Here is a 43,312-nt window from a genome sequence, read left to right on the forward strand (position 1 = left end):
CAGGTAAGATTTCACGCGCTCGAGCTGCACCCAGTTCGTCGCGATCGCCGCATGGGTCGACCAGAGATGCTCCCGGGCCAGCTGCGCCCACAGCTGCAGGAACAGTCCCGTCGCCGCCGTTTCGAAATACGGGTGCTTGCTTTCGTACTCATGGATGATATCGAAGAGCAGCTTCTCGAAAATGACGGGATGCCGCAGTCGAAAATGGTTCGGCAGCTCCTGCGTAACGTCCTCGCGAAACAGGCGAAGTTCCTGCTCCGACATCGCTTCCATCGGCAGGAACGACGTCTTGAGGGTCGGACTGTCGGGCTGATACACCAAATCGAAGTGAAGATGCGGCTGTCTGACCGGTCGATCGTTCATACAATCGATCGAGTGATGCTGCCTCGGCTTCAACAAGAAAATATCGCCCGGAACGCCGCGATATTCGACGTCTTCGATGAGTACCTTCATCTCGCCGGATTTCACGTAGATGAGCTCGTAGTCGAATAGCGCGCGCCGATTGATCTTATTCGGGGGGTGCAACGTATGATCCCAAGCGATGCGTATGTAGGGGGAAAGCCGGACCTGGCTCATCTGGCGCCTCCGTTTGCGTTCGTAACGTAAGTGGTTCCTCTTATTTCGCCGCTCGAGGCCGATTCTCCTTCGTCCGCAAGGTTGCGTTGAATATCGTACGGCGTCTTGAGATAATAGGAACACTGAATGCGAGCGTATGGGGGCGGAACATGGATGGAGCATCGCTTGAACGATAGACAATCGTCCATCGTGGAGCAGCTGCGGAGCCGAGGCGAGGTAAAGATCTCGGAGCTGAAGCGGCGGTTCGACGTAACCGAGATGACGGTGCGGCGAGATCTCGAGAAGCTAGAGCGGCTGGGCATCGCGGCGCGAACGTTCGGCGGGGCGATTCTCGACTCGCGCGACATCGAACTGGCGCAGCGGGCGACCGTTCGTTCGGAGGAGAAGAGCCGGATCGGAAAGCGCGCGGCCGCATGCGTTAGGCCGGGCGATTCCATCTTTATCGACGGGGGCTCGACTACGTTCCAAGTCGCGCGCCACCTGCCGGAGAAGGCCGATATTACGGTCGTCACGAACGCGCTGAACGTCGCGAACGAGCTCGCATCGAAGAAAATTCCGACGATCGTCGTCGGGGGGCTGCTGCTCGAAGCGACGATTTCGATGGTCGGCCCGACGGCGGTGGAATCGATCTCGAAGATGGCGTTCGATAGGGCGTTCTTGGGGGCGACGGGTCTCGACGCGCGCCACGGGTTCAGCAACTCGAACCTGCTCGAAGCGGACGTCAAGCGAATGGCGATCCGGAATGCGAAGGCGGCGTTCGTCGTTCTCGACCATTCGAAGTTCGGCGAACAGGTGCTCGTTTCGTTCGCGGCGCTCGGCGACGTCGGAACGGTCGTGACGGATCGGTCGCCGGATCCCGAGCTGTCGGAAGCGTGCCGCGCGGCGGGGACGGACGTGCTGCTGGCGTGAAACCGGTCAAGCGGAACGAATGGTTGAAGCACCTCCCGAACGAATTGTCGAACGAGCGGCTCGCCGAGATGAAGAAGCATGCGGTATGCGCGCTCACAGGTTCCGCGACGGACGTGACGCTGGATCACTTCATTCCGCTGGAGTGGGGGCACGGCGGGCAATATGCCGGCAATGTACTCTTCCTGACGGCAAGACTGAACGCGTCGAAGTCGAACATGAATCCGTTCCAATGGATCAACCGCGCGAAGCTCCGGGAGCCGAACCTGCTGCGCGGTTGGGACGAGCTGATCCGGAGGTTGGCGGCGGAGAACGGGCTCGGCACGAAAGAGTTCCGGCGATACGTTCATTGGTGCGAGAAGCATAAGCGCACTAAGGAGCAGGTTCGGCTCGATCCTCGGCCTTCCTTGGAGCTGTGGAGGGAAGCGCGGATTCGGGAAGACGAGCGGATATCCGTCGATACCGCCCGATGATGCCGCTCGCGATCGCGATCGATACGATCGAGGCCATCGCCTGTCCCCCTCCGAGCAAAAGCGCCGCGGACGCGACGACGATCGCGTCGGCGACGAAGATCGTCGCGCCGCGGTTGAACCCGAACTTGCGATCCAGGACAAGCGCGAAGATCTGTACCCCGCCGAGGGAAGATCCGTTGTTCAGCACGAACGCGATGCCGATGCCGATGCACATGCCCGACGCGACGGCGGCGGCTATCGGATGCAGGCCGGACGCGGGTACCGCGAGTCCGTCGAGCGGCAGCTGCGCGAGCGACGTACCGGCGACCGACAGCAGCGTAGACAGCGTGAATCGTGCGCCGAGCATTCGGTAAGAGAGCAGGAAAAACGGAGCGTTCGCCAGCACGAACCAGAATCCCCAAGAGAAAGAAGTCGTATAGCTCAACAGGAAGGCGACGCCGGCCGTGCCGCCGAACGTCAGCGTGCTCGCGGACAACAGCTTGATTCCGAACGCCGTCATGAGAATGCCTAGGACTACGGACGACACGGTTTTTACGGATGGCGCCAAGCGCGTCATGGCGTATCGCTCCTTTTTCCGCTGAAGGTGTATGTATATACATATTCGTCCGGCATTCGGGAGGTTCCGGTGAAGAAGGCTTACATGGACGAAGCGGGACGAACACGGCGGGGGAACAAAGCTCCGCGGTATCGGGGAAGGGGCGGCGGCGCGGCGGTATGCCGTTGCGCGAACCGAATCCGTGCCCTATGATTAGGGGAAACGACGGAGCGGGAGGCATCGGGATGGGGAAACAGTTCGCCGCGTTGCTGCCCGAGCATCGGCGGTTCATCGAGAAGCAGAAGGTGTTCTTCGTCGGCTCGGCGGCAATGTCCGCCGAAGGCCATGTGAACGTGTCGCCCAAAGGGTACGACGCGTTCCGCGTATTGTCCGACAACCGCGTCGCCTATCTCGACTTGACGGGAAGCGGGAACGAGACGAGCGCGCATGTGATGGAAAACGGACGCGTCACGATCCTATTCTGCGCGTTCGAAGGACCGCCCAACATCCTGCGGCTTTACGGCGCCGGCGCCGTCGCGCTGCCCGGTTCGAGCGAGTGGGAGTCGCTCGTTCCGCTCTTCCCGCCGATGCCCGGCGCGAGACAGATCATCGTCGTCGACGTTCATCTCGTACAGTCGTCCTGCGGGTATGCGGTACCGTTCCTAAGCTACGAGGGGGAGCGGGATACGCTGCAGCGGTGGGCCGATCAGAAGGGCGAAGAAGGGCTCGTCGAATACCGGCGGACGAAGAACGGGAAGAGCATCGACGGTTTGCCGACGCCGCTCGGTTCGCAAGCGTGAGTACGTTCCGCCGCTCGGCAGTCGACTATTGACGGCGAGGATGTCGCTCGCATATAATAAGCGACAATCAAAGGCTACGATCAAGGACATGATTGCTTTCGAATCCGCCCAGAGAGAGGGGGCACGGCTGAAACCCCCTTCGGAGACGTCGGAAGCCGTTACCGCCTTATGAGCCGCGGTCAGGCAATGGACCGCCGGGAATTCCCGTTATCGAATGCCGGAAGGATTCGCCGCTTCGTTCGGCGGGTCGAATTTGGGTGGAACCACGAGCGCGCTCTCGTCCCTTACGGACGGAGCGCGATTTTTATTTTCGAGGAACATCGTCGATCAAGGACATGAACGCCCGCGGCGCCGCCCAGAGAGAGGGAGCTTGGCTGAAACTCCCTTCGGTCCGTCCGCGGCCGTTTACCGCCTTGACAGATGCGGCCAGACAATGGGTCGCCGGGAATTCCCGTTATCGAATGCCGGAGGGTTCGCCGTCGGTCGGCGAATCGAATTTGGGTGGAACCACGAGCGCGCTCGTCCCTTGCGGATGGCGCGCTCTTTTGCGTTCAAAGCGTCATATAAAACCGAAGAAGGAGCGAGAACAACATGATCGAAGAAGAGTTGAACCATGTCAGACGATTCGCCGCGATGTTGACGGCCGCGGCCGTTCGGCGCCGATTCCCCGATGCGAAGCTGGGAGGTGTCGAGCTGACCGAATCCGGCTTCCATTCCGACTTCGACGTGCCTCGCCCTTTGACGGAGGTCGACGTCGCGGCGATCGAGGAGGAGATGCATCGCATCGTCGAGGCGGGCGCGGACGTATGGCCTCCGCGCTGCCGCTCCATCTCTTCCGGCGAAGCGCTGCGGCTGTTCGAGGGCCGTGGCGAGCGGTGGAGGGCCGAATGGGTTCGGGATCACGGCGCCGCGGCGCCGCTCGTCCGCATCGAATATGGGGAATGCGTCGACGTCTATGCCGGGGAGCTGCGCGAGGCCGCCCCGGAACGCGTCCCGGCGTTCAAGCTGCTGCACGCCGCCGGCGCCTACTGGCGCGGGGACAGCGCGAACCCCGTGCTGCAGCGCATCTGCGGCGCTGTCTTCGCGGACCGCGCGGAACTCGACGGCCACCTGGCTTGGCAGGAGGAGGCGCGGCAGCGGGACCATCGCAAGCTCGGCAAGCAGCTGGAGTTGTTTATGTTCGCCGAGGAGGCGCCTGGCATGCCGTTCTACTTGCCGAACGGCGCGGTCGTCCGGAACGAGCTGGAGGCGTTGTCCCGCGAATTCCTTCGGAAGTACGGGTACGAGGAAGTGCGCACGCCGATGATCATGGATCGCGCCTTGTGGGAGCAATCCGGACATTGGGAGCATTATCGCGACAATATGTATTTCTCCGAGATGGAGCGGCGCCCCTTGGCGGTGAAGCCGATGAACTGCCCCGGCCATATGCTGCTCTTCAAGCATAAGCTTCGTTCCTACAAGGAGCTTCCGCTGCGATACGCCGAGTTCGGCCAAGTGCACCGGCACGAATTCAGCGGCGCCTTGAACGGGTTGCTCCGGGTGCGGACGTTCTGCCAGGACGACGCTCACGTCTTCGCCGCTCCCGGGCAGATCGAATCGGAGATGCTGCGGACGATCGAGCTCGTGAAGGAGATGTATGCCGTGTTCGGCTTCGAATACGGCTTGGAGCTGTCGACGCGGCCTCGCGATTCGATGGGAAGCGACGAGCAGTGGGCGGCGGCCGAGACGGCGCTGGAGCGGGTGCTGCGCGCGTCCGGGCTGCCCTTCCGCGTCAATCCGGGCGATGGCGCGTTCTATGGTCCGAAGATCGACTTCCACATCAAGGACGCCTTGGGGCGGAGCCATCAGTGCGCGACGATCCAACTGGATTTCCTAATGCCGGAGAAATTCGGCCTCGCGTATGTGGACGAACGCAACGAGCGAAAGGTGCCGATCGTCATCCACCGGGCCGTCTACGGCTCCATCGACCGGTTCTTTGGCATCCTGATCGAGCACTACGCCGGGGCGTTCCCGCTATGGTTGGCGCCTGTGCAGGCGATCGTCGTGCCGGTCGCCGATCGCCATGCCGACGACGCGCTTCGGATCCGGAATCGTCTGACGGCAGCAGGCATACGAGCGGAGGCGGACGTGCGAAGCGAAAAGCTGGGGTATAAGGTGAGGGAGGCGCAGCTTCGGAAAATTCCTTATGTCGCGGCGGTCGGAGACCGGGAGATCGCGGACGGCGTTCTCCAAGTCCGCGAACGGGGGCGGGACGAACAAACGACGCTCGGCGCGGAGGAATGGCTTACGATTCTATCGGAGAAGATCAGGCGTCGCGAATGATCTTGACGAAGGCGCGACTTCCGACTACGATGTTAGGAAAACTTTGGCAGGTGGCCGCGAATGAAGATGGCGTTCGTTCTGTTCGACAAGATGACTTTGTTGGATTTCTCGGGGTTTTGCGAAGCGGTGACTTGGCTGCGGATGTTGAACGCGTTCGACGATGTAACTTGGGAGTTCTGCGCCGATCGGGAGCAGGTGACGGACGACCGGGGGTTGACGTTGCGCGCCGGCCGCGTCTCTCCGAACTTGTCGGCGTATGACCTCGTGTTTATTCCGGGCGGCCTGTCCACGCGTCAGCTCCGGTACGACGCCGAGTTTCTGGATTGGATTCGGACGGCGAAGGACGTTCCCTATAAGGTGTCTGTCTGTACCGGAGCGCTCATCTGGGGAGCCGCTGGATTTCTGGAAGGCAAGCGCGCAACGACGAATCCGTCCGCTTACGAGCTGCTTGAGCCGTACTGCGCGGAAGTGGCGAAGGCGCGGTTCGTCAGAGACGGGAACGTCTTTACGGGCGGCGGCGTGTCGGCTTCGATCGACCTTGGGCTGTATGTCGTCGAATCGCTCGCGGGTCCCGACATCGCGAAGCAGGCGCAGGCGAAGCTGGACTATCCGTACTACACGCTGCAGACGTAGGAGCGTTGCAGTCGGAGAAACTCCGACTATTTTTGAAAGGGAAAACCAAGGAGCGTCAGGCATTTCGCCTGACGCTCCTTGGGATTCAGCGGTCTTTATGGTGGCCGAGACCCTTTCCGTTTTCATGCCCTTTGCCGCATTCGTTACGCTCGCAGGTCCCGCCGCTCCCGTAAGCAGGAGCGCGCCGACGAGCAGCGCCTGAATCCATCCTTTTCGCTTGGACATCCCATTCTGCCTCCTTCATCGATCGACGCCGCATGGGCGCCGTGAGTACATGCGTTCCGCCGCATAAGCGATAGCGAAGACAGCATACCATTTCCGGCCGGGCGCTAGAATGAGGGAAACCCGATGAATTGGGTAGAAATCCGGATAACTCGATCCTCGAAACAGGGCTGTGGCGGAAATTTCCTGAGGAGGGTACTATAGGGTAAGAAGTGAAGGTTTAGGGAGGGGGCGATTCCGATTGAAGTTGATATTGGCGCTATTTCTATTGCTTTCCGGATGCTTGCAAAGCCCGGGAGAGCGCGACGCTCAGGATCCGGATAAGCCGCCGGGCGAACGGCCGGCCTCCGCCGCGGAGACGAAGGAGGGCGATTTCGTCTACCGCCTCGTGAGCGAGCAAGGTACATACGATGACGGGAAGGACGTCCGTTTGTATGCGGAGCTCATTTTTACGGGGCCGGAGGAGTCGGTTACGATCTATCACGCGGCGTCTCCGTTTTATTTTCCGATTCGCGAGACGACGAGAGGGTACGATATCGGATTCATGATGAACCAACCCTTGCTGCATACGGAGCTTCGCCGGCACGTGCCGCTTCGCGAGACGTACGTGAAGAGCGGCGGATTCAGCGAACAAGACGAACGGGAGTACGTCGAGTTTATGAAACGATTTTGGAAGGAAGGGTTTCCCGAAGGAGAGTACGTCGCGAACGGATACGCGGATTTCTTCGTCGGGAACGGCCCGGACGATGCGAACAAGATCGATTATCGGATCGGGGCGGCGGTCTCGTTTTCCGTAAAAGGGGTTCGTTAGGGATGAAAAGAGCACTCATTACGCTGCTTACGCTCGCTTGTCTATTCCCGCCCGCCCTCGCGGTCGCGGCCGAACGTACGGAGGAGACTAAGCCGTGGATCGATCGATATATGATCTACTACGGAAAGCTGGACGCGAAGACGATCGAGACGGCGAAGTCATACGAACTCGTCGTGCTTCACCCGCATAACGCGAATTTGACTCGCGAGCAAGTGAAAGCGATCCAAGCCGGGAACAACCCGAAGGATGCCGCGGACGATGTCATCGTGTTGGGCTATATTTCCGTAGGGGAAGATTCCCGAACGTACGGACTGACGAGCGATCAGATGACAAAGGACCGGAGATTCGTCGGGGACGGCACAGGGCCGCGCGTGGATCCGAGGGGGCCGCACCCGAACGGCTCGAACAGTCTAGAAGGCATCGACCCGCGCGGCGACGCTTCGCCGGGCGGCGCCGGCTTCGCGTCGTACTACTTGGATGACAACGACCGGGACGGGCAACCGGATCGGAACCGATACTTCGACGTCGCCTTCGTGAATGTCGGGGACCCCGTTTGGTTCGACCTGCTGAATCGAATGAAGCTGGATACCGACGGAATCGCAGGGTTCGGCGAGCTGCTCACGGAAACCTATGGCCGAGGATTGGGACTTAACGGCGTATTTTTGGATACGGTGGACACGGCCGCTCCCAATTCGTATACGGACAAGAACAGCGGCAACCAAACCGAGTTCGAATGGACGGCGCCCGGCTATGCGGACTTTCTTGAACGGTTGCGGGACGCGTATCCGGACAAATACGTGATGCAAAACCGTGGACTGTTTTACTTCGATCCCCGACTGCCGCATTACGATTTCAATCCCGGAGAGGCCGTCGACTTCGTACTGTTCGAGAGCTACCGCATGAACTCGAGCGATCAGGAGACGTTCAACGCTAACTTCGCGGCGGACAACAAATTCAACATCATGCCGAAGCTCATGGCGGAAGCGAATCGTCCGGGCGGCTTCCAGGCGTTGTCGCTCGGTTATGCCGAAGGTCCTTCGAAAGAGATGAAGGAAGAAACGTTAACGGGACAGTCGACGCTCGGCATTGACCTTCTGAAGCAGGATATCGTCGAAGCGGAGCAGGTCGCGGGTTTTCGTCATTACATTACGAATGCCTATTTGACCGTCGCGAATTCGTTCGTCGCGGAACGCGGGTCTTTGAAGGACGCGGCGCCGCCGGCATGGTCGAGCGTATACAACGACTCGCCTGTCTGGCCGCCGAAGAGCGTCGCCCCGCGCGTCGGCATTCAGGAAGCTGTCGCGTTGCCGCAAGGCGTGAAGGTGCGTTGGGATATCGCGTTGGATTTGCACCCGGTGACGTACACGTTGTACTATCAGGAGTCGCCTTTCGACTTTGCGAAAGATCCGAATTTGACGAAAGCGAAAAGGTTGACTTTGACGCCGTCGGTCGCCGAGGGCTACGGAAAAGGGGATGCGAAGGCGTATCCGTATGAGGCGACCGTTCGGGGGTTGAAGCCGGGGACGACGTACTATTTCGCGATCCGCGCGAAGGACGCGTCCGCGGCGGCGAACGAGGAGAAGAACGACGTAGTGCTCAAGGTACAGACGATGAAGTAGGAGGGTTCGGAATATGATGCGCGATCTCGACGCCGATCACCGTCCTTGGCCGCCGCCGCGGCGCCCGTGGGTCATGAAACAAACGTGGGACAGGCTGCTGTTCGCGCATTGGCCGGTTCGGCCGGACGAACTCCGCGGCCTGATTCCCGCGGAGCTGACGCTGGACACGTTCGACGGCGCCGCTTGGGTCGCGGTCGTGCCGTTCGGCATGAGCGGCATTCGTCTCCGGGGGCTGCCGCCCATTCCGGGAACGGCGGCGTTCCCCGAAATCAACGTGCGCACCTATGTAACGCATCAAGGAAAGCCGGGCGTCTATTTCTTCAGCTTGGACGCGACGAATCCGCTGGCGGTCGCGTCGGCGCGGCTGTTTTTCCATTTGCCTTACGTTCGAGCGGACATGTCGATCGCTTCGATCGCCGACGGCGCCGTCGATTACCGCAGCCGCCGTACGCACCGGAAGGCGGCGCCGGCCGAATTCGCCGGCCGGTACGCGCCGATTTCCGAGCCGTTCCGAGCCGCAGCCGGTAGTTTGGAATCGTGGCTCACAGAGCGTTACGCCTTATATATCGTGCGTCGAGGCGGCGTCTACCGAGGCGATATCCACCACGAACCGTGGCCGCTGCAGCTCGCGCAAGCCGACATCCGAAGCAATACGATGGCCGCGGCTGCGGGAATCGCGCTCCCCGAAGAGCCGCCGCTGCTGCACTACGCGCATCGGCTCGACGTGTTGTTCTGGACGTTGGAGAAGGGATAACCGCGTCGTTTTTTCTATAGATACTGTTGTTGAAGCTGTCGAAGCCGGTCTCGGATGTCGTCCACGAGTTCGACCGGCTCTATGACCTCGGCATCCGTCCCCATGCTTAGGAAGAGGCAAGCGAAGTAGGAAAGATCTTGCTTCGGAATCCGACCGGCATAGCTGCCGGACCCGTCCTCGTTCACCTGGATGCCGTCGGCCATCCATTCCTCCGCCACGGCGCGGCGCACGCCGTTCCTCGTCAATCGCACCTCAAGCGTCACCCATTGGAAAAAGAGATCCGACGCATGTTGCCGCCAGTCGCCCAAGTGAACGTCGGCAGACGGCTCGTCCGACGGCGAGCCCTCGTCCGGCTTCGCCTCGAGAATCCGATCCGCCCGAAACAAGCGATAGTCTTCCCGGAGACGGCAATACGCCGGGCAGTACCAGAAGCCGTTCTCCGCGTAGACGCCGACCGGGTGGATCGTTCGCTCCTGCGCGCCTTCCTTCGAATCGTATAGGATCCTCAGTGGCTGTCTCGCAATGGAAGCCGACAGCAGCAACTTCAGATGAGGCGAGCCGACCGGCCGCTTCGGAATCTTGAACGCGATGCGTTGCCGCATGCTATCGATGCGCTGCTTGGCGTCCGCCGGCATGAAGGAGTAGAACTTCGCCAACGCCGTCCGCGTTTCTGTTTCGAACGGCAGCTCTCCGAGCTGCTGCAGCGACTCGTAAGCGAGAAACATCGCGGCGGCCTCCTCTTCGGTGAAGGCGATCGGCGGGAGCAGACGTTCCTTGACGAGCCGATACCCGCCATGCGGTCCTACCTCCGAATACAGCGGCACTCCGATCGCCTCGAGCTCTTGCAAGTCCCTTAGGATCGTCCGCTTCGAAACGCCGAACGCTTCCGCCAATTCCCCGGCCGTAAAGCGCCGCCGCCGGTTGATTTCCACGAGCAATTCCATCAATCGTTGCGATCTCGTCATATGATTTTCCGTCCATTCGAATAATGGTGAAGAGAATTGTCACTATTATATGATACTTTGGTTCATGAGCAAACCATGCCAATCGATGACGAAGGAGTGTTCGTAGATGACGAACGGAGTAACGCGAATGAAGGAGCAGTTGTTCGAGGAGTTTGAGCTGGGGATGCGGACGGCCTGGCGGTTGATCGGGCGCATCCGGCCGGAGCAATGGTCGTACCGTCCGGCGGACAACATGCGCTCGCTGCAGGAGTTGGTGCACCATATCGCTTCGATGCCGGAAGTGGATGTCATGATCGCGAAGGAGGCGACCGAAGACGAGGTTCGCGCGGCGGAGAAGACGTATGCGCGATTGGAGAGCGACGCGGACGCGTTGACGGCGGCGATGGGTCGAGGATTCGAGTCGTTGAAGAAGCATTACGGCGTCATGTCGGACGAGGAGTTTCTGCATCGAGCGACGACGCCGTATTACGTGAATCATCCGACGCTCCAGTCGAGGTGGCTGCTCGAGACGGTCACGCATCTGTTCCATCACCGGTCGCAGCTGTTCCAATACGTGAAGGCGCTCGGGCATGATGTAACGATGATGGATTTATACGTCTTGTAGATCGCCATCTCTTGATTCCCGACATTCCTCCATAGTATCATCCCAAGAAAGCGGTTGGGAACGAATGGAGGGGCGTCCAATGGATTTCGAGTTTCTTGAGGGCTTCGACCGCATTCGCGGCGAAGAGATCGATCTCTCCATCGCATTCAAAGCGCCCGGGATGGGAGAGATGGGAATCGTCCCGTCCTACATTTACGATATCGTGCTGCACGGGACGTACGAGGTCGTCGGGAGAATCGACGTTCGCATCGGGATGAACCGGAATTTGTATTATGGGGGCCATATCGGTTATTCCGTGGAGGAAGCCTATCGCGGGAGAGGCTTCGCGGCGAAAGCGTGTCGACTCATTCAGCGCGTCGCGGTCGCGCACGGCATGCGGACGGCGATGATTACTTGCAACCCGGAGAACGCCGCCTCGAGGAAAACATGCGAAAATGTCGGCGCGGTGCTGCTCGAGATCGTCGATCTCCCGCCCGACAACGATATGTACCGAGAAGGCGAGCGGCGCAAGTGCATCTACGAATGGAAGCTGGAAGATGGTAACCGCGGGAGCGGCGAACGTTAATAGAAATACCATGCCTCGATCATCGTTTCTTTACATTTGCCTGTTACCATGAACTTAGAAAAACCAAATCTTAGCGAAATTCTCGAAGAGGGAGTGTTGCTCGATGAATGGTTTTCCGATCATGGTCGCGGTTGCGATCGCCGTGCTCATTGGCGTATGGTATTGGACGAAGAAGCGGTCCTGGAAGACGGTATACAAGCGGATGGAGTTGACGGAGCAGGCGTCGGATCAATACGCGCTGTTGCAGGAGGAAGGCATTCGATGCCGCATCCGAAGCGTGCCGATCCGCACGAATATGAACGCGGGCGCCGTCGCGCAAGGGGGGCTCGAAGCGGTCGAGATGATGACGGTCGTCGAGGTCCACCGGAGCGACGTCGAGCAGGCGAAGCGGTTGTTGGAAGAGCGGGTACAGGGCCAATACGAGTTTATTTTCGAAGCATCGTAAAGAAATCCCCGGCACAGACGTGTCGGGGATTTTGCGTTCTGGTACAATAGGATAAATTCGGAAAATGGGGTGGCCGCATGTTTCCAGCAGTCGTCTATGTTATATCCTTCGGCATCGCCGCCGTCATGCTCCTCCTTTTCGCCTTGGGCTTTCAAATCGTCATGCCTTCTTCGACGCAGTGGATCGGGTTCGGCATCGTGCTCCTTTTATTCGGCATCGGTCTGTCCTCGATGGTTCCCGATAGCGCCCCGTGGGGGATGTTCTTCCTGTCGTTCGGTCTCGTGTGCGGATTGATCGGTTTTCTGAAGAAAAGGTAAAAAAAGTCCAGCCTTCGAGACAAACCGTTTTCCGGTTTCCGTCGTTGTTCCTTACGTAAGGAAACTTTTCCTAATGGGGAGGAACGTTGATGAATACTTGGATACGGGGCGTACGGCTGGGGGTCGCGGCGGGGCTGCTGTCGTTGACCGCGGCGTTCGGCATCGGGGCGTCCGCGGCGGCGGACGACATCGCATTACAATCGGACGCCGAAGCGGCGGGCCGACTCGGCCTTCTGCTGGGGGACGGGGACGGGCTGACAAGGGATTATTTGGAGAAGAAATCCACACGATTGCAAGCGGCATTACTCTCGCTTCGTTTAACCGGTAAGCTGGATGAAGCGATGGATTACGAGCCGACATCGAATTTTAGCGACAAGGATTCGGTTTCGGTCGGAAACCAAGCGGTGCTAGGGTATTTGAAGGAACATCCGGAGCTCGGCTGGCAAGGCCCCGGAGACGGGACGTTCGATCCGCTGTCCGTCATCAACTCGCAACAGTTTTATAAAGTGATGCTCGAAGCGCTCGGCTATACGTCGGGCGCGGACTTCGCGTATGCCGATACGGAAGCGTTCGCGGCCTCGAAAGGGCTGGTCGGCATTCGCGGCGTAGGCGAGCTGACGAACGCGCATCTGGCGACGGCGCTCGTCGAGAGCCTGGGAGCGACGACGTCCGATGGCGGCACGCTGCTCGCGTCGCTCCAAGCATCCGGCGTCGTATCGGCGGAAGCGGCGCTCCCGACGGGGAAGCGTCTCGCGCTCGCGAACGATCCGGAGCTCGGCGCGGTCTTGACCGATTCGGAGGGCCGGACGTTGTATTTCTTTACGAAGGACATCGCGGACTTGAATTCTTGTCAAGGCGGTTGTTTGACCAATTGGCCGATCTTCTACGAGGACGAATTGATCATCCCCGCGACGCTGAATGCCGACGACTTCGGCGCGTTCACCCGTTCGGACGGCGAGAAGCAGTTGACTTATAAGGGGTGGCCGCTTTATACGTTCGCGAAGGATGCGGCGGCGGGCGATACGAACGGCGAAGGCGCGAACGGCGTCTGGTTCGTGGCGAAGCCCGATTACGCCGTCATGATCGGAACGTCGGCGGAGCACGGCGATTATATAACGGATGCGTACGGCAACGCGCTTTATTATTTCGCCAAGGACGCGCCGAACGCTAGCGCTTGCGCGGGGCCATGCGTCGCGAATTGGCCGTTGTTCATGGCTCATGGCGCATTGCCTTCCACGTTGTCGGCGGGCGATTTCGGCATGATCGACCATCCGGAGGGCGGCGTGGTTACGACCTTCAAGTCGTATCCGCTCTATTATTTCGCGAAGGACGCCGCTTGGGGCGATACGCTCGGGCAGAACGTCAACGACGTCTGGTTCCTGGTGTCGCCGAAGACGTTCGAAGGCACGAGCGCCGGCGCGGGTACGGGCTCGAGCTCGAATGCGGGCGCGCAGCAAGGAAAAACCTACAACGTCGACATCCGGGAGTTCTCCTTCGGGAGCGGGCCGCTTACGGTCGAAGCCGGTTCGACCGTCGTCTTTACGAATTACGACGACATGGAGCATAACGCCGTCGCGGCGAACGGCGAATTCTCTACGCCGCTGCTGAAGAAGGGCGAATCGTTCGCGATCACCCTGAACGAAGCGGGGACGTACGAGTATTTCTGCGAGCCGCATAAGCGGTTTATGACGGGCACGATCATCGTCAAGTAATTCGACCGGAGGAGGTGGAACGGATGAGTCGATGGAAGTACGCCGCGCGTTCGATGTCGATCGTCCTGCTGCTGTTCGCTGCGGCCTGCAGCTCGGCGGGGGGAGACGGCTCGACGGACTCGCCGACGGCATCGGCGGAGCAGCCGGAGGTCGAAGAGAGCGCGGAGCATGGGGACGGAGAGCCGCACGAAGCGCCGGCCGAGCCCGCGGCGGCGGAGCCGGCGACGTCCGGATCTTCGACAGGAGTCGAAGCTCCGATGGCGGAGAAACCCGCGAAGACGGAAGCGCCGGCGGCCGAACCGCCGGAGGATCCGGCGGAGGAGCCTGCGGAGCAGCCGGGCGAAAAGCCGGTCGAGAAGCCGGCCGCGCAGCCCGCGCCGGACCCCGCGCCGTCGCCTGCGAAGGCGGAGCCCGTTCGTCATGTCGTCGAGATCGTCGACTTCGCCTTTTCCCCGGATCGCTTGGAAATCAACGCGGGCGACACCGTCGTCTTCGCGAATAAGGACGCGGTCGGGCATACGGCGACGGCCGAGGACGGGTCGTTCGATACCGGGATCCTGAAGCAAGGGGAAGAGATGGAAGTGACGTTCGCCGAAGCCGGAGAGTTTCCGTATATTTGCACGCCTCACCCGGGCATGAAAGCGATCATTCTCGTGAAGTAGATTTGGGAGGTGGGGTTTGGCGTATGCTGCATCTATCCGACGGCGAGCTCATGCGGCTCGTCAAAGCGAAGCGTCGCGCCGCCTTGTCGGAGCTTTACGATCGATACGCCTCGCTCGTCTACTCCTTCGCCTTGAAGGCGATGAGAGAGGAGAGCGCGGCCCGGGAGGTCGTACAGACCGTCTTCTTGCGGCTGTGGACGACGGAATCCGAGTATGATCCCGAGAAGGGGGCGTTCTCGAGCTGGCTCGTCACGATCACGAGAAACATCGCGATCGATCGGCAGCGCCGCATCCGCAGAGAAACCGAGCGGCAGGCGGAGCTTGCGCCGGAGCGCTGGGAGCGGATTCCCGACGAGCGGAACGTCTCGCCCGAGGAGCTCGCGATCCAGAGCGGCATGCGGCAACAAATCCGTACGGCGTACCGGCATTTGTCCGCGCAGCAGATCGCGTTGTTGGAGCATTTCTATTGGAACGGGTACAGCCTTAGCGAGTTAGCGAAGCTGTACGGTCAACCGCTGGGGACGGTCAAGCATCGACTGCATCAGACGTTGAAAATATTACGAAGGCATCTGACCGCCGAAGGGGAGGGATGGTAATGCGAAAGAGCGATCGGGAACCGATCTGCGGTTTCCTGCTCGAGTATGTGTCCGGCGACGGAACCGAAGCGGAGCGACGCGCGTTCGAACGCCACCTCCCCGGATGTCCCGCTTGCGCGGAAGAAACGGCAGAGCTTACCGAGGCTTGGGAGGGGTTGTCCGCGGACATGGAGCGGGTCGAACCGCCGAAGGATTTGAAGAAGCAAGTGCTCGACGCCGCGTTCGCTTCCGAGCCGCCGACGTCCGAGCCGTCGGCGTTCGAGCGGCCGTCTTCCCGGCGATGGCTGCGGTACGGCTTCGCGGCGGCGGCATCCGTCGTCATCGCCGTCATGGGGTTGCGGAACTATGAGCTGCAGTCGGACCGAAGCGCGATGCCGCTCCCGTTGGAAGAAGCGGCGTCGGCTTCCGCGGCGAGCATCGAAAGGCTGGTTCCGCTCTATGCTTCGTCGGAGGCGGAGCGCGCTTACGGCGTCGCGTGCGTCGTGGACAACGGCCGCGATAAGCAGTTTATCGTCTATGTGTTCGGCGCGGAGCGAACCGAAGGAGAGGAAGCGTACCAAGTGTGGCTGTTGAAGGACGGCGAACGTTCGAGCGCCGGCACGTTCCGCGTGAACGAGGACGGCATCGGCGTCCTCGCGATGCCGATCGCCACGGAGCCGCCGGCGTTCGATGCGATCGGCATTACGATCGAACCGGACGATCGGGGAGATCAGCCGAGAGGGGAGCGGGCGTTCGCCTCTTGACGGAAGGAGAAACATGGGAATCCGCTCTTGACACATCGGTTCGTCCGATCCACTATGGAAGTAATCGACGAGGAGGGGGATTTTCCCATGATACAACGTCCCGCAAGCGAGGAATACAATCCATATTTCGCCGTGTACATCGATCGCGTCCCGGAGGGGAACATCGTGGAGCAGCTTCGTCGGCAGCAGTCGACGCTGATTGAGCTGCTGGACGCGATTCCGTCGGAGAAGCTGACGTATCGGTACGCGCCGGGCAAGTGGAGCGTCGCCCAACTGATCGGACATATCGCGGATACGGAGCGGGTCATGAGCTATCGGCTGCTGCGCGTGGCGCGAGGCGATCGGACGCCGCTGCCCGGCTTCGATCAAGACCTGTTCATCGCGAATTCCGACTTCGACGAATGGACGGTCAGCCGTTTGAAGGAGGACTACGAGGCAGTGCGGAGGTCGACGCTGTCGCTGCTCCAAGGACTGCCCGCATCGGCGTTCGAGTTCCGCGGCGTCGTCAGCGGCAACGAGACGTCGGCCGCGGCGCTGGCATACATTATCGCAGGTCATGAGCTGCATCACGTGGACATTTTGCGGCGTCTGTACCTGTAAGGCGGAAAAAGTCGGTCCCGGAGAGTTCCGGAATCGACTTTTTTCTGTTCCTTACAGTTTGAATACGTTCATCGATTGCTGCAGCTGGGAGACGAGCTTCGTCATCTGTTCCGACTGGGCGACAATCGCTCGTACGGCGGAGATCTGTTCGGCCATCGACGCGGATACCTGCTCCGTACCGGCCGCTGATTGCTGCGTGAAGGCGGAAATATTTTCGACGATGCCGGAAATTTGCTTCGAGCTCTCCAACATCTGCTCGCTCTCCTCCGCGAAGACGGCGATCTGTTCGGAGATGAACGTCACGTTGCGGACGATCTCGGAGAACACCTGCTCCGTCTCGGCGATGAGGCGCGTCTGCTCCTCGACGATCTGTTCGTTCTCCGACATTGAAACGAGCGCCTTCTCGATGCTCTGTTCGATCGTACGCACGAGCTTGAACACTTCCTTCGTCGAGCCGGTCGACTCTTCGGCGAGCTTGCGCACTTCTTGAGCGACGACCGCGAAGCCGAGTCCGTGCTCGCCCGCGCGTGCCGCCTCGATCGACGCGTTCAGGGAGAGCAGGTTCGTCTGCTCGGCGATCTCCGATATCGTGCGCGTAATTTGGGAGATGCCGTTCGCCTGCTTGGCCAATTCGTGAATCGTCTGGGAGACGTTCGCCGTCGCCTGCACGTTTCGTCGCATGCCGCCGGTTTGGGTTTCTACGGAATCGAGCCCTTTGCGGACGAGCTCCATCATCTGGCCCGACTTCGCGTTCATCTCGCGCGTCGATTCGGTGTACGCGCCGACCTTCTGCTCGATGTTTTTCGTCGCGACCGATACGCCGGCGATTTCTTCGGACACCTGTGCGGCGCCCGACGCCAGCTCGTTCGCCGCGATCGACACTTCCTCGAGGACGGTCTTCATGTTTTCGTTCTTCATATAGATGTCTCGGCTCGACTCGAAGACGTGCTTCGACGTGCGGCTCGTCTCCTGCAGCAGCTCGCGCAGCTTCTCGATCATCTTGTTGAACGCCGCGCCCAGCTGTCCGAGGGTGTCGTCGGATTGCATCTCGATACGGCTCGTGAAATCCCCCTTGGATATGGCCAGCGCCGCCTTCGTCATATCGTCGATCGGTTCTGTAAGCGTTTTCTCAAGCCAACGGAAGAAAATGACGCTAAGCCCGCCCAACACCGCTAAGCTCAACAAGCCGATCGCAAGACGTCCGAACGCGATGAAGAACGGGAGCATGACGATCGTATAGGCCATAATGACCACGTAATTCCCGAATTGCAGTTTGCGATTGAACGATAAATTCGTAAACCAGTTCATCAGAACGCTCCTTTAACTAGGAATAAAGTCTTGGGCAAATTATAACATTTTATGCCATGAAGTACTACAGATACTTTTCTGTCGAAGCTTTGGAGGATGGATACCTTTGGGTACGTCCGGCAACACTATAGCGAATCGCAAGGGAGGGACGAACGAATGGCCCCATACGAAGAAAGCAAGCAGGAGGCGGACGGAGACCCGAACACCGTCTTAGAGAATACGTCGGCCCACGAACGCATCGGATTTCGGATGGACGACACGAAGAATGCGAGCGTCAATCTGGGCAGTACGTCGGATTGGCTCGGCAAGGAAAACGAGCAGCGCAAGAAGAGCCCTCGGTGACGAGGGCTCTTCTTGTTTGTGGCGGGCGGCGGGCCGGGACCCGATCCGCGAAGCGCGAAACCGCGGATATAAGCGGAAATTTCCGCCTAGCGGTGCTCGCGAAGCGCCTCGTCGCAGGGCCCGCCGACTCCGCTTACAACGTCTGCACGATCGTTACGTTCATATGCTGGCGCAGATCGATCTCGTACGCGGCGGACGTTTCCTTCCCGTCGGCCTCCTGGATGATCCGAACGATCGGACGGTTCGTCACGAGAGGGTCGACGTAGGAGACGACGCCGATCTGTCCCGTGTTCAGCTGGACCGTCGACGAGACCGGATAGATCGCGATATATTTGCAAAACAGCCGGATCAGTTCCAGATCGAACCACTGGTTGCCGTTCGCGTACAAAAATTCGATCGCCTCGCTCGGACTGTATCGCTTCCGATACGGCCGCGGCGACGTTAAAGCGTCATATACGTCCGCGATCGCGACGATTTGCGCGTATTCGTGAATTTCCCCGCCTTTCAATCCTCTAGGATATCCCGTGCCGTCGAACCGTTCGTGATGCTGCAGCGCGCAATGCGCGGAAAGCAACGACACGTCGAATTGGTTGCGCAGGATGTTGTAGCCTTCCTCGGTATGCTTCTGAAGCCTTGTGCGCTGTTCGTCGGTAAGATCCGCGGACACCATCCAGAGATTGTCTGGAAACACCGTCATTCCGACGTCGAAGAGGAGCGCCCCGACGCCGAGCTCGAGCAGTTGGTTCCGATTATAGCCCTTAGCGATGCCCAGCACGCCGGCGAGCACCGCGACGTTGACGGCATGGTGGAACAAGTATCCGTCCTTCACATGCAGGTTGACCAAGTTCACGATGACGTCGCCCCGATTCGGGAGCTCGGTCATGATGTCCGTGAACAGCGTCCGGAACGCGGAACCTAAATCTTTGACGGGAGCGACTTTCTTTCCCTTCGCTTCGTTCATCAATCCGGTCATCGTCTTATGCACGGCTTCGACGGATTTCTTACGGGTTTCGTCCTGGAGCACGTCTTCGGGAATGATGTCGGACGTCCGGTTGTCTTCCACGTAGATGTAGTCGATGCCCATCTGCTTCAAGCGATCCAAGTATCGGTCGTTCAATTCCACGCCGACCCCAAGCAGAATCGATCCGGTTTCGGTCCAGATCGGCTTGGCCAGCCGGTAGCCGGGACGGGCCGCGCTAATATGCGTTCTTCTCAAGATGACCACCTATCCCTCGAGCATCATATTTAATTATGTAACATAACAAAGCTGACGCGGTAAAGGATTATCTTCGTCATGGGTCGAAAGAATGTGTAGGAGGGATCCGGAATGGACGTGTCGAGAATCGATCGAGGCAACGTAACGCTGTTTCTTACATACTGCAGGCAAGTGCGAGACGACGTCGGCGACTCGTTTTTGTCGGAAGACGAGCTGTCGACCTTCGATCCGGAGTCGGGAAGGCCGTCGTACCTCTTGATGGACGGCGGCGACCCGGTCGGGGCCGTCTCGGTCGCGGAGGACGATTACTTGACCGAGTCCGGGAAGGCGAGGTTCCGCATCTTTCGCGCGGACGACGGCCGAGCCGAGAGCTACGCGGCGTTATGGGAGGCGATCCGTCCGTCGCTCGAAGGCGCGCCGTACGTATTCCTGTTCGCGAAGGCATCGGATACGGCCGCGCGCTGCGCGTTCGAGGCGTTGTCGTTCGAAGCGGAACGGATCGCCTATGTCTTGCTTAGGGAGGAGCGCCCTCCGATCGGCGAGGAGGCGCTGCCGGAAGGCTTCGAGCTCCGGCCGTTCCGGTACGGGGCGGACGAAGCGGCATGGTGCGAGGTGCGGAACGCCGCATTCGCGACGCTGAGAGGCAGCGAAGCGCCGATGGCTCCGGAGCACGTCGCCAAGTGGCAGGGCGGAGAGGACGAGCTCGAAGGAGGGATGCTCCTCTTGTTCGAGGACGAGGAGCCCGTCGGATGCGTACGCGCGCATAAGGACGAATACGAAGGGATGCCGTGCGCGACGATCGGTCCGTTGGCGCTGAAGCCTTCTCGTCAGGGCCGCGGCCTCGGCCGGACGTTGCTCCGGGCGGCCGTGCGGAACGCGGCGGCCCGAGGATACCCCCGCGCGTTGTTGTCCGTTAACGCCGAGAATGAGCAAGCGATCGCTTTATATCTCAAGGAGGGATTCGAGAAGAAGCTGGCTTTCGTCTGTTATAGCCGAGTATTTCCCGAGCAACCGCGAAATTCGACGGCGTTCGTGCAAGAATAACTTCTTCATCAGCGATGAGAGGGGGGTAACGATGAAATTTCGTACAACGATTCTACTCGAACGCAAGACGGCGACCGGACTCGAGGTGCCGCCCGAGATCGTCGACGCGCTCGGTGCCGGCAAGAAGCCGCCGGTTCGCGTGACGATCGGAGGCGCTTATACGTACCGAAGCACGATAGCGTCCATGGGCGGGAAATACATGATCCCGCTTAGCGCCGAACACCGGAACGGCGCGGGCGTCGCGGCCGGCGACGAGGTCGACGTGGAGCTCGCGCTCGACGACGAGCCGAGGGAGCTCGCCGTGCCGGCCGACGTCTTGGGCGCGCTCGACGCCGTTCCCGAAGCGAAAGCGTTCTTCGACGGCTTGTCCTACAGCAACCGGAGAAGAATCGTGCTTTCGATCGAGGGCGCCAAGACGCAGGAGACGAGAGATCGCCGCCTCGAAAAAGCGATCGAGGCGCTTCGAGAAGGACGCATGATCTAACGAATACCGGTCGTCGTCGAAAAAATAGTTCTTCCTCTCGTCGGACAACCGTGCCTTACGACGCATGCCGTTCGAATATTTTGATCATCCCCCACATAACGTTACATTCGCAGGGGAAATCGACAACGAGGAAAGGGCGGACTTGACGATGTGGAAACGAACATTGACGGTGTTATTGGCGATTGCGTTCGCAATCGGGACGGCGGGGTTGGCCGGCGCGGCGGGAGACGACGATCGAGGGGTTCCGATTCAATTGATCGCGGACCAAGCGACCGTGACGGCCGGCGGCAAGGCGACATTCCATCTGATCTACCATAACGTCGAAAATAAAGCGCGAACCAACACCCAAATTCATGTGAAGGTGCACGAGTGGATGGACGTCGTCGACGCGGGCGGCGGCGAATGGGACGCTTCGAACCGGTTGCTCAAGTGGAACGTGAAGGACGTGGAGTCGAACGGCGCTCACGTCGTCCATTTCCAATTGAAAATAAAAGCGGATGCGAAGCGAGGCGACGTTGGCGAGCTCGAAGCGGAGATCGAACTCGACGGCGGCGTGAAGTGGAAGACGCCGAAGGTGAAAGTGGAGGTCGGCACCGAGACGCACCAGCCGTTCATGCAAGGGTATCCGGACGGGATGTTCCGGCCCGACGGCGCGTTGACGCGCGCGGAGACGGCGGCGATGATCGCCCGAATCAAGGGGCTGAAGAGCCTCGACGCCGAAGGGTACTCCGACGTGCCGGCATCGCATTGGGCATACCGTTATATTCGGCAAGCGTCCGCGGAAGGTTACATGGTCGGCTTCGACGGAAAATTCCGTCCCGACGAACCGATCACGAAGGCGGAGCTGCTGACGCTGATGCTGCGGCTGCACGGCGTTCACGAGACGCCGTTCGATACGCCGTACGAAGATATGAAGGGGCATTGGTCCAAGCATGCGTTGGGTACGGCGCTTGCGTTGGGCTATGTCAAGCACCTGAACGACGAGAAGGACGTCCGGTTCGCGCCGGATTCGCCGATCGAGCGGAAGGCGGCGGCGGCGTGGTTGTCCGTCGGCTTGCTCCGCGGTCCGCTGAAGGACGGCGAGACGAAGGTCGTGCGGCACTTCCCGGACGTTCCTGCCGATCATCCGTACTTCGAGTGGATCGAAGAAGCATCGGCCGTGGCGCACGAATCGGAACGGCGCGGCGACGGCGCGGAGCGTCTCGTTCGTTACTTGCCGGAGGCGACCTCGCCGTTCTGAGTGCGCCGGGATCGCATTGGAACCCTTGAGAAATCAAGGGTTTTTTCTTTTTCTTTACTATATAATAATCGTTAGGATCGGATATATAGGGAGAGAGAGACATGCGAATCGGATTTCGGACATTGAAGACGGCCGTCGGGGTCAGTTTGGCGATCGCGATCGCTTACGCGTTACAATTAGAATTCTATACTTCCGCAGGGATCTTAACGTTGTTATGTATCCAGAAGACGCGGAGGGAGTCGCTCGCGGCCGTCTTGGAGCGGCTCTACGCCTGTTTGATCGGGATGGCGCTGGCCGGCGCCATGTTCTGGGCGATCGGGTTTCATCCTTGGACGATTCTTCCTTTGTTTCTCGTCTTTATCCCGATCACCGTTCGGCTGCGCGTCCAAGGCGGCATCGCCAGCAGCTCCGTCATCATGATGCATCTATACGCGCATGGCTCGATCGACGCCGCTCTCTTGCTTAACGAGCTCGCCATTATCGCGATCGGGCTCGGCGTGGCGCTCGTCGTCAATGTGTATATGCCAGGGATCGATAAGCAGGTCCAGCGGTATAAGGAGGACATCGATCGGTTGATGGCGATCGTCCTGGAAGAATACGCTAAATATATGAAAGACGGGTACGGCCTATGGGACGGGAAGGAAATGCTCGAGCTGTCCGACGTGCTGAGCAAGGCCAGAAACCTCGCGATTCTTGAAGTGGAAAATAACTTAACGCGCCGAAGCAATCCGTTCTACCATTACTTCGACCGGAAGCAGCAGCAGTTTCAAATTCTGGAACGCATGCTGCCGATGGTGTCGCGGATGGATATTCGGCTCGAGCAGGGCATTCGGCTAGGGGAGTTCATCGAGAGCATCTCCGCGAGCCTGCGTCATCCCGCGCCGGACGACTTCGCACGCCACGCGGACAAGCTCCGTTCGATCCGGGAGCTGCACAAGAGGCTGCCGATGCCGGAGACGCGGGCGGAGTTTGAAAATCGCGCCATCCTTTACGGTCTCGCGAACGAATTGGAGAGCTTTATCCGAAAAGGGTAAAGCGCCGGACGCAAAAGGGCGGCGCTACGGTTTCGACGGTTTATTTTCCTTGTAAACGGGGAAGTCGATCTTAAAGACGATCGACGCGATGCGAATGGCGAACGTAATGGCGAGGCATAGGTACATCGCGGCGGGACGCGGCATAAGCGGGGCGAGGAAATAATAGCCGGCGGCTCCGACGATGGAGGCGATCGCGTATACTTCCTTCCGGAAGACGAACGGGATTTCTTTCACGAATACATCGCGAAGCACGCCGCCCCCGATGCCGGTGATGAGGCCCATCGAGATGACGATGAACGGCTCGTCGAAGCCGTGCCGGATCGCGGAGCTCGCGCCGACCGCCGTAAATACGCCGAGTCCGATCGCGTCGGAGACGAGAATCACCTTCTGCAGCCGATCGATGCGATGGTAAAACAGCCAAGTGAGCAGGCCGGCCCCCGTGCTGACGAGAAAATAAACGGGTTCCAAAAACCCGACGGGCGGCAAATTGCCGAGCATGACGTCCCGTACGAGGCCCCCTCCCAGAGCGGTCGCCCCGCCGAGAAACAATACCCCGAACAAATCGAGCTCTTTCTTTATGCCGATGAGCGCTCCCGACACTCCCGCCGCGAACACGCCCAAATATAAAAACATCTCGATAAAGAACAAGTCCGTTCTACCCTTTCATGCACTCGCTTAAAGATACAAGCTATTATAGAAATCTTTCCGCAACATGTCCAACCCTTTCCGCATAGCTATTACGGTAGCTCGATTCGCGAATCCGAATCGAAGGTCGAAGGGACGGTGTTGACGGTGGCGGCGCCCATGCGGTTTCCGATCCCGGTGCAGACGGGGTCCTATATTGTTCCGAGCATAGAAGCGTACTATCCGATCGTTTACGGCTTGCCGAGCCAGCCGGCGCAAGAACGGATGAACGCCGCGATTCGCGCGCAAGCCGGGGCGATGATCGAGGAGCAGCGAACGAGCCAAGCGGCGGCGGGCGGAGGCGTAACGACGATGACGGGCTTGTACGAAATCAAGACGAACGAGCGGGGCGTGCTCAGCCTGACGCAAAGCAATTATGCGTATACGCCTCCCGCCGCGCACGGCATGACGCTGCTTCGCTCGCTCACTTTCGACGCCGCGACCGGCAAGTCGTACGCTCTCTCCGAGTTGTTCCGGAACGGGACTCCCTATAGGGCAGTCATCGACGCCGACGTCCGCAGGCAGATCGAAGAGCGCGACGTGCCGCTGCTCGCGGACTTTCGCGGCATCGCCGCCGACCAGCCGTACTATATCGCGGACAAGGCGCTCGTCGTGTACTTCCAGCTATACGAATTGACGCCGTACGTATACGGCTTTCCGATGTTCCCGATATCGGCGTACGCCTTGCAGGAGTACGTCGTCGAAGCGGGGCCGCTCGGCAGGATGCTGGCCGGCGTCTAGTTGAGCGGATGCACCTAGGCGGGCCTGGGCGAATATACTGTCCCGGGTGGTGATGCTTGATGACGCAGGAACAATACGGTTATCGTGCGGGCGACATCTTAACCGCATGCGATAACGAGCTGAACGTGCCGACCGGATACCTCGGGCATGCCGCGATCGTCGTCGATGACGAGCATATCGTCGAAGCGGTCATAACGTATCCGTACGTCCAAGTCGCGCGCGTCGAAGATTTCTTGCGCGTGCATCCGAAGCACGCGCATTACCGGCCGATCGCGCCGGAGCTCGGCCCGTCGGCGGCGAAGTATGCGATCTGGTACTACCAGCAAAGCAATCACAATAAAGCGATGGGCGTCGTGATTCCGCCGTTCTCGTTCTCCGACCGCATTCCGCTGCAGGATCCGTGGTCGTCGATCTACTGTTCGAAGCTGGTGTGGCTGAGTTATTATTACGGGGCAGGGTATCCGTTTTACAACGATTTTTATTTGTTTACGCCGGAGGACCTGGACGCCGTGCTGTCGACGGATCCGAATTTCCGTTTGATGTACAAACATCCCGAGTTTTTGTTTCTCGTCAATACGTAATCCGGGCAGGCGGGACGTTCACCTATTTTCCGAAGGCTGGGCGAATCACCACTCCACCGATGTACCCCCGACATATGATGGGATTGTGCTGATGCACGAAACCACAAACGAGGAGTGTTCGACTATGACGGGTTTGGGTAACTTCGGTGCGAATATGGGTATGCAGGCTGGCGTGAACGCGAATGCGCACTTGAACGCTCACGCGGGCTTCGGTCACGGAATGGGCGGTTACGGTATGGGTTACGGCTACGGCGGTTATTCCAGCACGGGCGCGATTTTGGTTCTCTTCATCCTGCTCGTAATCATCTCCCGCACGATCTACGCGTAAGGCGTGCGCGCGGAGCGGGAACGGCGGCGCGGCGCGCCGTTCCGGACGGCAACCTTCGAACGGTGGACATCGGTTTGGAACCGTCCAGGGTTGCATTGCCCCTAGAAGCTCAATCGACGCTTCCGGGGGCAATGGCCCCATGCCAGCCGGCGGCAGGTACATAAGACGGCATGTTTACTCGAGGCGCTCCGCGTCCCGGGTTTTTTTGTATAATAAGGGTGTGGAAAAAGGAGGAGACGCGGGTGCTGAGCTTGGAGCAAAAGAAGTTAATCCTCGACGTGCTTCGCAAGGAACGGAGAAGCCTCTTCTCGAAGCATAAGGGAAAGCTGCTCGAGAAGACGATCGAAGACGTCGGTCAGATGGTACGCAACGAGGAAGTGAACGCGAAAGACCGTCCGAGAATGTGACGGCTTCGAAGGGCATTTAGGCTTGTTCCGGGACTAACGTCGGATGACGCCGCCCATCTCCCGCGCATAGGATGAAGGGAACGACTTCCGACTACGTTCGGCAAGGGAAGGGAGGTGTCGAGATTGGCGGTTCCGATTCTAATTATCGACCCGGGCCACGGCGGCAGCGACCCCGGCGGCGGTTCGAACTCGCTGTGGCTGGAGAAACATCTCGTGCTCCAGATTTCGCTATACCAAGCGGAGCGGTTCGGCGAGCTCGGCGTGCCGGTAACGCTCACGCGGCGGACCGATACGACCTTAACGGCGTCCGACCGGGCCGAGATCGTGCGCGAAAGCGGAGCGCGGTATTGTATCTCGAACCATATCAACGCGGGCGGCGGAGACGGCGTCGAAGCGATTCATTCGATCCATTCGGACGGAACGCTCGCCAGGCGCATCGTCGACGCGATCTCGACGCGGGGGCAGAACGTCCGCCGGGTGTTCACCCGGACGCTGCCCGGCGATCGCACCCGAGATTATTATTTTATGCACCGGGAGACGGGCGGGGTGCAGACGGTCATCGTCGAATACGGCTTCGCCGACTCGCCGGGGGACGATATCACGCAGCTGCAGACGCAATGGAAGGCGTACGCGGAGGCGGTCGTCATGGCGTTCTGCCAGCATATCGGCCATCCTTACGCGCCGCCGCGCGCGGTAGGGAGCGGTTCCACGGGGGGCGCGTCCGGTGAACAGCCTAAGGTGCAATCGGCGATCGGCGTCGTCGTGAACGGCGCGGCGAGGGGATCCGGCTACCTGATCGACAACGTGTCGTACGTGCCTGCGCGCTTGCTGACCGAGCTTTTCGGGGCGACGGTCGGGTGGGACGGTCGCAACGTTACGATTCGTACCGACAACGACGAATAAATCGATTTCCTGAACGGCGGGGACTTTCCCCGCCGCTTTTTTGTAATGACTTTCCCGGTTTCGGAAGACGCTATAGGGGTACGCAAGCGGGGCGGGGGGACGAAGATACGATGGATCGGCGCAACGTAACGAAACTGCATGTCGCGATCGACGCGCTTCCGGATTCGGAAGGGCATGTCCGCGAGATGTTGTCATACCTGCAATACGCCCGCCGCATCGCGGGATTCACTATTCATTCGGAGCCGCCCGCGCCTCGCGGCGCGTCGAACGCGGCATTGAAATCGTTCGATAGGCTCGTCCGGTGGAAGATCAATCAACAGCTCGTCCGCGTCAAGGCCGTCACTTCGCGAGGCGAAGCGCTCGACATGGCCTGCAAGATTATGAATTACGATCTCGACGACGGGACGGTCAGTCTCTATGACGTCGACCGCAAGCAAGTCGAGTTTCTCTCCCTTGACCAGATCGAAGACATGAGACCGGCGCAAGGGTAGCGGGTCGATGGTGAAATCTGGCGATCCTAGAGCCGAATAAGGGGGGCGCGACCGTCGGATAATAGAGTTACTACAGCAGGGGAGGTGACAACCATGGGTACAGGTTCTAACAGCTCTAACGATTTGGTTGTACCGCAAGCATCTCAGGCATTGGAGCAATTGAAATTCGAAGTGGCCCAGGAACTCGGAATTCAGATTCCACAAGACGGTTACTATGGGCATATGGCGACTCGCGACACCGGTGCGATCGGTGGTCACATTACGCGTCGTCTCGTTCAGATCGCTGAACAATCGCTGGCGCGCCGTTAATGGACAGTGTCGGTCAGCTCGAAGAAAAACCCTTGCCGCGGCAAGGGTTTTTCTCTGCGATCCGAACGCGGCTCGGGCAGACCGAGCCAATGGCTTTCGCGGACATATGCCGAAAATTGGAAATTTAATCGTGCATAGCGATGCGTCTCTCGATACAAAATAGAGTTACTACAGCAAAGGAGGTGACACCATGGGTACAGGTTCTAAAAGCTCGAACACTTTGGTAGTGCCGCAAGCATCGCAGGCACTCGACCAACTGAAGTACGAAGTAGCGCAGGAACTCGGCATTCAGATTCCGCAAGACGGCTATTACGGTTATATGGCGACTCGCGACACCGGTGCAATCGGTGGTCACATTACACGCCGCCTAGTCCAAATCGCGGAGCAAACGTTGGCCGGCCGATAAACCGAATGGATTTCCTCCTAGACGAAAGGGCCCGGGTTTTTACCCGGGCTTTTTTGTGCGCCTATGATAAAAAAAGGGTTGCGAGTTCCCCCGTAACGAGTACAATGGATACAGTTGCCAGTACAAGAAAGCATACGGCAGAGGGGAACGGATGACCAACGTGAACGCGATCGAAAAGCGAATTGAAGAACTGCACCGGTTTCGGCCGGCAAGCGAACCGCCGGAGGATCACGCCGAATTTTGGGAGCGGACGACGGAGGAAGCTTTAGGAAGCGCATTCGTATCCGAGCGGATCGAGATCGAAACGCCGATGACCGGCATGAAGGCGTACGACGTCGCGTTCGAAGGGTTTTCGGGCACGACGATCCGCGGGCTTTATATGGTCCCGGCGTTTACCGAGGGGCCTTATCCGTGCATCTTGACGTTTCCTGGTTATACGGGAGGCAAGGGGTTGCCGGAAGCGTACGCCCGCTGGATTCTGATGGGGGTCGCCGTATTCGCCGTCGACGTCCGGGGACAAGGCGGAGAGACGGGGAACACGTTGGATTCCGATTTCGGCATGGTCCGCGGCTGGATCACGCAAAACATTACGGATCCGGAGCGCTGCTATTACAAAGCCGTTACGGTGGATTGCCTTCGGGCCGCGCAGTGGATGTCGAAGCAGCCGGAACTGGATCCGAAGCGTCTGGGGGTCGTCGGCGGGAGCCAGGGAGGCGGTCTGGCGCTGCTCGTTTCCGCGCTGCACGAGAAAATCGGACTGACGGTGGCGGATATCCCGAATATGTGCCATATGGACCATGGCGTCTTGCATTCGACGGGATCCTTGACCGAAGTCGCAGACTTCGGCCGCCGCTATCCGGAGCTGCTGCCTCAAGCGCTTCGCACGCTCAGCTATTTCGATTTACTGCATCTGGGTCAACGAATGACCCGACCGCTGCTGATGTCTGTCGGGCTGAAAGATACGGTTTGCTTGCCGGAGCAGGTGTTTCCGATGTACCATGCGGCCGCTTCCGAAGACAAGGCGCTTGAAATTTTTCCGTTCACGGGTCATGCCGTGGAGGCCTCGCAGACGCGAAGAGGGATGGAATTCGTAAGAGAACGTTGGTTCCGGTAATTTGGTTCCGAATACACGATAGTAGGGGGAGACTTAATAATGGTCAACAATGCTAAGGGGTATCGCGTATGGTACATACCGGATGGGTACATCCCGCCGATCAGCACCGGAACGCTCGTCAGCCACGAATCGATCTGCGTCTTGAACGCGAACGAGGAAGCCGCGAATCTGAGCGTGACGATCTACTTCGAGGACCGCGACCCGATCGAGGAGGTGCCCGTACGCGTCGAAGGCCGCCGCACGGCGCATGTGCGCACGAGCACGCTCGAGAAGGACGGCGAGTCGATCCCGGTCGGGGTTCCGTACGCGATGGAAGTACGAAGCGACGCGCCGATCATCGTGCAGTACAGCCGAATGGACGCGACGCAGCCGGCCAATACGCTAGCGACGACGATGGGCTTTCCGGTGGTATAATCGAATTATTTCACTTCCTGCTTTACCGCAAGCAAGGGCTGCCCGTTATCGGGCAGCCCTTCTTTTGCATGGATTATCGATTCAATTCCCACCATACGAGGTACTCGTACGGACTCTTCGTCGTCCACGAGGACGTTGTGATGTCGTAGATGCCGAAGTGCAAGTGCGGAAGGAACGAGCCCTTCGTACCTTCCGGACCGTATCCGGTGCTGCCGACGTACCCGATAAGCTGTCCTTGCTTGATCGCGCCGCCCTTAACGAACGTCTGGCTGTATTTCGACAAATGGGCGTAATAGAACGCAGTCGCGTTATCGGTTTTGACGGTCAACCGGTAGCCGCCGTACGTGTTCCAGCCGACGTTGAGAATCGTGCCGTCCGCCGCCGCGTACACCGGGGTTCCTTCCGGCGCGAAGATGTCTACGCCTTCGTGCGTGCGAACGGCGCCGCCGTCCGGCGTCCAAGTTCGCGCGTCCGCGTAGTTGTTCGTGAACGGCGTATACGTCCCCTTGGCGAGCGGGAACAAGCCTGTCTTGAATTTCGAAGGCGGGGTCGGGACTGTAATGCGGAGACCCGGCCAGATCGCGTTCGGATTCGCGAGCTGCGGGTTCGCGTTGATCAGCGCCTTGAGCGGAATGCCTGCGCGGGATGCGATGCCGTACATCGTATCGCCCGCTCTGACGACGTAGTTGCCTTGGTCGGGAACGATCAGCTGTTGACCGATCCACAGCGACGTCGAAGAGAGCCCGTTCAAGGTCATCAGCTCGTTCACCGTCATCCGGTTGGCGGTGGCGATCCCCCATAGCGTATCTCCCGCTTTCACCGTGTAAGCAGCCGCGGAAGCGACGGCGGCGGATGCGGAAGCCGCGACGAGCAGCGCCGCGAGCGCGAGCGCGATTTTCTTCATGCGTGGAAGCAACCCCTTCTCGTTGGTCTATCGATAGAATAATAGAATTCGATGTCGGGAAGTAGTTGTAAATGTTGGTCGGATCGCGGACAATAAGGGATACGTGTCGATAAGGAGGGATTCGAATGAAGCGATTCAGCGAGATGTCGCCGGGCGAGCTGGCCGAGGAAATCGAGCGATTGCGGTCGGAGCTCGACCGAAGCGCATCCGAGGGCGAGAAGGGCGTGCTGCGACAACGATGGCTGCTCGCGAGATCGTACGCGGTAAGGGACGCCTCGTTCCCGCCGGGGCGCTATCGCGTCGAAGAGACGGGAGCCGCGTTCACGCTCCTGTACGTGAACGGCGTTATGGGCTGGGGAACGACGGAGGACGGCCAAGAAGCGGCGTTCCCTTTAGCGGTGCTCCAACGCGAGGAAGGGATAAACGACGGCAAGTAACTTGAAGTTACATCGCCGTCGCTTCTTCGAGCCGCTGTTTGGCGCGGTGTTTGATTTGCGTCCGTAAAATATAACCGCGCAGCGCGTTGAGATGTTCCGGCTCGATCTCGAGGAAGCGCGCGCCGATGTAAGTGGATCCGTCTTCGGTCGTCTGCTTGCGGGAGATCTCGATCTTGCAAGGGACGCCGCCGTTAATGTCGAGTTCGACGTCGGCGACCATCATCGCCCGCGTCCCGGGATCAACGTCGAGCGTGAATCCGATGCCGCCGAGGCTGACGTTGCGGATGTCGATCGCCGTAGAGGCGTCGAGCTTGTTCTCGCCGCCGTTCGACCAACGGAGGGAACGCATTCGTCCGGAATCGCTCACTTCGATCCGAGGAAATTGCCGGCGCGTCGACAAGAGTTGATTTTCCGGAGGGTTCAACACCATCAGAATGCCGGTATCCTTCGCGAGGACGGAAGAAGGAAGGATTAGAAATCCGTTACTCGAATATACCGTCAGTTTGACCGGATCGCCGGGCTTGTACATTTTCGATTGGGGCATTTCGATTTCAAGAATGTCGCCTTCGATGTAGGAGACCACGCCGGTCGAAATATAAGCGTCTTTCTCGACGGACACGCGCGAGCCGATGGTGATCGCGTTCTTCTGATGGTGTAATATTTCGGTTGCCCGCATGAACGACATGAATTCAGCCTCCTAGAATGACATCGATCCGATGGTGGGGAAGAAAAGAAAAAACGCCCGCCGAAGGCGGACGATCCGGAACGAATCGTACGCTCCTCTTCGGCAACCCGGCCGCCGTAGCTTTCGCCTTAGGTCCGTTGGCTTTGCGTCTCCGACTTTCGTCGGATTTGCCTTGTTCGATTGGAACAATTTATACTATTAATATTATTATATGACTTAGTTCGAAAGTTGCAAGCGAAGAATACGGATTTTATTACCATGATTCGAACGAAGGGGAAAGCGCGCGAAATGAAAATCACGAGAATCGAAACCGAAGAGGCGCTGCAGCAAGCGTTCCTCATTCGATTGGAAGTGTTCGTAGACGAACAGAAGGTCCCGCGAGACTTGGAGATGGACGAGTACGACGCGTCCGCGCAAGCCGCCAAACATGTATTGCTAGAGGTCGACGGCGTCCCCGCGGCGACGGGTCGATTCATCGAATACAAACCCGATACGGCCAAGATGCAGCGGATCGCTGTGAGAGGCCCGTATCGCGGGAAGGGCGTCGGGAGGGCGTTAATGCAAGCGTTGGAGACTTGGGCGAAGGGGGAAGGGTATTCGTACTCGCTGTTGGACGCGCAGTGCCAGGCGGAACCGTTTTATCGCTCCCTCGGGTACGAGACCGTGTCTCCGGAGACGTTCCTCGACGCGGGCATTCCTCATGTGCGGATGAAGAAGGCGTTGTAAACCTTAGCGGAAAAAACGGAAGACTGAGCTCGCGGGGGCTCAGTCTTCTTTGCGTTAAAAGAGAGGTAAATTGTCGAGATTGTTGTCCGTTCGCCCGTCCGGGTTCGATCGAAGATGCTCTTCTTGATCCCGCCCTTTAAAGACGTTTACATTGAAAATTTCGTTATTTTTCGCCATCGCCTGAGCCGCCTTATAATCGACGACCGCGCCGGAGGATAACTTGAGCTCGACGATATCGCCGTCCCCGTTTTTTCGAACCGCCACGACTTCCTCTTGCCGCGGCATGCCTTGTCCGGATGATTGTCGTTCCATATGAAATCGCCTCCCGTCTTAAGATTGGCCTTCGGGCGGGGCATTATTCAATAAACATGAATCGAGACCGGGAGGCAAGGCTCCCGGTCTCGGTATCGAGTTGGCGATTATTCGAATTCGTATTCGGTCTGTTGTTCGATAAACCGCATGGCGCCCGTCTTGCCGACATAGTCGTCGCGGTTATCCGCGTAATGCATCAACCAGATGCGTTCTTGAATCGCTTCCGGCAGCGTCAACAACTCATCCAAGGTCGTATGAACGAGCCCGGGACCGGTCAACTGGCATTCGTGCAGGATGTGCTTGCATCGTCCGGCGTTCGTCAAATCGCTCAATAGTGCGGGGTCGAACGTCATATCCGAGCTGTAAAACACGGTTTCGTTCAGCAGGAGCGCGTAACTCGGTTTGTTCGGAATATGTTGGGTCCTGATCAACTCCAGGGTGAAGCCGGCGCTGATTTCGAACGGAACGCCTTCGTCGATCTCGACGACGTCGAAGTAGCAGTCGAGCGAATCGCAGCCGGTGCTCTGATCCTCCAATGCCCCTTTAAGGCTTGTCTCCCACAACGCCTCTCGGATCGAGGAGGGTACGAACAGAGGGATCCTCTTCTTATGTACATACATAAAGGCGAAGGCAAGTTCTTCGATGCCGCCGATATGGTCTCCGTGAATATGCGTGACGAGGACCCCGTCGATCTCTTGAACTCCGATACCCGCGCGATAAAGCGCATACGGCGCCGTTACGCCGCAATCGACTAACAGGCGGTAACCGTTAACGGCAACGATCGCGTTATTGTTGAAATATTTTTTCGCGAACGCATTGCCGGTCCCGATCATCTGGATACGAATGCTCACTTGCCGACCTCCCTGCATGACCAACTGTAGCATAATCACTTTACCATGATTACGGAAAAAACGAAAGATTAGCGTCGTCAACTTTCGGTGGATCGGAATACGATGTACGAGAAAAAGGAGGAGGGGGAGAAATGAAAAAACCCGCGCCGGCGTGGGTACGGGTCATGGGATATGTAAGGATAGGAGCGTATGCGTTCGGTCGATGGTACGGCAGATGTCTCGGATTTCTCGAGACGTCGCCTTTATTTCCCCGCCATCATTCGAACGATGACTTTATCGAGCCGCCGGCTGATCGCTAACACGTCCGGATGCCGAAAATCGTATTTATATTTTTCGGCGGTCGTCTCCAGCATCTTCTTCAGCTTGGCGAATTCCTTTTCGATCGTGGCGTTCGACATATACCTCTTCCTTTGCTGTAATTCAATGGTATCAATAATATCCCAAAACGGTCCGAAAAAGGAAACAAAATGGGCACGTGAAATTTCGTTTACGTAAACGGTAAATTATGCTATAATACGCTTTTTCCTTCCAAGCAAGAGATTCCAGTAATTTCCGCAAAAAACTTTCGCGAGACGACACCGCAACTCTCTCTGCAATTAAGAGTATATAGGAGTGCACTGAACTTATGGAGGGAATCGCATGAAAATCCGGAATATCGCGCTTGGCATTCTCGCCCTTACGCTGATCGGCGGAGCTACGGCCGGGGCCGACGAGGTGATGCAGACGTGGAAGGGTAAGAAGGTACGCGTCGTGGTCAACGAAGCGGAGCTCGACGGAGGCGGTATCCAAATCGACGGGAAGACGTACTTGCCGATTCGCGCCTTGTCGGACACCTTGCAAGCACTTATTAAATCGGAATCGGATACGGTACATATTAATAAACCTAACGTTCATTTGCTGCTGTTCACGGGCGATCGGAACGCGATGAAGCCGTTCGGGAACGTCTATCAAGGCACCTATGACTTCTCCGTATTCGTCCAGGTCGATAATTTGCGAACGAGGGCGCATTCGATCAAGACGACCGTCGTCGATCCGCAAGGCCAGACCGTCGACTCGATAGTTTACAAGATGACCGACGAGAACCGCGAGAATTTTTGGTACGCGACTTCTCCGTTCAAAATCGATTTCAAATCGACGGGTCAGTATAAGATCAAATTTTACCTCAAGCAGACGGAAGACAGCGAGTTCGAGCTTTTGAGCGAGAAGGCCATTCTCTCCATGAAGAAAGAATAAATCAACGCGCTTAGGCAACAATCATTAGAGAAGCTAGAATCGGAAAGGGGTCGGCGCATGACGGATCAAGACCGCGCTGCGGCAGGAGAAGAAGAAGAGTCAGTATACGTCGTCACCGACGAGAACGGCGTAGAGCGGGAGCTGGTGCCTGTATACACGTTCGATTACGAGGAGAACGAGTACGTCGTATTGATCGATCGCAACGACGCGGAAGCGGACGGACTCATTCTGCGCATCGAACAGGACGGGGACGAGGTCGTGCTCGCGAACATCGAGGACGACGACGAATGGAACGCCGTGTTGGATATTTATAACGAATTGCTCGAGGAAGAAGAAGAGGAGCAGTAAAAAACAGAGGCCGCGGCCTCTGTTTTTTTTATTTTCTAGGATTAAAATACATAATGCGGCCGTTGAACAGATGGAGCTCCGTCTTCAGCGTCCTGGCTAAATATTTACAAAGCTCGTTGCCCTTCGACTTGTCGGCGTGCGTGCTTCCGTCCGGCAAGACGACCTGAACGTAGTGCCGCTCTCCGCCGTCGTCCGTCTTCTCGGTCCCGACGCCGAAGACGATGTACTTGTACGGCTCGTCCTTCGCTTTCAAGTAAAACCATACGCCTTCCCCTTCCGGCTTCTTCTCGATCGTATAAGGGAAAGCGGCTTCGTCGTATTTCCAATCGAGCTGCCGGCCGGTCTTGGACGTCTGTTCCTTATACCGGCCGAGATACTGCTCCAGCTCTTCCAGCGTGACGGACGGTACGGAAGAGCCCTCCGTGAAATAAAGGTATGCGCTCTGACTCATGGACCCGTTACACCCACTTTGCGTCTGATGGTTCCATATTAGCAGGTTTATCCATACGTGACAACGATGCGGAAAAGGGACAGGCTTGCCTCGTCGCGAGGAATCCCTTATAGTGTTACCACAAGGATCTTATCCTTGGATGGATGCCGGAGCTTTCGATACTCATACGAGAGGGAGGATGACAATGATGATGTTTGACCATATGTACGACGAGACCGAGAACGCGAAGGTCGACTTTTTCGGATACGCATCGGAGCGGGCGCGTTATGATTTCGCCATCGTGTATACGAATCGTTTCTTCGGCAAGCCGTTGGTCGTGTGCATGCAGACGGGTCGTTCTTCGCTCCTCTGCGCGGACGATCTGGCGGACACGGAGAACTTGCAGCGCATGTTCGCCATCGGCGATGCGGAAGAGGCTCGCGAGCTTGCCGCGCTGCTGAAGCAGCGGCTGCCGCTGCTGGAGTTTAAAGAGCAATATTGATTTTCGCGATACGGTAATGGAAAGCCGCGCCCCGAACGATTCGGGGCGCGGCTTTATTGTTTTCGGGAGAGGCTCGGCTGCGGATTATTCGTTGATCGCGCGCTCCTCGATGATGACCTTCACGTTCCGGATCGTCTTATCTTCGGGACCTTGCACCGGAAGGCCGATCTCGACGTGCTCGGTAATGTAATCGATGTTTTCTTGCGAGATGACCTCTCCCGGCAGCAGAATCGGAATGCCCGGCGGATACACCATGATGAATTCGGCGATGATCCGGCCGTCCGCTTCGGCGAGCGGCACCGATTCGGTCTCGGCGTAGAACGCATCCCGGGGAGAGAGGGCGAGCGTAGGGATTTTCGGGTTTTTCACGATCACGTTCTTCATCTCGGCGGCGCCGGACTGCTCCGCGGCGATGCCGTGCAGCGCGTCCAGCAGCTTCGCGACCGTATCCTCGGTGTCGCCCGGGGTGACGATGCACAAGATATTGTACATGTCGCTCATTTCCACTTCGATGTTGTATCGTTCGCGAAGCTGCTTCTCCGCGTCGTAGCCTGTGATGCCGAGGCGGCGCACATGGATGGTCAGCTTCGTCGGATCGTAATCGAACGTCGCCTCCGCGCCCAAGATGTCGTTGCCGAAGCAATACAGCCCGGGAATGGCGTTGATGCGCTCTCGCGCGTGTCGGGCGAGGCCGATCGCGCGTTCCGCGAGCGCGCGGCCGTTCATCGCGAGGGTGCGGCGGGCCGCGTCCAAGGAAGCGAGCAGCAGGTACGACGTCGACGTCGTCGTGAGCATCGAGAGAATCGCCTGCACTCGCTTCGGGTTGACGCGGCCGCCTCGAATGTTCAGCACCGAGCTTTGCGTCAGCGAGCCGCCGAGCTTATGGACGCTCGTCGCCGCCATGTCGGCGCCGGCTTGCATCGCGGAGAGCGGCAGCTCCTCGTGGAAGTGGATATGGACGCCGTGCGCTTCGTCGACGAGCACCGGGACGTCGTACGAGTGCGAGAGCTCGACGATTTCCTTCAGGTTCGCGCTGATGCCGAAATACGTCGGGTTAATGACGAGCACCGCCTTCGCGTCGGGATGTCTCTCGAGCGCGCGTCGCACGGAGCGGGTCGTGACGCCGTGGGCGATGCCGAGCTGCTCGTCCATGGCCGGCGACAAGAAGACCGGCCGGGCGCCGGCGAAGATGATCGCCGACATAACGGATTTATGCACGTTGCGAGGAACGATGATTTTCTCCCCCGGACCGCAGACGGACATGATCATCGTTTGGATGGCGCCGCTCGTGCCCTGCACGGAGAAGAACGTATGGTCGGCGCCGAACGCTTCCGCGGCCAGCCGCTGCGCCTCGAAGATGGCGCCGGAGGGCTGGTGCAGATCGTCGAGCGGCGCGATGTTGATCAGGTCGATGGACAGAGCGTTGTCGCCGATGAACGAGCGAAACTGCGGGTCCATGCCGACACCTTTCTTATGTCCTGGGATGTGGAATTGCAGCGGGTCTTTCGCGGCGTGCGCAAGCAGCGCATCGAACAGCGGGGTGCGGGTTTGGTCCACGCGGGAGTCGCCCCTTTCGTGTTGGGTTTTTGCGAGAACGCAATAGAATTGAGTATAGCAAAAATGGCAGATGTTTCAATAACGATTTTTTCTCGCATATAGTGTTGCTTCCTCGGGCGAAAATAACCGGAAAAAGCGGCGGAACCCGCCGGAGGGGAGGGACGCGATGCTTAAGGCTCGGCAACGGTCGTTCTTCGGGCGCTTGTCGTCCGGGAACGCCTTCGTATGGAAGCTGTTATTCATCATGTTTTCGATCGAATTCGTGAAGGGCGCGCTGCTCGTCTCGGTGTTGCCCGTGTACTTCTCCCGGGAGCTCGGCTTGTCCGCTTACGTGTTGGGCTGGGCGTTCGCGCTGCAATACGTCGGGGATAACGCGTTCCGCGCCCCGGTGGGGTGGATGATCGATCGGTTCGGGTACCGGCTGCCGATGTCGGCGGGGCTGTCGCTCGGCTTCGCCGGCGTCGCCGCGCTCGCGTGGCTGGACGGCCCCGGTTGGATGCTCGCCGGCTGCTTCCTTCTCGGAGCGGGCACGTCGCCGCTCTGGCCGTGCGTCGTAGCCGGAACGACGGAAGCGTCGGGCGCGTCGGCGAGCGGGCGGGCCATGTCGGCGATCTATATCGCTTCGTTCGTCGGAACGGGCGCCGGACCGATCGCGATCAACTATCTCGCGGCCGAAGACGAGATGCGCCTGCCGTTCCTCGTCTGCCTCGCCTTATCGGCCGCGGCGCTCGCCGCCGGCCTCTTGCTGCCGGGACGGCCGTTCGCGCCCGTCGCCGGCAAGCGAGCGGCGGCGCCGGGCTCGATGGCGGCCGGCATGCTCGAGACGCTGCGGGGCGTTCCAGGCGGCGCGCTGCTGTACCCGGCCATGTTCTTGCAGACGCTCGCGCTCGGGCTGCTGACGCCGGTCGTCACGCTGTACGCTCGCGAAGATCTCGGGCTCCGACCGGACGAGTTCAGCGTGCTGCTGTTGACCGGCGGCGGCGCGTCGCTGCTCTTGCTTCTCCTCGTCGGCCGTCTTGCCGACAAATACGGCACGCGGGCGTTCCTGCTCGCCGGCATCCCGCTGACGGCGGCATCGACGGCGGGATTCGCGGCGGTCGCGAACCGTTCTCAGCTGTTCCTCGCCGTCGTCGCGGTCGCGATCGGATACGCGCTGCTCATCCCCGCGTGGAACGCGTTCGTCGCGGGATCGATCCCGAAGCAGCGGCGCGGCGCCGCATGGGGCGCGTTCCTCGCCATCGAAGGCTCCGGCTTCGTCGTCGGACCGATCGTGTCCGGCTGGCTATGGGAGAGCTGGAGCCATCGGGCGCCCTTCCTAGCGAGCGGCGCGGCGTCGGCGGCGCTATTCGTTCTTTATCTGTTCATTTCCTTCCGAAAATCGGATGTGTTACGATAGACATTGTCGGCTTGGAAGGCCGGCGGTCCACATACATATGGAGGAACGGGAATGGATAAACGAATAGGCGTCATTATGGTTATGTTGATTACGATTTTCTTAGGCTTCGGCATCATTATCCCGGTCTTGCCCGAGATGATCGTGGGTTCCGGGGCGGAGCGGTTTCATCTATACGTCATGCTGGCCGTCTATTCGGCCGCATCGTTCGTCTTATCGCCGATCTGGGGCGCATTGTCCGACAGAATCGGACGCAGGCCCGTCTTAATGACGGGGGTGCTCGGCTTCAGCGCGAGCTTCCTGCTGTTCGGATTGTCCGACGGGAACCTTGCGCTCATGTACGCCTCGCGCGTCCTCGGCGGCATCTTCTCCGGCGCGACGACGGCGTGCGCGGTCGCGTACGTCGCGGACATCGTGCCGGAGGAGCGGCGGACGCGCGCCATGGGCCTCGTCGGCATGTCGATCGGGCTCGGGTTCATCTTCGGGCCCGGCATCGGCGGCTTGCTCAGCGTCTTCGGCAACGAGGTGCCGTTCTTCGCGGCGGCGGGCCTCGCCTTCTGCAATTTCTTGTTCGCGCTCGCGATGCTGAGCGAGTCGCTGCCGCCGGAGCGCCGGCGCATCAAGACGGCCGGGCCGAAGACGTCGCGGTGGACGGCGTTCCGCGGACCCATCGCCTATCTGTTCGTGCTCATGTTCGTGCTCACGTTCGCGCTCGCCGGGCTCGAGTCGACGCTTCAGTATTATCAGATCGAGCGGTTCGAGGCGTCGCCGCAGGACATCGGCGTCATGTTCCTCGTGAGCGGCATCGTCGGCGCGATCATTCAAGGCGGCTTCATCCGCCGTTACGCGAAACCGGGAACGGAGCCTGCGCTCATCCGCTTCGGATTGGTCATACAGGCGCTGGGCTTCATCCTGCTGCTATTCTCCCGGGACGTCTGGACGGCGTCGCTGTTCATGAGCGTCTTCGCCGTCGGCAACTCGCTCCTTCGTCCGTGCGTCACGTCCCTGATTACGCAGACGACGCAAGCGGGGCAAGGCGTGACGGGCGGGCTCAGCTCCTCCATGGACAGCCTCGGCCGCATCGCCGGTCCGCTCGTCGCCGGCGGCTTGTTCGAAGCGCAGTCGTCGCTGCCGTTCTTCGTCGGGGCGGCGGTGTCGCTCGGGGCGATGCTGCTGCTCGGCCGGTTCGTCAATCTGCAACGTCAAGGCGTCGCCGGCGCCGCGAAATAAAGAAGACGCCTCCGCGGAGGCGTCTTCTTTATTTTCGGAAGCCGGCTAAAACGACATCCGATACAACGGCATTAGCGTTTCATAAGTGCTGCGAATCGTCTCGTACAACGCCGGCCCGTCCGACAGCAGCGGGTCGTCGCGGTCGAGGCGGATGCCGACGAGCACCTCGGATTGCTTCGTGCCGGCCAGCTTCTCGGCCATCCGTCGGAACGCGTCGTCGGTCATCTCGCGATGCGGCGTCCCCTCGGGCTTCATATGGTCCATGGACCATACGTACGACGACGGGACAAGCTTCTTGATTTTCTTCAGATCGCGCTCGAGCGCCTGCGCGAAGACGGTCTTCTTGTCGCTCTCGTAGATGATGGCGAATTGGGCGAACGCGTGCGACGCGAACATGCCGAATTGGAAGTGCGGCAGCATCTTGTATCCACGCTTGTTCGCCGCCCAGGAGACCCAGGTGTCGTTCGGCGCGTGCACGGTGCGGCGGGCGTGCTTCGCGACGTGGGGGAACATCTCCGCGCCGGCGAGCGCGGACAAGTCGGGCGCCAGCGCCTCTCCGAGCGCGGTCAGCTTCGGACGGACGCGCGCGATCAGCGCCTCCATGCGCGGTTCGAGACCCGGTATCGTAAAGACGTCGAAATCCGACGGAGCGAAGGCGACGGCTTCGCGGCGCAGGTCTTGTTGCGGAATAACGGTCAAGCGGTTCTCCTCCTCCTCGAAGTCATTCTCCATTTTACGAAAATTAGGCCCATAAACCAAGTTGCCAATTCATATAAATGAGTATAGTATAAAGGAAAGAGTGATTTTTCAGAATATTTAGTTATTGGTCGCGTTTTCCTTTGATACAGCTTGGGAGGGGATTGCCGTGAACAGAAGCTTTGAAGTGGAATACTGCAACTTGGACTTGCGATTCGATCGCCGGACAATCCACAACTTCATCAAGTCGTTGATTCAAGAAGGGTATTCGCTCTATTGGTCCGAGAACGAGTCGCACTTCATCGCGTCGATTCGAACCGGCCGCAGGCTCGTAAAACTAAAATTCCAGCGCGTCGGGGAGAGGTTCAAGCTTGTAGGCAATTATTCGTTCCGGGACGAGAAGCTCGTCGAGTTGATGGAGCGGATGATCGGCGCGACGCGCGGCCACGCCGTCGTGAAGCGGTTCCGCGACAGGCAGATCGTCATCGAAAACATTATGTTCGGCGAAATTATTCGAATGGTAGAAATTTCGGGAGTTGAGCATAAGGTCGTGTACCAGCGTGAATCGGTCGTGACGTTGGAGGATATCGCGAAGGCGTACCGTTCGACGCGAGCGGAGGAGCGCATTCCGGTGCTGCGGATGGAAATCGATTATGAATTGGCAACGCTTTCAGAAGCGCTTGCGTTAGGCCACCGCGCAGCGGCGGACGCCTGCCGCTCGAAGCTGGAGGAGCTGCGCCAGGAGATGCTGCTGCTGGAGGCATAACATGAATCGAATTGCATAGGATGGCATGGCATAGCATGGCGGATGCGGCGCGGACCGGGGGAAACCTCCCGTCCGCGCTTTTTGTAATGGGATCAAGGCTCCACGAACACCCCGAAGCGATACGAAGCCGTATTCCGATCGCCCCATTCGCCCCAAACGAGAAAGCGATAATACCCGGCTCGCTTCGGCAGCATGAATCCCTCGGCATCCGGCATCGCGGCCGGAACCCACAGCTCGCCCGAACGGACAAGCACGCCGGAACGGTCCGGACGGACGCGATATAGGATCCGAACGGCGGCGCCCGGAGCGGTCGTCGCGCTTTGCGCTTCGATCATCGGTTCGAACGTCTCCGGCGGGAGCGGGCTCGAGCAGATGCTTTTTCCTCGTCGACCGCCCAACAAGAGCCTCCGTCGATAACGTCCACGACTTCTCCGTTTACCGTAATCGAGGGAACTATGCGTTCGTCCGGCTGGGGAGGCGTTGACTTCGTACAACCCGATAAGAAGTTAATGAAAACAAGCGCCGCGCATAATGCCTTGGACGCAGAGCCGACGAGCCGCATCGTTGCATCCCTCTCGATCAATCGACGCGATTCGTTGGGGAAATGTTCCATTGAAATCGCTTCAGAATCGATTGTATTGGAACTGGACGAGCATTCGTGTAAAATAAGGAAGGTATGAACACGGAAGCTCGAACTATTTTCAAATACAAAGGATGATGATGAACAATGTCGAAACAGCAAATCGGCGTCGTCGGCCTCGCGGTCATGGGGAAGAACCTCGCCTTGAACATGGAGAGCAAAGGGTTCTCCGTAGCGGTCTATAATCGTTCGCCGGAAAAGACGAAGGAGCTCGTCCTTGAAGCGGCCGGCAAAAACCTCGTGGGCGCGTACAGCGTCGAGGAGTTCGTGCAGTCGCTCGAAACGCCTCGGAAAATTATGATCATGGTCAAGGCGGGCGAGCCGACCGACAAGACGATCGAGTCGCTGCTGCCGCATCTCGAGCAAGGCGACATCATCATCGACGGCGGCAACGCCTACTTCCCGGATACGCAGCGCCGCGAGCGGGAGCTCACCGCGAAGGGCTTCCGCTTCATCGGCACCGGCGTCTCCGGCGGCGAGGAAGGCGCGCTGAAGGGTCCTTCGATCATGCCGGGCGGCCCGAAGGACGCGTACGAGCTCGTCGGCCCGATCTTCGAAGCCATATCCGCGCACGTGAACGGCGAGCCGTGCTGCACCTACATCGGACCGGGCGGCGCGGGTCACTACGTGAAGATGGTGCACAACGGCATCGAATACGGCGACATGCAGCTCATCTGCGAAGCGTATCAGCTGCTG

General features: G+C 59.1%; 56 protein-coding genes and 1 riboswitch (1 of these 57 running past the window's edge). Of the genes, 41 read left to right on the forward strand and 15 right to left on the reverse strand.

Annotated features, from left to right (window positions below; translation table 11 throughout):
• Positions 1-576 carry the 5' portion of a helix-turn-helix transcriptional regulator gene (locus RIN49_RS20695; protein ID WP_309122053.1) on the reverse strand. 297 nt of this gene lie to the left of the window's left edge, so 576 of the gene's 873 nt are visible here — the first part of the coding sequence; the start codon lies at positions 574-576; its stop codon lies off the left edge, out of view.
• A 153-nt stretch (positions 577-729) separates the two neighbouring features.
• Here RIN49_RS20695 and RIN49_RS20700 point away from each other — a divergent pair, with 153 nt between their 5' ends.
• Positions 730-1,485, forward strand: a complete 756-nt coding sequence (locus RIN49_RS20700) for a DeoR/GlpR family DNA-binding transcription regulator (RefSeq protein ID WP_309122054.1) — start codon at positions 730-732, stop codon at positions 1,483-1,485.
• A complete protein-coding gene (locus RIN49_RS20705) occupies positions 1,482-1,955 on the forward strand; it encodes a hypothetical protein (protein WP_309122055.1) in 474 nt (157 codons plus the stop codon). The genes RIN49_RS20700 and RIN49_RS20705 overlap by 4 nt, the downstream gene beginning before the upstream one ends.
• Here RIN49_RS20705 and RIN49_RS20710 read toward each other — a convergent pair.
• Entirely contained in the window at positions 1,855-2,511 is a 657-nt protein-coding gene (locus RIN49_RS20710) for a YitT family protein (protein WP_309122056.1), read from the reverse strand. The genes RIN49_RS20705 and RIN49_RS20710 overlap by 101 nt on opposite strands.
• A 224-nt stretch (positions 2,512-2,735) precedes the next feature.
• Here RIN49_RS20710 and RIN49_RS20715 point away from each other — a divergent pair, with 224 nt between their 5' ends.
• From RIN49_RS20715 to RIN49_RS20740, 6 genes are all read left to right on the forward strand, one after another.
• The gene (locus tag RIN49_RS20715) at positions 2,736-3,290 is read left to right on the forward strand and encodes a pyridoxamine 5'-phosphate oxidase family protein (protein WP_309122057.1); all 555 of its coding nucleotides are present in this window, start codon (positions 2,736-2,738) and stop codon (positions 3,288-3,290) included.
• Positions 3,291-3,881: 591 nt separating this feature from the next.
• Positions 3,882-5,612 carry a threonine--tRNA ligase gene (gene thrS / locus RIN49_RS20720; protein ID WP_309122058.1) on the forward strand — a complete coding sequence of 577 codons (1,731 nt, stop codon included), beginning with the start codon at positions 3,882-3,884 and terminating at the stop codon, positions 5,610-5,612.
• 60 nt (positions 5,613-5,672) lie between these two features.
• The gene (locus RIN49_RS20725) at positions 5,673-6,245 is read left to right on the forward strand and encodes a DJ-1/PfpI family protein (RefSeq protein WP_309122059.1); all 573 of its coding nucleotides are present in this window, start codon (positions 5,673-5,675) and stop codon (positions 6,243-6,245) included.
• 463 nt (positions 6,246-6,708) lie between these two features.
• Positions 6,709-7,278 carry a hypothetical protein gene (locus RIN49_RS20730; protein ID WP_309122060.1) on the forward strand — a complete coding sequence of 190 codons (570 nt, stop codon included), beginning with the start codon at positions 6,709-6,711 and terminating at the stop codon, positions 7,276-7,278.
• 2 nt (positions 7,279-7,280) lie between these two features.
• Complete coding sequence (locus RIN49_RS20735; RefSeq protein WP_309122061.1) at positions 7,281-8,897, forward strand: hypothetical protein; 1,617 nt, start codon at positions 7,281-7,283, stop codon at positions 8,895-8,897.
• Between the two features lie 13 nt (positions 8,898-8,910).
• Positions 8,911-9,651, forward strand: coding sequence for a YqjF family protein (locus tag RIN49_RS20740; RefSeq protein ID WP_309122062.1), 741 nt, complete (start codon positions 8,911-8,913; stop codon positions 9,649-9,651).
• Positions 9,652-9,665: 14 nt separating this feature from the next.
• On the opposite strand, the gene RIN49_RS20745 is transcribed toward RIN49_RS20740, so the two are convergent.
• Entirely contained in the window at positions 9,666-10,616 is a 951-nt protein-coding gene (locus RIN49_RS20745; protein ID WP_309122063.1) for a helix-turn-helix transcriptional regulator, read from the reverse strand.
• A gap of 106 nt (positions 10,617-10,722) precedes the next feature.
• Here RIN49_RS20745 and RIN49_RS20750 point away from each other — a divergent pair, with 106 nt between their 5' ends.
• The 9 genes from RIN49_RS20750 to RIN49_RS20790 all read left to right on the forward strand — a co-directional run bounded on the left by RIN49_RS20750 (position 10,723) and on the right by RIN49_RS20790 (position 16,860).
• The gene (locus tag RIN49_RS20750) at positions 10,723-11,220 is read left to right on the forward strand and encodes a DinB family protein (protein WP_309122064.1); all 498 of its coding nucleotides are present in this window, start codon (positions 10,723-10,725) and stop codon (positions 11,218-11,220) included.
• Between the two features lie 79 nt (positions 11,221-11,299).
• Positions 11,300-11,785 (forward strand): GNAT family N-acetyltransferase, encoded by a 486-nt coding sequence (locus RIN49_RS20755; protein WP_309122065.1) that lies wholly within the window; start codon positions 11,300-11,302, stop codon positions 11,783-11,785.
• A gap of 103 nt (positions 11,786-11,888) precedes the next feature.
• Positions 11,889-12,230, forward strand: coding sequence for a putative signal transducing protein (locus tag RIN49_RS20760; RefSeq protein ID WP_309122066.1), 342 nt, complete (start codon positions 11,889-11,891; stop codon positions 12,228-12,230).
• 77 nt (positions 12,231-12,307) lie between these two features.
• Positions 12,308-12,547, forward strand: coding sequence for a hypothetical protein (locus RIN49_RS20765; protein ID WP_309122067.1), 240 nt, complete (start codon positions 12,308-12,310; stop codon positions 12,545-12,547).
• 89 nt (positions 12,548-12,636) lie between these two features.
• On the forward strand, positions 12,637-14,259 hold the full coding sequence (locus tag RIN49_RS20770; RefSeq protein WP_309122068.1) for a plastocyanin/azurin family copper-binding protein: 1,623 nt from the start codon (positions 12,637-12,639) through the stop codon (positions 14,257-14,259).
• Between the two features lie 23 nt (positions 14,260-14,282).
• The gene (locus tag RIN49_RS20775) at positions 14,283-14,921 is read left to right on the forward strand and encodes a cupredoxin domain-containing protein (protein WP_309122069.1); all 639 of its coding nucleotides are present in this window, start codon (positions 14,283-14,285) and stop codon (positions 14,919-14,921) included.
• A gap of 23 nt (positions 14,922-14,944) precedes the next feature.
• The gene (locus RIN49_RS20780) at positions 14,945-15,517 is read left to right on the forward strand and encodes a sigma-70 family RNA polymerase sigma factor (RefSeq protein ID WP_309122070.1); all 573 of its coding nucleotides are present in this window, start codon (positions 14,945-14,947) and stop codon (positions 15,515-15,517) included.
• A complete protein-coding gene (locus tag RIN49_RS20785; protein ID WP_309122071.1) occupies positions 15,517-16,260 on the forward strand; it encodes an anti-sigma factor in 744 nt (247 codons plus the stop codon). Before RIN49_RS20780 ends, RIN49_RS20785 begins: the two co-directional genes overlap by 1 nt.
• A gap of 87 nt (positions 16,261-16,347) precedes the next feature.
• The gene (locus RIN49_RS20790; RefSeq protein WP_309122072.1) at positions 16,348-16,860 is read left to right on the forward strand and encodes a DinB family protein; all 513 of its coding nucleotides are present in this window, start codon (positions 16,348-16,350) and stop codon (positions 16,858-16,860) included.
• Between the two features lie 51 nt (positions 16,861-16,911).
• Here the strand turns inward: RIN49_RS20790 and RIN49_RS20795 are convergent, their stop codons facing one another.
• A complete protein-coding gene (locus RIN49_RS20795; protein WP_309122073.1) occupies positions 16,912-18,168 on the reverse strand; it encodes a methyl-accepting chemotaxis protein in 1,257 nt (418 codons plus the stop codon).
• Between the two features lie 156 nt (positions 18,169-18,324).
• Between RIN49_RS20795 and RIN49_RS20800 the strand changes: the two genes are divergently transcribed.
• Positions 18,325-18,510 (forward strand): hypothetical protein, encoded by a 186-nt coding sequence (locus RIN49_RS20800; protein WP_309122074.1) that lies wholly within the window; start codon positions 18,325-18,327, stop codon positions 18,508-18,510.
• Between the two features lie 133 nt (positions 18,511-18,643).
• On the opposite strand, the gene RIN49_RS20805 is transcribed toward RIN49_RS20800, so the two are convergent.
• Positions 18,644-19,726 (reverse strand): HD-GYP domain-containing protein, encoded by a 1,083-nt coding sequence (locus RIN49_RS20805; RefSeq protein WP_309122075.1) that lies wholly within the window; start codon positions 19,724-19,726, stop codon positions 18,644-18,646.
• A gap of 111 nt (positions 19,727-19,837) precedes the next feature.
• Here RIN49_RS20805 and RIN49_RS20810 point away from each other — a divergent pair, with 111 nt between their 5' ends.
• The 4 genes from RIN49_RS20810 to RIN49_RS20825 all read left to right on the forward strand — a co-directional run bounded on the left by RIN49_RS20810 (position 19,838) and on the right by RIN49_RS20825 (position 23,528).
• Positions 19,838-20,770 (forward strand): GNAT family N-acetyltransferase, encoded by a 933-nt coding sequence (locus RIN49_RS20810; RefSeq protein ID WP_309122076.1) that lies wholly within the window; start codon positions 19,838-19,840, stop codon positions 20,768-20,770.
• Between the two features lie 31 nt (positions 20,771-20,801).
• Positions 20,802-21,254: a YdeI/OmpD-associated family protein gene (locus RIN49_RS20815; protein ID WP_309122077.1), complete on the forward strand. Its 453-nt coding sequence runs from the start codon at positions 20,802-20,804 to the stop codon at positions 21,252-21,254.
• 148 nt (positions 21,255-21,402) lie between these two features.
• Positions 21,403-22,494, forward strand: a complete 1,092-nt coding sequence (locus RIN49_RS20820) for an S-layer homology domain-containing protein (protein ID WP_309122078.1) — start codon at positions 21,403-21,405, stop codon at positions 22,492-22,494.
• Between the two features lie 101 nt (positions 22,495-22,595).
• Entirely contained in the window at positions 22,596-23,528 is a 933-nt protein-coding gene (locus tag RIN49_RS20825) for an aromatic acid exporter family protein (protein WP_309122079.1), read from the forward strand.
• Between the two features lie 24 nt (positions 23,529-23,552).
• Here RIN49_RS20825 and RIN49_RS20830 read toward each other — a convergent pair whose 3' ends face one another.
• A complete protein-coding gene (locus tag RIN49_RS20830) occupies positions 23,553-24,176 on the reverse strand; it encodes a trimeric intracellular cation channel family protein (RefSeq protein WP_309122080.1) in 624 nt (207 codons plus the stop codon).
• 156 nt (positions 24,177-24,332) lie between these two features.
• Between RIN49_RS20830 and RIN49_RS20835 the strand changes: the two genes are divergently transcribed.
• The 10 genes from RIN49_RS20835 (at position 24,333) to RIN49_RS20880 (ending at position 29,906) form a co-directional block, all read left to right on the forward strand.
• Positions 24,333-24,953 (forward strand): DUF3298 and DUF4163 domain-containing protein, encoded by a 621-nt coding sequence (locus RIN49_RS20835; RefSeq protein ID WP_309122081.1) that lies wholly within the window; start codon positions 24,333-24,335, stop codon positions 24,951-24,953.
• 59 nt (positions 24,954-25,012) lie between these two features.
• Positions 25,013-25,534, forward strand: a complete 522-nt coding sequence (locus RIN49_RS20840) for a hypothetical protein (RefSeq protein WP_309122082.1) — start codon at positions 25,013-25,015, stop codon at positions 25,532-25,534.
• Positions 25,535-25,754: 220 nt separating this feature from the next.
• Positions 25,755-25,862, forward strand: coding sequence for a sporulation protein YjcZ (locus RIN49_RS20845; protein WP_309122104.1), 108 nt, complete (start codon positions 25,755-25,757; stop codon positions 25,860-25,862).
• 242 nt (positions 25,863-26,104) lie between these two features.
• A complete protein-coding gene (locus RIN49_RS20850; protein ID WP_309122083.1) occupies positions 26,105-26,269 on the forward strand; it encodes a hypothetical protein in 165 nt (54 codons plus the stop codon).
• Positions 26,270-26,392: 123 nt separating this feature from the next.
• Positions 26,393-27,172 (forward strand): N-acetylmuramoyl-L-alanine amidase, encoded by a 780-nt coding sequence (locus RIN49_RS20855; RefSeq protein ID WP_309122084.1) that lies wholly within the window; start codon positions 26,393-26,395, stop codon positions 27,170-27,172.
• 110 nt (positions 27,173-27,282) lie between these two features.
• Complete coding sequence (locus RIN49_RS20860; RefSeq protein WP_309122085.1) at positions 27,283-27,663, forward strand: hypothetical protein; 381 nt, start codon at positions 27,283-27,285, stop codon at positions 27,661-27,663.
• A 93-nt stretch (positions 27,664-27,756) separates the two neighbouring features.
• Positions 27,757-27,972, forward strand: a complete 216-nt coding sequence (locus RIN49_RS20865; RefSeq protein WP_138198308.1) for an alpha/beta-type small acid-soluble spore protein — start codon at positions 27,757-27,759, stop codon at positions 27,970-27,972.
• Positions 27,973-28,162: 190 nt separating this feature from the next.
• Complete coding sequence (locus RIN49_RS20870) at positions 28,163-28,378, forward strand: alpha/beta-type small acid-soluble spore protein (RefSeq protein ID WP_138198309.1); 216 nt, start codon at positions 28,163-28,165, stop codon at positions 28,376-28,378.
• Between the two features lie 151 nt (positions 28,379-28,529).
• Entirely contained in the window at positions 28,530-29,492 is a 963-nt protein-coding gene (locus RIN49_RS20875; protein ID WP_309122086.1) for an acetylxylan esterase, read from the forward strand.
• A 39-nt stretch (positions 29,493-29,531) separates the two neighbouring features.
• Positions 29,532-29,906, forward strand: coding sequence for a sensory rhodopsin transducer (locus tag RIN49_RS20880; protein ID WP_309122087.1), 375 nt, complete (start codon positions 29,532-29,534; stop codon positions 29,904-29,906).
• Between the two features lie 73 nt (positions 29,907-29,979).
• On the opposite strand, the gene RIN49_RS20885 is transcribed toward RIN49_RS20880, so the two are convergent.
• A complete protein-coding gene (locus tag RIN49_RS20885) occupies positions 29,980-30,810 on the reverse strand; it encodes a LysM peptidoglycan-binding domain-containing M23 family metallopeptidase (protein WP_309122088.1) in 831 nt (276 codons plus the stop codon).
• Between the two features lie 125 nt (positions 30,811-30,935).
• On the opposite strand from RIN49_RS20885, the gene RIN49_RS20890 reads away from it, so the two are divergent.
• Positions 30,936-31,247 (forward strand): DUF1811 family protein, encoded by a 312-nt coding sequence (locus RIN49_RS20890; protein WP_309122089.1) that lies wholly within the window; start codon positions 30,936-30,938, stop codon positions 31,245-31,247.
• A 7-nt stretch (positions 31,248-31,254) separates the two neighbouring features.
• Here RIN49_RS20890 and RIN49_RS20895 read toward each other — a convergent pair whose 3' ends face one another.
• Positions 31,255-31,932, reverse strand: a complete 678-nt coding sequence (locus RIN49_RS20895; RefSeq protein WP_309122090.1) for a PilZ domain-containing protein — start codon at positions 31,930-31,932, stop codon at positions 31,255-31,257.
• 98 nt (positions 31,933-32,030) lie between these two features.
• Positions 32,031-32,114, reverse strand: a riboswitch (cyclic di-GMP riboswitch).
• 106 nt (positions 32,115-32,220) lie between these two features.
• On the opposite strand from RIN49_RS20895, the gene RIN49_RS20900 reads away from it, so the two are divergent.
• Positions 32,221-32,658, forward strand: a complete 438-nt coding sequence (locus tag RIN49_RS20900) for a GNAT family N-acetyltransferase (RefSeq protein WP_309122091.1) — start codon at positions 32,221-32,223, stop codon at positions 32,656-32,658.
• Positions 32,659-32,712: 54 nt separating this feature from the next.
• Here the strand turns inward: RIN49_RS20900 and RIN49_RS20905 are convergent, their stop codons facing one another.
• The 3 genes from RIN49_RS20905 to RIN49_RS20915 all read right to left on the reverse strand — a co-directional run bounded on the left by RIN49_RS20905 (position 32,713) and on the right by RIN49_RS20915 (position 34,219).
• Positions 32,713-32,970: a DUF3892 domain-containing protein gene (locus RIN49_RS20905; protein ID WP_309122092.1), complete on the reverse strand. Its 258-nt coding sequence runs from the start codon at positions 32,968-32,970 to the stop codon at positions 32,713-32,715.
• A 107-nt stretch (positions 32,971-33,077) separates the two neighbouring features.
• Entirely contained in the window at positions 33,078-33,821 is a 744-nt protein-coding gene (locus RIN49_RS20910; RefSeq protein WP_309122093.1) for an MBL fold metallo-hydrolase, read from the reverse strand.
• Positions 33,822-34,063: 242 nt separating this feature from the next.
• Positions 34,064-34,219, reverse strand: coding sequence for a Spo0E family sporulation regulatory protein-aspartic acid phosphatase (locus RIN49_RS20915; RefSeq protein ID WP_138198318.1), 156 nt, complete (start codon positions 34,217-34,219; stop codon positions 34,064-34,066).
• A gap of 241 nt (positions 34,220-34,460) precedes the next feature.
• On the opposite strand from RIN49_RS20915, the gene RIN49_RS20920 reads away from it, so the two are divergent.
• Positions 34,461-35,054, forward strand: coding sequence for a stalk domain-containing protein (locus tag RIN49_RS20920; RefSeq protein ID WP_309122094.1), 594 nt, complete (start codon positions 34,461-34,463; stop codon positions 35,052-35,054).
• Between the two features lie 57 nt (positions 35,055-35,111).
• A complete protein-coding gene (locus RIN49_RS20925; RefSeq protein ID WP_138198320.1) occupies positions 35,112-35,402 on the forward strand; it encodes a DUF1292 domain-containing protein in 291 nt (96 codons plus the stop codon).
• Positions 35,403-35,430: 28 nt separating this feature from the next.
• Here RIN49_RS20925 and RIN49_RS20930 read toward each other — a convergent pair whose 3' ends face one another.
• Positions 35,431-35,853 carry a DUF1885 family protein gene (locus RIN49_RS20930; protein WP_309122095.1) on the reverse strand — a complete coding sequence of 141 codons (423 nt, stop codon included), beginning with the start codon at positions 35,851-35,853 and terminating at the stop codon, positions 35,431-35,433.
• Positions 35,854-36,037: 184 nt separating this feature from the next.
• Here RIN49_RS20930 and RIN49_RS20935 point away from each other — a divergent pair, with 184 nt between their 5' ends.
• Positions 36,038-36,334, forward strand: a complete 297-nt coding sequence (locus RIN49_RS20935; RefSeq protein WP_309122096.1) for a DUF3055 domain-containing protein — start codon at positions 36,038-36,040, stop codon at positions 36,332-36,334.
• 84 nt (positions 36,335-36,418) lie between these two features.
• On the opposite strand, the gene RIN49_RS20940 is transcribed toward RIN49_RS20935, so the two are convergent.
• Entirely contained in the window at positions 36,419-37,891 is a 1,473-nt protein-coding gene (locus RIN49_RS20940) for an aminotransferase class I/II-fold pyridoxal phosphate-dependent enzyme (RefSeq protein WP_309122097.1), read from the reverse strand.
• Between the two features lie 166 nt (positions 37,892-38,057).
• Here RIN49_RS20940 and RIN49_RS20945 point away from each other — a divergent pair, with 166 nt between their 5' ends.
• Together RIN49_RS20945 and RIN49_RS20950 are read left to right on the forward strand one after the other, a co-directional pair.
• Positions 38,058-39,287 (forward strand): MFS transporter, encoded by a 1,230-nt coding sequence (locus tag RIN49_RS20945; protein ID WP_309122098.1) that lies wholly within the window; start codon positions 38,058-38,060, stop codon positions 39,285-39,287.
• A gap of 51 nt (positions 39,288-39,338) precedes the next feature.
• Positions 39,339-40,514 (forward strand): MFS transporter, encoded by a 1,176-nt coding sequence (locus RIN49_RS20950; protein WP_309122099.1) that lies wholly within the window; start codon positions 39,339-39,341, stop codon positions 40,512-40,514.
• A 45-nt stretch (positions 40,515-40,559) separates the two neighbouring features.
• Here RIN49_RS20950 and RIN49_RS20955 read toward each other — a convergent pair whose 3' ends face one another.
• Positions 40,560-41,213, reverse strand: a complete 654-nt coding sequence (locus RIN49_RS20955) for a DUF1054 domain-containing protein (protein ID WP_309122100.1) — start codon at positions 41,211-41,213, stop codon at positions 40,560-40,562.
• 166 nt (positions 41,214-41,379) lie between these two features.
• On the opposite strand from RIN49_RS20955, the gene RIN49_RS20960 reads away from it, so the two are divergent.
• On the forward strand, positions 41,380-41,976 hold the full coding sequence (locus RIN49_RS20960) for a hypothetical protein (RefSeq protein ID WP_138198328.1): 597 nt from the start codon (positions 41,380-41,382) through the stop codon (positions 41,974-41,976).
• A gap of 92 nt (positions 41,977-42,068) precedes the next feature.
• Here RIN49_RS20960 and RIN49_RS20965 read toward each other — a convergent pair whose 3' ends face one another.
• Entirely contained in the window at positions 42,069-42,374 is a 306-nt protein-coding gene (locus RIN49_RS20965) for a hypothetical protein (RefSeq protein ID WP_309122101.1), read from the reverse strand.
• 329 nt (positions 42,375-42,703) lie between these two features.
• Between RIN49_RS20965 and RIN49_RS20970 the strand changes: the two genes are divergently transcribed.
• Positions 42,704-43,312: NAD(P)-binding domain-containing protein (locus tag RIN49_RS20970; RefSeq protein ID WP_309122102.1), on the forward strand; the 609-nt coding region annotated here is incomplete at its 3' end.

It is taken from the genome of Paenibacillus sp. (genome assembly GCF_031177825.1).
In the GTDB taxonomy this organism is placed as follows: Bacteria; Bacillota; Bacilli; order Paenibacillales; family YIM-B00363; genus Paenibacillus_AE.

Excerpts from the sequence above, each read along its gene's own strand:
- RIN49_RS20700 (WP_309122054.1), top strand. The coding sequence starts at position 730 with ATGGAGCATCGCTTGAACGATAGACAATCGTCCATCGTGGAGCAGCTG.
- RIN49_RS20710 (WP_309122056.1), bottom strand. The coding sequence starts at position 2,511 with ATGACGCGCTTGGCGCCATCCGTAAAAACCGTGTCGTCCGTAGTCCTA.
- RIN49_RS20715 (WP_309122057.1), top strand. The coding sequence starts at position 2,736 with ATGGGGAAACAGTTCGCCGCGTTGCTGCCCGAGCATCGGCGGTTCATC.
- thrS (WP_309122058.1), top strand. The coding sequence starts at position 3,882 with ATGATCGAAGAAGAGTTGAACCATGTCAGACGATTCGCCGCGATGTTG.
- RIN49_RS20725 (WP_309122059.1), top strand. The coding sequence starts at position 5,673 with ATGAAGATGGCGTTCGTTCTGTTCGACAAGATGACTTTGTTGGATTTC.
- RIN49_RS20735 (WP_309122061.1), top strand. The coding sequence starts at position 7,281 with ATGAAAAGAGCACTCATTACGCTGCTTACGCTCGCTTGTCTATTCCCG.
- RIN49_RS20740 (WP_309122062.1), top strand. The coding sequence starts at position 8,911 with ATGATGCGCGATCTCGACGCCGATCACCGTCCTTGGCCGCCGCCGCGG.
- RIN49_RS20745 (WP_309122063.1), bottom strand. The coding sequence starts at position 10,616 with ATGACGAGATCGCAACGATTGATGGAATTGCTCGTGGAAATCAACCGG.
- RIN49_RS20750 (WP_309122064.1), top strand. The coding sequence starts at position 10,723 with ATGACGAACGGAGTAACGCGAATGAAGGAGCAGTTGTTCGAGGAGTTT.
- RIN49_RS20755 (WP_309122065.1), top strand. The coding sequence starts at position 11,300 with ATGGATTTCGAGTTTCTTGAGGGCTTCGACCGCATTCGCGGCGAAGAG.
- RIN49_RS20760 (WP_309122066.1), top strand. The coding sequence starts at position 11,889 with ATGAATGGTTTTCCGATCATGGTCGCGGTTGCGATCGCCGTGCTCATT.
- RIN49_RS20765 (WP_309122067.1), top strand. The coding sequence starts at position 12,308 with ATGTTTCCAGCAGTCGTCTATGTTATATCCTTCGGCATCGCCGCCGTC.
- RIN49_RS20770 (WP_309122068.1), top strand. The coding sequence starts at position 12,637 with ATGAATACTTGGATACGGGGCGTACGGCTGGGGGTCGCGGCGGGGCTG.
- RIN49_RS20775 (WP_309122069.1), top strand. The coding sequence starts at position 14,283 with ATGAGTCGATGGAAGTACGCCGCGCGTTCGATGTCGATCGTCCTGCTG.
- RIN49_RS20780 (WP_309122070.1), top strand. The coding sequence starts at position 14,945 with ATGCTGCATCTATCCGACGGCGAGCTCATGCGGCTCGTCAAAGCGAAG.
- RIN49_RS20785 (WP_309122071.1), top strand. The coding sequence starts at position 15,517 with ATGCGAAAGAGCGATCGGGAACCGATCTGCGGTTTCCTGCTCGAGTAT.
- RIN49_RS20790 (WP_309122072.1), top strand. The coding sequence starts at position 16,348 with ATGATACAACGTCCCGCAAGCGAGGAATACAATCCATATTTCGCCGTG.
- RIN49_RS20795 (WP_309122073.1), bottom strand. The coding sequence starts at position 18,168 with ATGAACTGGTTTACGAATTTATCGTTCAATCGCAAACTGCAATTCGGG.
- RIN49_RS20800 (WP_309122074.1), top strand. The coding sequence starts at position 18,325 with ATGGCCCCATACGAAGAAAGCAAGCAGGAGGCGGACGGAGACCCGAAC.
- RIN49_RS20810 (WP_309122076.1), top strand. The coding sequence starts at position 19,838 with ATGGACGTGTCGAGAATCGATCGAGGCAACGTAACGCTGTTTCTTACA.
- RIN49_RS20815 (WP_309122077.1), top strand. The coding sequence starts at position 20,802 with ATGAAATTTCGTACAACGATTCTACTCGAACGCAAGACGGCGACCGGA.
- RIN49_RS20820 (WP_309122078.1), top strand. The coding sequence starts at position 21,403 with ATGTGGAAACGAACATTGACGGTGTTATTGGCGATTGCGTTCGCAATC.
- RIN49_RS20825 (WP_309122079.1), top strand. The coding sequence starts at position 22,596 with ATGCGAATCGGATTTCGGACATTGAAGACGGCCGTCGGGGTCAGTTTG.
- RIN49_RS20835 (WP_309122081.1), top strand. The coding sequence starts at position 24,333 with ATGCGGTTTCCGATCCCGGTGCAGACGGGGTCCTATATTGTTCCGAGC.
- RIN49_RS20840 (WP_309122082.1), top strand. The coding sequence starts at position 25,013 with ATGACGCAGGAACAATACGGTTATCGTGCGGGCGACATCTTAACCGCA.
- RIN49_RS20845 (WP_309122104.1), top strand. The coding sequence starts at position 25,755 with ATGGGCGGTTACGGTATGGGTTACGGCTACGGCGGTTATTCCAGCACG.
- RIN49_RS20860 (WP_309122085.1), top strand. The coding sequence starts at position 27,283 with ATGGATCGGCGCAACGTAACGAAACTGCATGTCGCGATCGACGCGCTT.
- RIN49_RS20865 (WP_138198308.1), top strand. The coding sequence starts at position 27,757 with ATGGGTACAGGTTCTAACAGCTCTAACGATTTGGTTGTACCGCAAGCA.
- RIN49_RS20870 (WP_138198309.1), top strand. The coding sequence starts at position 28,163 with ATGGGTACAGGTTCTAAAAGCTCGAACACTTTGGTAGTGCCGCAAGCA.
- RIN49_RS20875 (WP_309122086.1), top strand. The coding sequence starts at position 28,530 with ATGACCAACGTGAACGCGATCGAAAAGCGAATTGAAGAACTGCACCGG.
- RIN49_RS20880 (WP_309122087.1), top strand. The coding sequence starts at position 29,532 with ATGGTCAACAATGCTAAGGGGTATCGCGTATGGTACATACCGGATGGG.
- RIN49_RS20885 (WP_309122088.1), bottom strand. The coding sequence starts at position 30,810 with ATGAAGAAAATCGCGCTCGCGCTCGCGGCGCTGCTCGTCGCGGCTTCC.
- RIN49_RS20890 (WP_309122089.1), top strand. The coding sequence starts at position 30,936 with ATGAAGCGATTCAGCGAGATGTCGCCGGGCGAGCTGGCCGAGGAAATC.
- RIN49_RS20895 (WP_309122090.1), bottom strand. The coding sequence starts at position 31,932 with ATGTCGTTCATGCGGGCAACCGAAATATTACACCATCAGAAGAACGCG.
- RIN49_RS20900 (WP_309122091.1), top strand. The coding sequence starts at position 32,221 with ATGAAAATCACGAGAATCGAAACCGAAGAGGCGCTGCAGCAAGCGTTC.
- RIN49_RS20905 (WP_309122092.1), bottom strand. The coding sequence starts at position 32,970 with ATGGAACGACAATCATCCGGACAAGGCATGCCGCGGCAAGAGGAAGTC.
- RIN49_RS20915 (WP_138198318.1), bottom strand. The coding sequence starts at position 34,219 with ATGTCGAACGCCACGATCGAAAAGGAATTCGCCAAGCTGAAGAAGATG.
- RIN49_RS20920 (WP_309122094.1), top strand. The coding sequence starts at position 34,461 with ATGAAAATCCGGAATATCGCGCTTGGCATTCTCGCCCTTACGCTGATC.
- RIN49_RS20925 (WP_138198320.1), top strand. The coding sequence starts at position 35,112 with ATGACGGATCAAGACCGCGCTGCGGCAGGAGAAGAAGAAGAGTCAGTA.
- RIN49_RS20930 (WP_309122095.1), bottom strand. The coding sequence starts at position 35,853 with ATGAGTCAGAGCGCATACCTTTATTTCACGGAGGGCTCTTCCGTACCG.
- RIN49_RS20935 (WP_309122096.1), top strand. The coding sequence starts at position 36,038 with ATGATGATGTTTGACCATATGTACGACGAGACCGAGAACGCGAAGGTC.
- RIN49_RS20945 (WP_309122098.1), top strand. The coding sequence starts at position 38,058 with ATGCTTAAGGCTCGGCAACGGTCGTTCTTCGGGCGCTTGTCGTCCGGG.
- RIN49_RS20950 (WP_309122099.1), top strand. The coding sequence starts at position 39,339 with ATGGATAAACGAATAGGCGTCATTATGGTTATGTTGATTACGATTTTC.